This is a genomic window from Polyangium sp. 6x1, from assembly GCF_029946515.1.
Classification (GTDB): Bacteria; Myxococcota_A; Polyangia; order Polyangiales; family Polyangiaceae; genus Polyangium.
On the sequence record NZ_JARZHH010000072.1, the window covers coordinates 1 to 55,500 of the forward strand.

The following is a 55,500-nucleotide window of genomic DNA, read 5'->3' on the forward strand; positions in this document are numbered from 1 at the left end:
CTGCCGCCCGCGCCGCCGCTGCCGGGCCCCGCGCCGCCGCTGCCAGGGCCAGGACCCGCGCCGCCCGGGCCGGTGCTACCCGGGCCCGTGCTGCCGATGCCGAGCGTGCCGGCGGAGCCGCCCGAGCCGAGCTCGCTGCCGTCGCTGCACGCGACGAACGAAAAAGGAAGGGTCAGGAATGCGAGAAGGAGGGGAGTGCTGCGCGACATGGGCCCAGAGTAGAGCCCGGCCGGCTCGGCGTCACCCGCCGTTCGTCGCGTGCGCCGCGGGCGCGTCGCTCGTGGCCCACGGGGCCTTCGGGAGGCCGTCGAGCGTCCAGGGCTCTTCAAAGCCCTTCCGCAGCACCTTCGCGAGCTGGCCGAGCTGCGCGCCGTCGATGAAGCGGTGATCCACCGTCGCGGTGATCGTCACGAGCGGCCGCGGGACGACCTTGCCCGCGACGACCGCAGGTTGCTCGCGCACCGCGCCGACGAGGATGAGCACCGGCACGCGCGCGAACGGGGTCGGCGGGGCATATCCCTCGTCCACGCCGAACGCGCCGACGTTCGTGATGACGCACGAGCCGAACGGGAACGGCTCGAGCCCGAACGCTGCGACCCCGAGCGAGCCCGTCAAAAACCCCGTCGTCCAGAGGACGGGCTTGAGCAGCCACGAGGGCAGGGCCCGCACGATGCCCTTGCTCTTCTCGAAATCGGCGTCCTTGCCGCCGCGGAGCTTGCCCGCGCCCTCGGCGAGCGCCTTCGCGATGTCGGCGACCGATTTCTCGTCGGCGCTCGGGATCTTCGTCTTCGCGAGGTCCCGCCCGTCCTCCAGCGCGACGAGGAACGTGACGTCCACGGTCTCGTGCGGCACGTACTTGCCGAGGACGATGCGGCCGTTGAGCCCCGGCGCGGCCTTCATGGCCATCGCCGCGGCCTTGCCGACGATGTGGCCGACCGTGACCTTCTCCCCGGTGGTCTTCCGAAGGTGCTCGACGTAGGCGACCGCCTCGCCCGCGTCCATGACCAGCTTGCCGTAGATGTTGCCCTCGCGCGGCGAGGACCATGTGGCAATGGCGAGCTTGCGCCTCGTCGAGTTCATGTCTTTCCCCCGGGGAATAGGGTCACGGTTCCTATTTTTCGATTACACCACGAAATCGAGCATCTGCACACGCGTCAAATGCTCGCTGAGCTTCTTCGCGTACTCGTCGATGAGCAGGTCGAGCTCGACGAGCACCGCGCCCTCGCTCGCCTGCCGCACCTTGCCGCTCACCGGGATCTCGCCGTTCGGAATCACCAGCACGAAGCTCACCTCGTCGCCGAGCTTCGCGTCGGGCAAGGAGACGAGCTCGAGGTACCGGTCCGACATGGCGCTCACGGGGATGAGCACGCCCGTGTCGAGGCGGACCGAGGTCGAGAGCGCGTAGGCCGGCGTGACCATGTAGTGCGCGCGGCGGTTGTGCTCGATGAGCGCGTCGAGCGTCTCGCAGACCGCGCGGCTGATCGGCGTCTCCTCGGCCTCGAGCACGCGGTCGCGCAGCTCCTTCATCGCCTTCTGCGTGCGGATGATGTTCGCGCGCATCTCGCCCTGTCGCATCGCATCGCGGTGGACCTTCTGCGCCACGATCTTGAGCAGGTTGTGATAAAACGGGAACGCGACGTCGCCGTGGTTCTCGAAGAACCGCATGAGCGCGACGACGCCGATGCGGTAGAGCTCGGACGCCTCGGTCGCGACCGCGCGTGTGTTGCGGTAGAGCCCGGTCAGCGCGCCGAGCTCGCCGATGGGCGCGAAGGGCGCGAGCCGGAAGCGGACTTCGCCCGCCTGCTCCAGGGCGATCTCGCCCGAGGCGAGGAGCCACAGGTGTTTCGGCTCGGTGCCGGCCTCGAAGAGCACGTCGCCGGGCGCGAGCGTGACACGCTCGAGGCCCTCGATGAGCTCGGCGAGGTGAGCCTCGGTGATGCCCTCGAAGAGGGGAATCGCGTGGAGATCGGCGGGTCGCATCGTCATGGCAGGGTCCTTGGCGCCGCGGACCCGAGGGGTTCGCCGCGGTGGGGGGGGCGAATCCTCGCACGAATCGTAGCGCCGCGCGAGATGCGTCAGCGAGCGCGGCGCGCGGAAAACCCGGCGCAGGAGCGGAGCGCGTCCTTGAGGCTGCGGAGCGTGCGCGTCTGCGCGAGGCTCACGTCGAGCCCGACCAGCGTCTCGGCGACCGAAGGCCGGATCCCGGTGATGATCCCCTCACAGCCGAGGAGGCGCACGGCAGAGGCCACGCGGACGAGGTGCTCGGCCGTGGTCGCGTCCACCTTCTCCACGCCCGTGAGATCGAGCAGCGCGAAGCGCGCCTTTCGCGTGGTGACGGCGTCCAGCAACGCCGCGAGCATCTGCTCGGCCCGCGCCGCGTCGAGCGTGCCGACGACGGGCACCGCGAGCACGTCCTGCCAGACCTCGATGATCGGCGTGCCGAGCTCTGCGATCGCTTGCTTCTGCGACTCGATGAGCTCGAGCTGCGCCCGGAGCTGCGCTTCGAACCGGAGCTGCTCGGTCGCGTCCTCGGTCGACGCGCACGCGCCGATGACGGCGCCGAACGGATCTCGCACCGGCGCGTACCGCATGCGGAGCTTTACGTCGCGCATGGGGCGCTCGACGACGTGCTCCTCTCCCCCGAGCGCGCGCCGCATGTCGGCGACGAGGTCGGGGCGGTCGCGGTAGACCTCGAACAAGTTCTTGCCCACGAGGTCGGTCGCGGTGCGCCCCATCTGCTTGCCGAGCGCCCCCTCGAAGAGGGTACACGTCCCTTGCTCGTCGATCGCCCAGATGCAGATCGGGAGGCGCTCGATGCACTCGGCGATGGCCTTGGATTTCTTCGAGAGGTGAAGGTCCCCGCCGAAGTTCACCGAGACCGACTGGAGCCCCTGCACGGCCCCGCTCGCGTCGACGAGCGGCGTGTACGTGTTCAGCCAGTGCGCCTTCTCGGTCACGTCCTCGTGGAAGAACGTCTCGCCGGCGAGCGTGCGCTTCACGATCGTGTGCACCGCCGAATCCGGCGGATAGATCTCGAACACGTTCAGCCCCACGGACTGCCCGGGCGCGAGGCCGAGGTGCGTGAGCCCCTTGCCGTCCGACAGGAGGATCTTGCCCTCCGCGTCGCACGACCAGAGGATCGCATCCATCCCGCGGAAACAGTCGAGGAGGATCCGCGCCTTGCGCGCTTCCGTCTCGTCGCGCGTCACCTCCGCCGCGGCCCACAAGGACCGCTCGTCCGCGCGCCAGAACGAGAGCCGCGCGCGGTCGCCTTCCCGCGAAAGGCGCACGTCGAGCGATTGCGTCGCCTCCGCGCCGAAGGCCGCGCGCCGCGCCTCCGCGAGCGCGGCGCGGTCCTGTTCGTGCACGCGCGCGTCGAGCGCGCCGCTGCCCACGCGAGCCTCCCACGCGGCGTTCGTCGCGAGCGTCTCGCCGGAGAGCGACACCCGCGCGAGGGGCGTCGGGCAGCCTCGAAGGAGCGTTTCCGCAGCGGGGACATCCATGCGCATCGAGCGTCCTCCTCCTCCGGGACGCACGGCGCCGCACCGCCCGCCGGCGCGATGCTCATGGCCCCCTCCACGAGCCATCGTGCCCGCCCTGCTCGGCCGCTCGCAACGAAAATAGTGCGCTTTTCGCGCCTACTTCCCCACGAAACGCGGCGGTCGCTTCTCCATGAACGACGCCATGGCCTCGCCGAGATCCTCGGACGCGAGGAACGCGGCATTCCAGGCCGCGACATAAGCGAGCCCATCGGCCACGGGCTTGCCCTCGCCGTGATCCAGCACCGCTTTGACGCCGCGCACCGTGAGCGGCGGGTTCGCCGCGATCTCCAGCGCGAGCTTGCGCGCCCCCGCGTGGAGCGCCGCCGCGTCGTCGAAGAGCTCGTTCACGAGGCCGATCGAGAGCGCCCGCTCGGCCGGGAGATCCTTGCCGGTGAACGCGAGCTCCCGCACGAGCCCTTGTCCGAGCAGCCGCGGCAGCCGCTGCAAGCTCCCGAGATCCGCCACGATCGCGATCTTCGTCTCGCGCACCGAGAAGTACGCGTCGCGCGTCGAGAGGCGGATGTCGCATGCCGCCACGAGGTCGAGCCCGCCGCCGATGCAAGGCCCCTGGATGGCCGCGATCACGGGCACGGGGCAAGCCGCGACGGCGTCGAAGGCGCGCTGGTAGCGCCGGATGAGCGCGAGCAGCTCCAGCCGCTCCGCCGCCCCCGCGCCCCCGAGGTGCGGGCCGAGATCGGCCATCGCCGCGCGCAGATCGAGCCCGAACGAAAACGCCTTCGCCGTCGACTGCACGACGACCGCGCGTAGCCCTTTTTCGGTCGCGAGCCGCCCGAACAGCGCCTCGAGCTCGGTGAAGAGCGCGGGCGGCATCGTGGGCCGGAGGAGCGTGACGGTCGCGATCGCTTCGGAAATCTCAAGAGAGACGAGCTCACTCATGCGGGCGAACCTAGAACATCGCGTCGCGGGGCAGAACGACCTTCTTGGAGATCACGGAGCGAGCCCCGTCCGGGCCGAACCACCGCCAGAATTTCGGCGTGCGCCTCCCACTTCACCGCGCTGCCCCGGACGTCGTATGCTCGGCCTCGATGGCCCAGGACGTCTTCGGGATCGCCGGCACGACGCAGGGCCCCTTCACCATCGAAGAGGCGGTGGCCGAAGGGGGGTTCGGCGTCGTCTACCGCGCGCTCCACGGAGCGTTCCGCGCCCCCGTCGCGCTGAAGTGCCTCAAGATCCCGACGATCCCGGAGGACCTGCGCGCCGGCTTCCTCGAACGATTCCGCGAGGAAGCCGAGATGCTCTTCCGGCTCTCGGCCACGATCCCGGAGGTCGTGCGGCCGCTGCATTACGACGTCATCACGCTGGACAGCGGCCTCATCGTCCCCTTCATCGCGCTCGAGTGGCTGGAGGGGCGCACGCTCTGGTCGCTCATCGAAGAGCGCGCCGCGAGCGGCCTCCCGCCGCTCGGCTACCTCGAAGCCGCGCGCCTGCTCACGCCCGTCGCCCGCGCCCTCGACATCGCCCACAACTTCCCCGGGTCCCAGGGCCCGATCTGCGTCGTCCACCGCGACATCAAACCCGCGAACATCTTCCTCGCCGAGGTCCACGGCGCCGAGTACGTGAAGATCCTCGACTTCGGCATCGCCCGCGCCCGCGACGCGGCCTCCGTGATGGCCGGCGAGATGACGCAGACCGACGCGGCCACGCCGCTCGCCTTCACGCCGCGGTACGGCGCGCCGGAGCAGTGGGCGCCGAAGCGGTTCGGCACGACCGGACCGTGGACCGACGTCTGGGGCCTCGCGCTCGCGTTCCTGGAGACCATCGCCGGCCGCGTGGTGATCGACGGCGACGCGGTGGCGATCATGGGGACCGTGCTCGACGAGAAACGAAGGCCCACGCCGCGCAACGAGGGCGTCGTGGTGCCCGACGCGCTCGAAGCCGTCTTCCGCCGCGCGCTCGCCGTCGATCCGCGCGAGCGCCCCGGGAGCGCCGGCGCGTTCTGGGACGAGGTGGAGCAAGCCATCGGCGTCGCGCCGCGCCTCTCCGCGCCCACGGCCCACAGGTCCGGGACGATGCGCGCGCCGGTGATCGAGGGGCAGGAGTCGCGCCGTGCTTCGGGCTCGATGCGCGCCGTCTCCGTGCCGCCCGCGAGCCTCGACGTCGCCTCCACGGTGCTCGCCGACGAGGGTGGGGCCCGCATCTCGCGGCAGCCCGAGCCGCCCGCGAACTCCAGCGGCGCGCGGGCTGCCGCTGCCGCCGCGATCGACGTCGACTGGGGGGCGAGCGGCCCGAACGCGGCGCCGCGCCGATCGAGCGCGTCGATGCCGGCCGTGCGCATCGATCCGCCGCCGTCGCAGCCGAGCTCGCGGCGCTCTTCGCCGTCGAACCCGCGCTTGTCGTCGGACCCGCGAGAGCCTCTGCCTAACGTCTCGCACGAGCCCGCGCCGGACGTCCGCAGCATGCTCGGCGGCCCTGTCGCGCTGGCCGGCGCGGGCGTGCTCATCCGCGTGCTCGACCAGATCGCTGGATGGCTCTGGCTCGGGGGCGAGCGCGTGGGGTTCGGGCCGCTCCGGTTGTCCTACGTCGCCGCCGTCCTCATCGGCGCCGGCGCGATCCTCGCGCTCGCGCGCCTGCTGCGACACTTGACCCGATAGGTGTCCTTGCCGCGAGGGTAGGTGTCCTTGCCGCGAGGACCGTTGTCCTTGCCGCGAGGGTCGTTGTCCTTGCCGCGAGGAGCGTTGTCCTTGCCGCGAGGACCGTTGTCCTTGCCGCGAGGACCGTTGTCCTTGCCGCGAGGGTAGGTGTCCTTGCCGCGAGGAGCGTTGTCCTTGCCGCGAGGGTCGTTGTCCTTGCCGCGAGGAGCGTTGTCCTTGCCGCGAGGGCCGTTGTCCTTGCCGCGGACGTCGTTGTCCTAAACGCTCCGGGCGATCGGCGCGAGCTTGCCCTTCACCACGCGCACGTAATCGGCCGGCGCGAGCAAGATCTGCAGCCCGCGCACGCCTGCCGACACGGACACCACGTCGTGCAGCTCGATCGTCTCGTCGACGACCACGAAAAACTCTTTTTTGCCGCCGATCGCCGTCACGCCGCCGCGCACGTAGCCCGTGAGCGGCTGCACCTCCTTCAGCGGCACCGTATCCACCTTGCGATCGCCCGTGGCCCGCGCGAGCGCCTTCAGATCGAGCTCCTCGTGGCCGGCGAGCACGGCCATGAGCACGCCCGTCCGATCACCCCGACAAACCAGGGTTTTCCAGACCTGCTCCACGGGCAAACCGATCTTGTCGGCCACCGTCCCGGCCCGCAAATCCTCGGGATCGACCTCGTACGCGCGGAGCTCGTAAGAAATGCCCAGCGTATCGAGCAGCCTCACCGCATTCGTCTTCATCTTATCTTGCGCTTTTCACGGCCTCGTCCCCCGACAGATCCCGGAACATATCGGTCGAGAAATAACGCTCCATCCGGTCGCAGAGCACCGTCGCGATGTCGTGCCCCGGCCCGAGCCTGCGCGCGAGCATCCGCGCGCCGGCCAGGTTGAGCCCGCTCGACGGGCCCACCGGGAACCCCTGCGACACGAGGTCGCGCGCCGCGCGAATGGCCTCCGCGTCCGGGACCGGCAGCGAGACCACGCCGCCCACGTCCTCCTCGTCGAGGATCTGCGAGAGCCCGTCCACCACGCCCGGGATCCCGCCGCAGATCTCCGGCTGCCCCTCGAAACACACGCCCCGCTCGGGCCGGGGCCTCCCGATGACCGCCTTTTGCCCCGATTCGAGGAGCGCCCGCGCGATCCCCATGAGCGTCCCGCCGGTCCCGACGCCCGCGACGAACCCGTGGATCGTGGTGCCGACCTGGGCGATGAGCTCGGGCCCCGTGGTCCGCTGGTGGGCGAGGGCATTCTGGGGATTCTCGAATTGCCGCGGCCAGAAGACCCGCTTGTCCTCTTCGGCCATGCGCCGGGTCTCGTCGATCGCGCCGAGCACGCCGAGGTGCCGCGGCGTGAGCACGACCTCGCCGCCATAACGACGGATGATGAGCAAGCGCTCGCCGCTCACGCCCTCGGGCATGACGGCGCGGAACCGCACGCCGATCATGGCGCAGGCCATGGCGAAGGAGATCGACGTCGAGCCGCTCGACGCCTCGACGACGATGCTGTCGTCCCGCAGCGCCCCGCGCTCGACCGCGCAGCCGAGGATGAAGCTCGCGATGCGGTCCTTCGTGGATCCGCTCGGGAGCATGTACTCGAGCTTGATCCAGAGGGTACACCCCGTCTCGTCGTCCCGGAGCGGGACCGTGGGCGTGCCTGCCGCGAGCCGCGCGAGCCAGGCCTTCATCGAGCGTCGGACCATGCGGCGCAGGCTAGCTCGATCAGCTACGCCCGTGCCAGTACGTCGGCCGTCGCTTGTGGGCCGCCAGGGCCAGGATGCGGACGTGGTCCTCGCGGGGCCTGTAAATGATTGCGTATGGAAATCGGCGGAGCCTCCACTGGCGGATGTCCTCTCGAACAGCCGTACCCGCCAGAGGTTTCTCCGAGAGGAGGCCGAGCACGCGCTCGACTTCGGCGAGGAACGCCTCGCCGAGGCCGGGGCGCTCCTGCGCGTAGTAGTACGCTGCTGCGTCGTTCAACTCGCGCTCCGCGAGCGCGTGAAAGATGACGGGGAACGTCACGCGAAGCGGGACCGCACGTCGCGGAGGACATCCTCGGCGGAGCGAGCCTTCGAGGGGTCGAAGTCCGCGTCGCGCCGCGCCGCCTCGTCGACCCAGACCTCCTGGTTCTCCTGCTCGGAGAGCGTTTCCAGGCTCTCGAGGAGCTTCTCGGCGAGGCGTGCCCGGTCTGCGGGGTCGAGCTTCAGCGCTTCGATCTCCAGCTCGGTCAGGTTCATGGCAAGACTCTACCCCCACGGACAGCCCGGGGGGAGCCCTGGCGGGCGCCGCCCCTCACCGCGGCTCCGTCAACTTGCTGTGCACGAGCACGTTCCGCCCCGACGCCTCGAACAGGATCGCGAGCCGCGTCGTCTTCGCGCCGAGCGCCTCCACGAGCTTCGCCCGTTCTTTCTCGTCCTTGCAGGCCGCGAGCCGCTCGCGCAGCGCCGCGATGTCCCGCAGGAGCTCCACCTCCTCCGGCGCGCTCCCCGCGATGCGCTGGATCCGCGCCGCCATGCGGTCCTCCTCGGGCAAACCGGCGAGGTCGTCCGCGGGCATCGGCTTGCCCTTGCCCGGCAGGTCCTCGAACGAACCCCGCGCCTCCGCCTCCCGGATGCGCGCCTCCACGAGCACATGAAAATCCCTCGAACGCACGCCTCGTCTCCTTGCTCGGCCGCCCGCCGATCACGTCGTGGGGGCGCTCGCCGGCGCGTCAAGCCATGACGTTACGGCATACGCGTAACAGAGCACCCATTTCGACGCCGGGCCATTCCCCGTGAGCCGTTCCGGACATGCCCGCCGAGCGAGCCGAAGCGACCACCTCCGAAGCGGCTGGTCAGCGTCCGCGATCCATGTATGCTCCGCCGCGATGCGCACCAGCGCTGCGGACGCTCCTCGTCCATCGCCCGGCAGGCGGCTCGGGCCGCGTTGCCTCGTCCGGCTCGCTTGCTCGTTCGGCGCGCTCGTCGCCGTCGTCTGCGCGAGCGCGGCGGCCTCGGCCGAGCCTCCCGCCCCCGCGCCTGCGCCCGAGCCCACCCCGAGCCGCGGGAACCTGCGCCAGGCGAAGAATTTCGTCGGCCTCGGGCCGCTCTTCGGCATCACGGGTCACACCGACGACGCCGTCGCCGGCGCCCTCGGCTTCGAGCTCTCGTACGTGCGATATCCCGTCGAGGCGTTCGCCTTTGGCCTCGGCGCGTTCGCGCAGGCGCAGTCCGTCGGGTTCACGCATGGCCGCTGGGCGTTCGGCCCCCAGATCAACTTCATGATGTTCGGCGCCGAGATCGGCGCGTACCTCGAAGAAGGCTACGGCAAGCGCGCCACCACCATCGGCCTCCACGCCTCGCCTTTCGTCTCCATTGGCTTCTTCTCCGCGGCCCTCCGGATCGGCGTCCCCGTCAGCGCCTTCTCCGAGGGGACTCCGTACGGCCTGGATCTCGGGCTCATCTGCGCCATCAAGGCGCCCATCCCCCTCGACGGCCAGCTCTTCGGGCTCGCATTTCATTGATGATCGACGATATCGCCGACGAACAGGACGAACAGGAAGACCACGAGCCCAAGGCCCCCGAGCAGGCTCCTTTTTCGGAGGATGACCTCCGCGTCGCCCTCGACGTGCTCGAAGCCGTGGTCCGGGACCGGGCCGTCCTCGCGCACGTCCCGCGCGAGGCGCGCGTGCGGCTGCTCGAAGCGGCGGGCCGGGTCTCGCGGCCCGATCGCGCCGAGCAACGCCGCCTCGCGAAGGCGCTTCGTCGAAAGGATCGCCTCGCCGTGAAGGCCGAGGACGCGGCGCTGCTCGACGCGACCGGCATTCGCGCCGGTCGCCGCGCCCCCGTCTTCCAGACGCCACCGAGCATCGGCGTCTTGCCCGGCCCCACGGAGACCCCGCCGCCCGCCGAGCTCAGCGACGCACGCAAGTGTTACGTCTGCAAAGCCGAGTTCCGGAAGGTCCATTTCTTCTACGATCAGCTCTGCCCACCCTGCGCCGAGCTCAATCATCAGAAACGCACGCAGACGGCCGACCTCCGCGGCCGCGTCGCGCTCGTGACCGGCGCGCGCGTGAAGATCGGTTATCAGGCCGCGATTCTCCTCCTCCGCGCCGGCGCGCGTGTCGTCGTCACGACGCGTTTCCCCCATGACGCCGCGCTCCGTTATGCCCGCGAGAGCGATTACGAGGCCTGGGCCGACCGGCTCGAGATTCACGGCCTCGACCTGCGCCTCACGCCGAGCGTCGAGCGGTTCGCGCGCTTCCTCGAAGGCCACCTGCCGCGGCTCGATTTCATCATCCACAATGCCTGCCAGACCGTCCGCAGGCCTCCGGGCTTCTACGAGCACCTCCTCGACGTCGAGCTCGAATCCCCCGATCGATTGCCCCCCGAGGCGGCGCGCCTCGTCGCGAGCCACGAGGCCGAGCGCGCCACGCAGCGGGCGTTTGCCCGGGTAAACGATTCTGCCCTCGCCCCGCGCCCAGGCTCGCTCGCGCTCTTCGAGGATCCCGCCGCGCTCTCCCAGATCCCGCTCACGGCCGAGGATCACGCGCTGCGCGGCCGGGTGGACCTCTTCCCCCGCGGCGCGCTCGATGCCGATCTCCAGCAGATCGATCTGCGCGACAAGAACAGCTGGCGCCTCGCGCTCGCGGAGGTGCCCACGATCGAGCTCCTCGAAGTGCACCTCGTCAATGCCATCGCTCCGTTCGTGCTGAGCAGCAAGCTGAAGGGCCTCATGACGCGGCACCCCTCGCGCGACAAACACATCGTCAACGTCTCGGCGATGGAGGGGCAATTCTACCGCGAGCACAAGACCGACAAACACCCGCACACGAACATGGCCAAGGCGGCGCTGAACATGCTCACGCGCACCTCGGCGCAGGATTACGTGAAGGACGGCATCCACATCAACAGCGTGGATACGGGCTGGGTGACGGACGAGGATCCCGCGGAGATCGCGGCCCGCAAGCAATCGATCCACGGATTCCACCCGCCGCTCGACATCGTCGACGGCGCGGCCCGGATCGTCGACCCGATCTTCGAGGGGTTCGCCACCGGAACCCACGCATTCGGACAGTTCTTCAAGGACTACAAGCCAACGCCCTGGTAATCGCGCCTGCCCGTGGATCCGCGGCGGGCGGCGAGGCGCGTCAAAGCCGCGCTGCTCGGATCGCGTGGCGGAGCGCGGCGCGGAGCGTGCCGAACGTCCTCACCGCGAGCGGCACGTCGAGCTCCACGAGCGTGCGCGCCATGCCCGGCCCGAGGCCCGAGACCAGGCATTCGCTGCCGATGAGGCCGGTCGCGCGGATCATGTCCCCGAGGTGCGAGGCGATCGACGCGTCCATCGTCGAGGCGCCCGTCAAATCCAGAATGGTGAATCGCGCGCTGCTCCGCACGATCGCTTCGAGCAGGCTCTCCGTCATTCGGGCCGCGCGCGCGGCGTCGATCCCGCCGACGACGGGCATCGCGAGCACGCCGTCCCACAGATCGAGGACCGGCGCCGAGAGCTGCTCGATGGTGGCGGCCTGCTCACGCTCGCGCTCGCGCATCGCCGCCTCCTCTTTCACGCGCTCGGTCACGTCGCTCACGAGCGAGGCGACGCCCACGATCTCGCCGTCCTCATCGACGAGCGACGTATTCGTCCATTCGCACGTGATGAGCCGGCCGTCCTTGGTGATGTTCTGATTGCGGGCGCGCACGGGCCCCTTGGCCTGCTTGATTTGCTCCCAGATGTCGGCCACGTAGGGGCGGATCTCCGGGGGCACCATGAGGTCCTGGCCGTGATGGCCCGTCGCCTGCTCGCGCGACCAACCGAAGATCGACTCCGCCGCCGGGTTCCAGTCGACGACGCGGAAATCGATGTCCCACTCGATCATGCCGAGCGGCGCTTGATGAAAATGGAGCGCGAGCCGCTGCTGCGAGCGGTAGAGCGCCTCGCGAACGCGCTTTTGCCCCGTGATGTCGATACCGACGCCGTAGAAATACTTGAACGCGCCGTCGTCGTCGTAGACCGACCGGCCATGCCACTCGACGAGCAGCTCCCGGCCGCTCCGGGTGAGGACCCGGTTTTCATTGTACGTCGTGCCGCGCGACGACACGAGATCCCCGAAGATCCTCCGGAGCATGTCGTGATCGCGCACCGGGACGAACATCGTCGCGTAATCCTGGCCGATGACCTCGTCGCGGGTATACCCGAGCGCGCCGAGCATCGTGCCATTCATGTACATCGTGCGGCCGCTGGCATCGATTCCGACCACGAATGTCGGCGAGGTATCCAGGATCTCGTTCGCAAGCACAGGTTCCGCGAGGTCCGGCATGGTGTTCGCGCCGCTCGCGTTTCGCGAGCACAGGCGGCGATGGCACGTTACCCGAGTGCCCGGAGCCTCGCAAGGCTCGTCGCCGGCCCCGCGACACGACATTCGTATCGCGGCACGCGTAAATTCATTGACGCTCCGATTCGGATCGTCGCTTGGATTGGTACTCCCGGCCGCTTGCTTGTATTCTTGCCGTTCGTTACGTGATGTCGTCGAGCCCGCCCGGCATCGCGTAGGGCCACGTGCTCGCGGGGGCGCCGCCGTCGACCTCCAGGATCTTCCCCGTGATCCACGACGACGCCGGCGAGGCCAGGAAAAGGACCGACGCCGCGATGTCCTCCGGCGTGGCGAGGCGGCCCATGGGCGTCTTCGCCGTCATCTTCTCGAGCAGGTCGCCGGCCCCGACGAATGCTTCGAGCGCGTCCGTCATCGTCGCGCCCACGGCCAGCGCGTTGACGCGCACCCGCGGCGCCCATTCGTGGGCGAGCAGGCGCGTCATGTGGTTCAGCGCGGCCTTCGCGGTCCCGTAGGCGACGAAGCCCGTGTCCACGCAGTGGCTCATCGCGGACGAGATGTTCACGATCGCCCCGCGCGTCCGCGCGAGGTGCGGCGCGGCGCTCCGGGAGAGGTGCAGCGCCGCGACGACGTTGAATTGGTACGCCTCCATCATTTCCTCGTCTGTCAGCGCGACCGCGATCCTCGGCGGATACCCGCCCGCGTTGTTGACGAGCACGTCGAGCCTGCCGAACTCCTCGAGCGTGCGCGCGAGCAGCCGGTCGAGATCCGCGCCGACGGTCACGTCCGTCGGCACCACGAGCGCGCGCCGCCCTCGCGCGCGGACCTCCTTCGCCGCCTCCTCCAGCACGTCCGCGCGGCGCGCGGCGAGCACCACGTCCGCCCCCGCCTCGGCCAGCGCGATCGCCGAGCTGCGACCGATCCCGCGGCTCGCGCCCGTGACGATCGCGACCTTGTCGTTCATCCGGAAAACATCGAGGATCATGGAATCGTCTACCCTCTGGCCTTCCTCGGCAGGCGCGGGAAGAGCGCCGGCACGCGGTTCATGTGATCGGCATAGCCGGGCCTGCGCGCGACCGATCGTTTGTCCATCAACGGAATGCTGACGAACACGAAAAGGCAGTTGATCCAGGCGGGCCCGATGAAGGGATAACGGATGCCTGGATCCGAGGCGAGGGCGAACAGGAAAAGCCCCCACCAGAACGTGATCTCGCCGAGGTAATTCGGGTGGCGGCAATACGCCCACACGCCCGTATCGAGGATCTTCCCCGGCACGTCGTTCTGGAGCCGGAATGCGCGCAGCTCCGCGTCGGCGCGCGTCTCCAGGGCAATCGCGCCGGCCGTCACCACGAACCCCGCCGCGTCGAGCCACGAGAGCGGCGCCGTCCCCGCGGCGAGGGCCGGGAAGAGGGACAAACAGCCGAGGAACACGCAAACCGTCGGCATGAAATGGAGGCCGAGGAAGCTCACGAGCCAGTACGCGCGCCCCATCGAGCGGCGCAGATCCACGTACCGAAAATCCTCGTGGCCGAGCCCCTGCCAGCCGCGCGCCCAGTTCCACGTGAGCCGCGCGCCCCACGCGAGCACGAGCGCCGTGACCAGGATCCGCCGCGAAAGAGGCGCGCCCGCGGCCTCCGGCGACATCGCGATCGCCGGCGCGATCACCATGGGCGCGACGCTCCAGTACGGATCGTACAAGCTCGAATTGTTGCAAAGCACGCTCGCCACGAAGACCACGGCCGTCGCCGCCGCGTCCGCCGCGGCGAACGCGACGATCGACGAATGGCCCGGCGCGACCGCGCGATACACGAGCCATCCCACGACAGTGCCCGCGACATAGGCGAGCGCCACGATCCCGAAATCCCGGGCACGATTCCCGGTGTTGCTCATGTCGCCTCCTCCGGCAAACCCGACCAGCTCCGATCATCTTTGGGCCCGCGCGCCGGGACCACGTCCACGACGAACCCCGTGAGGTGCGCCATGCCGGAGACCCGTTCGAGCCGCTCGGGCCCGCCTCCCGCGAGCAAATTGACGTTCACGCCCCGCGTCTTTTTCGCGACGGAGAGGCCCGCCGCGTGTTGATGACCCCAGCCGTGCGGCAAGGCCACGGTCCCCGGCATGAGGTCGGCGAGCAGCCGCACGGGCACGCGCACCGTGGCCACGTCCGTCGAGACATCCGCGAGATCGCCGTCCGCGAGGCCCATTCGCTTCGCGTCCTCGGGGTGCACGTAAAGGTGGTTCGTCCCGCCGTCCGGCTCGGCGAAGTCTTCGAGGTTGTGGGTCCACGAGTTGTGCGTCGTGACCCGCCGCCGCGTGACGAGCTTCAGCTTGCCCGCGCGCGCGATCTCCTCCTCGTAATCGGATTCGAGCTTCTTCGCGGCGGAGAGCAAGACGTCCGGCGCGAGGTTCACCTTGCCATCCTTCGTGACCACGCGTTTGCCGAGGAAATCGCCTCCGCGGTGCGGCGGGCGGAGGCGCCCGTGCGTCTGCTCCGCGAGGCGGCCGAACGTCCCGTTCCCCGTCGCGAGCAGCATTGCGGAGAGCAAGAGCTCCTGCGGGACCGAGCGGGGTTCGTCCGGATGGAACCATTGCCGCGCCGACGTGAAGAGCTCCAGCGCGCGCTGGGCGATGGACGAGCCGAAGATCGGTTTGCCCGCGGCGCGGCAGAGGTCGAGGTAGATCGTGGCCTCGTCGCGCTGCTCGCCGTCCTGCTTCACGACGGGCCGGGTCGCCTGGAGGTAGGGCCGGCGCTGGAGGCCCAGGAGGAGCGGGAAAATGAAGGGCAGATCGGCCCGCTCGAGCGGCGAGGTCGCCGGCAGGACCCAGTGCGCGAGCGAGCCCGTCTCGTTCACGAAAAGATCGAGCGTGACGAGCAGATCGAGCTTTTCGAATGCGCGCCGGAGCCGCCCGGCCGCGGGCATCGTGATGAGCGGGTTTCCCCCGGTCACGAAGAGCGCGCGGATCTTGCCAGGCCCGTCCGTGAGGATCTCGTCGGCGAGCAGGCCGCCCGGGAATGCGTCGTTCACGGAGCGAAAATCGCCGACGCGGGATCGATCGTCGCGGAGGAGCGTGCCCGTGCGCCGGCCGAACGCGGCGAAATCGAAGATCCCGCGGCCGACGAGCGTCCCGCCCTCGCGATCGAGGTTGCCCGAGGCGGCGTTGATGCACTCGGAGAGCCAGAACGCGAGCGAGCCATTCCGGCCCATGTTCACGCCGGTCGATACGTAGATCGCCGCGCTCCCCGCGTCCCGATACGCGCGGACCATCGCGCGGAGGACGTCCGGCGCGATCCCCGTGACGCGCGCCGTGCGCTCCGGCGTCCAGGGCTCCGCGACGGCGAGGACCTCGTCGAGCCCTTTCATGAAGCGCGCCGCGCGCGCGCGATCGATGCCGCCCACGGCCGCGAGTTCGCGCAAAAACGAGAGGAAAAACCACACGTCCGTGTCGGGCCGGATGAAGACGTGCTCCCCCGCGACCTTGGCGCTTTCGGTGCGGCGCGGATCGACGACGAAGAGCTTCCCGCCGCGCGCCTCGATGTCCTTGAGCGCCCGCGCCGGATTCGGCACCTGGAGGAAGCTCCATTTCGACACGACCGGATTCGCCCCCACGACGATCAGGCACCGCGTCCGATCGAGATCGGGAAACGAAAGCGTGAACGGGAAGCCGTACATCTCGCGCGAAACCGCGAATTTGTTGCTGCAGTCTTGCGTCGCCGAGGCGTACATGCTGCGCGAGCCGAGCCCTTGCATGAAGCCCTGCGCGAAGACGGGGTGCAGCACGGAGAAACCCGCGGCGGTGCCGACGTACATGGCGATGGAGTCGGGGCCGTGCTCGTCGTGGATCCTGCGCACGCGCGCGCCGATGTCGGCGAGGGCCGCGTCCCAGGAGGCGGGCTCGAAGCGCTCGCCGCGGCGCGCGAGCGGGCTCCGGACGCGGTCGGGCGAGGCGTACATGCGGTGCTGCTTGAGGCCCTTGGGGCAAGCAAAGCCCTCGGTGGCGACGTGCCGCGCGTCGGGCCGGAGCGCGACGACACGCCCGCCCTCGACGTCGGCCTCGAGGCCGCAAAGGGCCTCACAGATGCGGCAGAAAGTGTGGTGGGTTTGGGTCATGAATCATCGAAAGCGACAAACGGGCTGAGCTGCTCCTGATACCAGCTAGTTTCTAAATCATCGAGTTCCTTGTGTCGCGTCACAATAAAGCTTGCCACGTCGCCGTCCTGGAGATATCCGGTGGTGACGGCTGGTATGGCGTGCTTTGTCAGCAGCAACTGATCGGCCTCCGTGAGAGGGCCGCTGGACATGCAGGCTTCTACGATGCGCTTACGCTCGGACGAGGCATTGGCGCTCGAGACGAGTATCCGGTTCGCCGGCGAGAACAGGAGGTACTCATCTACTCCGTCTGGAGGTCCGAACAGTGGAGCCATTGCCTTTGCGCCCTCGTCTGCAAGCAGTTGATGCCCATCGGGAAAGCGGGCCGCGAGCCGCAGTGCGAGCAGTCTGCATCGTGGCAGGCGGAAGTCGAAGCGAGTGGGTAGCGACATCGGTATCATCCAGAAGGCCGGAGGCTTCCTAGTGTTGTCTTCAAGGTAGTCGAGCGCCTCCAGCAGTCGCGGGAGCTTTCCTAGCGCCCCGGCGTATGCAATCAGCCAGTACCACGCGCGCAACAGGCTGGGATCGAGCAATTTGGCTGCAATTCGACCGCGTCGGTGTGCCTCGGCAATGGCCACGACGTGGAGCGGATAGGGAATCACCCTCGATGACAGATGGTTGCATTCGTCCCTGAGGAATCGAACCGCATCGACAAGCGACACAAGCGCATCCTCAAGCGCCGAGGGGTTCCCTCGCAAAGCGCGACTCACGCCGTCCACATCGCGGTCGAATACATCAAACCCGAGCGCTGCCTTGCACGTTTGCAGGACGACGTTGTCATCGAGCTCCCCGTACCCCAGCGGAGCGAGATTCTCCTCCTTCCAATCCGCGATCCGATCGTTTAAGTCGAACGTGTCGCTCCACGTGAGCGCGGCGATCATGTGCACCTCGCTCATTACTGTACCCTGACTATTGATCCGCTGGAATGTTTTCGTAATGTGATCGAGGTCGTTCGTTGCGACGGGTAGTACCGGGATCTTGTACGAACTGAACGCCGTCACGATGATGTCCGTGCGTCGCACGAGTTCCTTCTCGTCGGGGTGGCCCCCGAAGCTGCGTTGGAATGGCAAGAGGCTCAGGAAGTCGAGCACGTAGCGAAGCGGTAACCACATCGGCTTCGCAGGCTCATCGCGTGGTGCAAAGAGGAAGTCGTCGGTCTCGACATCAAAGTACGCGATCCGCTCCGGCAACTCCTCGTCGCTCGCGGGCACGTGGAGCGCCCCGAACAGCGTGGCGAGGCGTTGATGACCATCGATGATGTACGACCGGACTGGACTGGATGAAGCTTTGAGCAAATACGGACCAAGATTGGCATGCGACCGCACGTCCGTGAGGTTCGTCCGCCAGACCATGACGCTTCCGATCGGCGTACCCATGCGGATGCTGCGGAAGAGCTCGAGCTGTTGCTCCTCCGTCCAGAGGAACGGACGCTGGAACCGCGGCAGCTGGAGGTGTCCGTCCCCGATCTCGCGTACAAGCTGGTACAGGAACTGGATCTGCGGTTCGCTCTGGTACGCGGGCGGGCGGACGGTCATAGGTACTCCCGGATGGACCTTACGATCTGAAGGGCTTCCTCTTCTTGTTTGTCTGCGACGAGCCAGCGGTTGGGGATATGGATCGGGGTCCCCTTGAGGAGCTCGCCAATCTTTACAGCTCGCTTGTTGAAGCCATGCGCAAGAGATCTATCGGTTGGCTCTGGGAGCCCCTTGTATAGCTCGCCCACTTTGCGCGCGTGGTCGGGATCCTTCTTGTCCTGAGCGAAGCCACTTTTCATGTTGTAGTGATACCTCTGCTCATCGCTTAGCGAGGCGAATGCCTCGTACAGCTCCCTGCGATGCTCGTCGTCCTCGCTCCACTTGTCGAGCACGGGAAGGGGAAGGTAATTCTCGATCGAGCGCCGGCTCAAGACGTGGATCGGAACGCCGAGCTTCTCGCAGAGGCTCGACAACTCGCTAGCAAGCGCCCCGAGCCTCTCGCGGTAGCAGTTCCCGAGCGGATCCCTCCACGTGCGTCTCGCGTCGCTGTCGGACAAGACCCACAAGCGCAACAGCTCTTCGCGTGTGCGTCGTTCATCTTGCAGCCACATCCTGTTCTCGGTGCCTCCCCTCGAACGCAGTTCAACGACCGTCTCCTTCTCCAGCGCTCCGAGATCGAAGCCATCGGCGAGCCGGGTGAGCGTTCGGAGGAAATGGGCGTCAGTTCGCTCATTTTCGAGCAAAATTACGAGGGGACGTCGAAGGAAGTCGAGCGCGGTGGCGACGGGCACCTTCATCTCCACCCATGATGCGGTGTCAACGTACGCGACCCGAAGGGTATGCGCCCGTCGCCGCCGCGTCTCTCTCTTGAGCCCCCGGTCAAGGGCTCTCTCGCACATCTGGCGCGTGCGCAGCCCTTCGGATTCAAGCCAGGCCACAAAGCGCGGATCTTTGCGAGGTTCTACTTCGATCGTGTGGTGGCCCCGCAGGCCGATGCGGAACAAGGTAAGGAGGTCGCCGTGGTGCGCGTGGTCTAGATCTCCACGAAAGACGTTGGCCTCAACGATCACCCTCATGTGCCGTTACGCTCCCGTAACTCCAAAAGCAGACGCGCCAGGTCGAGATCTTCCTCGAACACGCCGTCCGGGAATCCTTCTGGGTAACCTTCATTGTCGAACGTGATTCGCTGAACGCGGCTCGATCCGTCTTCGCCCTGCTTCACCCAGTAGACGAGCACGTCGTCCGGCGAAATTTCGCGCTTGACGATCTGAAGCTGCACGCCGAGCAGGAAGTTCTCCGAGTGCGTCTCGACGAGCATGCGTGGTCGTTTGGTTGCGGCCACATCGCAGAGGTACTTGGCCAGCGGCGCATGCACCGCGGGGTGCAGGTGAAGCTCCGGTTGTTCAATGGCGAGGATCGGCCGTGACTGCTCATGGCTGTGCCGTGCCATCGCGGCAGCAACCAGTACAGGAAGCACTTGGGCCATGCCTTCTCCTGTGTCGGCTATATTGACCGTTCGATTGTTACTCGCTGTTAACGGATTGAGAGTTAGAGCAAAGCGCGCGTCGGACAGTTGAATGGCGTCGACCTTGCGATTGAACTGTTCTTCATACCAGCGAGAAACATCGCTAAGTAAAGAGCCACTAACCAGTTTGTCGTGTGCCAATAGTTCGCCGACCCCGACGCCATCTGGGCCGATTCGCGATCTCGCACCACCCCTGTAACGCGTGAAGCGCTGCGGGCAGCGGCGCAAAGAGCCGATCCATTGGACCTCAATGCCCAGCATGATGAGTTCGACAGCGAGCGCACGGAGCGACTCGTCGATGCCCGCGTGCCTCGGGTCACCTGGCATCGTGCTCAGGTGGTAGGGCGTCAGCTTCGTAAAATACGGCTTCAACTCACCCGTAGGCTGGCCGTTACGAAGGCATGTGTAGAGCGACGGGCTAACTAAGTCGAACGCGTATGTTTCAAGTTTTCCCCCAGTCTCGATCTGGACCCGAGTGATGACCGGCTGGTATGTCCCTGGAGGTTCAGTGATATGGTACTCTGCTCGCAGACCGTCATGAAAAGTAAAGCCAAACTTGAGTGTATTGCTCCCCCCGAACTTTGAAACTAGATCTTCAAAGTTACAGTCGCGCGCAGCCTCACTCGATAAGTCAAGCGGGGTCTGTATATCGGATCTAGTAGAATCCGCAATCAGCGCCAGCGCCCGGATGAGTGCGCTCTTACCCGCATTGTTGTACCCGAAGAGCAATGTCAGCGGTCGGAGCTCGATCGTCGTCTCGTCCGTAAACGCCCGGTAATTTTCGACGGCGAAGGATGTCAACATCGGCGGTGCCCCAGCTTAGGCGTGGCACACGACAAAGGCCACACGTTCGGGGTGTTGGTCCAGGACGCACGTGCGTACGCAGCTACACCAGCGCTGCGTCCGCACGTTCGTCCCGTCAGATCTCGAAATCGGCCGGATACTCGTCGTCCCCGGGCTGGCTGCCCGCGGCGATGACGCGGGTCTCCGGGGGTTTGACGGCGACGCGCGAGCGCTTCGGGATTCCCCGCGTCAGGAAGACCGAGCCGCCGACGACGCTGCCTTGCCCCACCACGGTCTGGCCGCCGAGCACCGTCGCGTTCGCGTAGAGCGTGACAGCGTCTTCAACCGTCGGGTGGCGCTTCGTGTTGCGAATGACGCGGCCTCGCTCGTCCTTCGGGTGCGACATCGCGCCGAGCGTCACGCCCTGGTAGACCTTCACGTGGCCGCCGATGTGGCTCGTCTCGCCGATGACGACGCCCGTCGCGTGATCGATGAAGAAGCTCTCGCCCACGCTCGCGCCGGGGTGGATGTCCGCGCCGCTGCGAGAATGGGCCCACTCGCTCATGATGCGCGGCATGAGAGGCACGCCGAGCACGTAGAGCTCGTGCGCCACGCGGTGCACCGTGATCGCGAGCAGGCCCGGGTACGAGAGGATCACCTCGTCGAGGCTGCCCGCCGCGGGATCCCCGTCGTACGCCGCTTGCACGTCGAGCAGCAGCGTGTCGCGGATCTCCGGCAGGCGGCTGAGCAGCCGACACGCGATGTGCCGGCCGTACTCGGCGCAGCCGCCGGACTCCTTGTTCTCCGCGGCGTCGCGCTCCGCCTCGCCGGCCCAGCAGAGGCATTTCTCGATTTGCGTCGCGAGCTTCTCGCGCAGCGTCGAGACGAGCGTGACGACGTGGTAGCGAAGGTTGCCCTCCGTCAGGTCCTGACGCCCGTAATACCCGGGGTAGAAGACCTGGAAGAGCAGCTCGATGATCTCGAAGATCTCCTCGCGGGAGGGCAGAAATTTTTTGCCGATGTAGTGGCCGCGCCGATCGCGGTCGTAGCTCGCGATCAGCCCGTCCACCACTTTGCCGAGGCCGTTTTCCGGATCGCCCATCGTAGTCAAGCTCGGGGGCTCTGCTCGGCGAGCCGAGCTCGTCCCCGAACCCCCTCTTTCACGTGGCTGTCGCCTTTTCCACGGCCTCGAACATGCCCTCGAACAGCGCGGTCGAGAGATATCGCTCGCCCGCGTCCGGCAGCACGGTCACGATCGTCTTGCCCTCGAACGCGGGATCATGCGCGAGCCGGAGCGCCGCGACCACCGCCGCCCCGCACGAGATGCCCGCGAGGATGCCCTCCTCGCGCGCGAGCCGCCGCGCCATCGCGATCGACTCGTCGTTCGTCACGGTCTCCACCCGATCCACGAGCGACAGATCGAGGTTTCGCGGGACGAACCCCGCGCCGAGCCCCTGGATCTTGTGCGGCGCGGGCTTCACCTCCTGGCCGGCGAGCGTCTGCGAGATGACCGGCGAATGCACGGGCTCGACGGCGACCGTCAGGATCTTCTTGCCCTTCGTTTGCTTGATGAACCGCGAGACGCCCGTGAGCGTGCCGCCCGTGCCCACGCCGCTGACGAAGACGTCGACCTCGCCGTCGGTGTCGTCCCAGATCTCGGGGCCCGTGGTTTGCTCGTGGATGGCGGGGTTCGCCGGGTTCTCGAACTGCTTCATCAGCACGTACTTGTCAGGCTGGGTCGCGGCGAGCTCCTCGGCGCGGGCGATGGCGCCCTTCATGCCGAGCGGGCCGGGCGTCAGGATGATCTGCGCGCCGAGCGCGACCAGCACCTTGCGCCGCTCCATGCTCATCGTCTCGGGCATCGTCAGCACGCAGGTGTAACCCCGCGCCGCCGCGGCGAACGCGAGCGCGATGCCGGTGTTGCCGCTCGTGGCCTCGACGATCGACATGCCCGGACGGAGGGCGCCGCGCTGCTCGGCGTCCCACACCATCGCGGCGCCGATGCGGCATTTGACCGAGTAGGCGGGGTTTCGGCCTTCGACCTTGGCCAGCACGGTCGCGCGCGCGCCCGCCGCGAGGCGGTTGATCTTGACGAGCGGCGTGCGCCCGATGCTGCGTGAGTTGTCTTCGTAGATACGCGCCATGGGGCGCGGACTCTACCACGCCCGCCGCGATCCGGGGGCTCTCTCGGCACGAACGGTACGAAGGAAGCGGACGCGTGCCCCCTTTGCTTGACGCCCGGAGGCTCCCGCCGTACGGCCCATAACCGAGAAAACCCATGAACAAGATAGGCCTGCTCGTCCCGGTCGTCGCGCTCGTCCTCGCCGCCTGCGGAAAATCCTCGGATCCCGCGCCCTCGCCGGCAAGCTCGGCCGCGCCCGCGGCGGCGCCTTCGGCCGCGCCCCCGCCCGCGGCGGGCGCCGCAGCTCCGCCCGTGGACACGAGCGCGTATTCGATCGTGCTCGAAGCGCCGGACTCGTTCGGGATCACGCCCATGAAGGGCGGCGCGGTCTTGCACGTCTCGGAGATCTACCTCCCGCTCGGCGAGGGGCCGCTCGTGCAGGATCCGGCGTTCATGAAGGGCCTCAAGAAGGGCGAGCCCTCCTACTGCGTCGGCGGCGAATGGCCGAAGTCGGCCTGGATCATGGCCTCCGGGCCCGAGGGCGAGACCAAGCTCTACAAATGGTTCGATTCCCTCGGCGGTCGCTGGGAGCCGCAGACGATCCTCCGCGAAAAGGAGGACGTGCTCGACGTCGGGGTGATCGGCGAGAGCGTCGTCGCGGCCATCAAAATGCCCTCGAACGACATCCGGTTTGCCCTCGTCGGCGGAAAGGGCGGCGTGATTCCTGCGCCGTCCCCGTCGACGAAGGCCGCGGCAAAGGCTGAAGGCGGCGAGGGGGGTGCGGGCGAAACGCCGCCCGAAGACGACACGAGCTGCAAGGTGAAGATGGCCCCCGGGCCGACGTACAAGCTCGACGGCACGCCGACGGGCGAGGCCTTTGCCGCGGGCTTCGAATGCCAGGACGCAGGCGGAAAAGGCGCGGCGGTGGTCGAGCGCTGGGAGCCGAAGAAGGCGCGCGGCACCGTGGAGCCGCTCCCCGCGCCGTCGGGCGAGCTTTCGATCACCGATGTCGTGGCCCTGTCTGCGACGGACGCCTGGGTGTACGGAAACGCGGGCAGCGCGCCGTACCTCGCGCACTGGGACGGCAAGGCGTGGGCGCTCGAAAAAGCCCCATCCGAGAAGAAGATCCACGACCTCGCCGCGGTCGAGGGCGTGCTCTACGCGTCCTTCGAGAATGGTTTGTACACCAAGAAAACCGGCGGCGCGTGGGAGGCCGTGGCGCTGCCGAAGAAGCTCGAAGGTTTCGAGCCCGTGGTGGTGTACGCGCGCACGACGAGCGACGTGTGGGTCGCCGGCAGAGCAGGCGGCAAATGGTACTTGCTCCGTTCGGCGAAGGTGGACAACCCCGTGACGATGCCCTCCGACAAGGAGGCCGGGGACACGATCCGCTCGAACTTCCGGTACCCCGCGACGCCGCTTTGCGCAAAACCCTACGCCCACCTCTTCTCGATCGGCCCGAGCGCGACACCGATCCCGAAGGAATTCCCCGCGGTGAAAAAATCGTTCGAGGGCAAAAAGTTCGACGGGGCAAAGCTCGTGGTAGAGGACGACGGGCGCAGCCTCTTCGTCGGCGCAAAGGCCACGAACCTCGAGCAGGCCGAGGCAATCGTCAAGGCATTCGCCGAGGCAAACCCGAAGATGACGCTGCGCGTGTTCTGCCACGATCCGCAGGTCAAAAAGGACGTCGACTGGCCCTGAGTGCGCCTCGCTGGGGCTTTGCCCCAGGCCCCAGGAGGGGGCTGTCCGCCCCCTCCACCCCGGACCAGCGCAAGCGCTGGACTCGTGGTCGATGAACTGCGCGATGCGCAGTTCATCGAACGGCCGGGTCAAGACCAGCGACGATCCTGCCAACCACGACAGCAGCGCTGACGTCTCGACTGGCGAGGCGGTACCACCGGCCTGTGGGACGAACTGCGCATCGCGCAGTTCGTCCCCGAATGGTCCAGGGCTGGCCCTGCAAAGACGGGGCGGACAGCTTAGAAAACTTTCCCCGCATCGACTGCGCTTCGCGCAGTCGATGCCCAGAGGTCCAGGGCTGGCCCTGGTTCGGGTCGAGGGGCGAACAGCCCCCGCGGGGCCCGGGGCAGAGCCCCGGCGCGACGCCTCATGCCCTAGCGTCCGCCCCTCAGGCAGCCGCAGCCGCATTCGTCGGAGAAGTGCCTCGACCCTGGCTCGCAGCGGAACAGCATGACTGCGCAACGGGACGGATCCCGGGAGACGTAGCGTCGCCACGGGTTCGCGCAGCGGGCGTTCGTCGGTCGTCCTCCCACGCACACGCCGATGCAATCTGCGCCGCCTCGGTCTGGATCGCAATCGTCTCCTGGCAGATCGATGCATCGCATGAAGCCGGGACACCGGAGCCCTGCGAATCCGCCGCAACGCGGGAGCCTCGCGAAATCCTGGTCGGAGAGCGCGTCGTCCGCGGCCGCGAGGTCTGCTTCGTCGTCTGCGGCCGTGAGGGGGAGGCCCGCATCGAGATCGTCGGTCGGCGATTCGCTACCCACGCAGGCGCTCCCCATGATCGCGGCGCCGAACGCGAGACCGAGCAGCGCCAATCCTTTGGTCCACATACGGTACCTCCTTTTCGTATTCCGTAGGGAGGGCGCGCGTGGAGACGAGCGATTCCCCCCATTTCCGTGATCGAGCACGCCGCGTACCGCGGCTGCTTGCGTGCATTCGGCGCCCGGGTGTTCAGGATCGGCACAGCGCGAGCGCGGCGCGCTTGGCAAATCGGGCGAAATGGGAGAGCCATTCGAAGATGCTTCCATTGACACGGCATTCCGTCACCCAAGGAAACGATCGAGGTGGACCATGAGAAAGCACATGGGTGGGACGATGCTTGCCTGCATGATCGGAGCGGCGTGTGCGCTCGCGGGGGTGTCGGCGCACGCCGAGGCGCGTGAGGAAACCAGGGCGGCGCGAGGCTCCCTCGTCGCCGAGCCGACCTTGTGCGCGCGCTGCATGCGCGGGTGTTTGCGCGGCGATTATCGATGGTGGATGTTCAACTGCGAGTCGCTCTGCGCGGTGCTCCTGTGTCGGCCCGAGCACCGGGTCGGCGCCGACGACGCGGTGACGCGGCGCTCGGTTCAGCCCTGATGCGGGCCTTTTCCGAGGAGGGGCGCCGTGCTCCTGAACGCGGCATTTCCCTGGAAGCACGTGACGGACGACCCGTTCGGGCCTTGCGGATGATAACGCGACACGGTCACGGGCGCCTCGCGCACCGTGGAGCCCTCGGGCGTCCCTATGTACGCCGTGAGCGCGTGGGTCACGTCGTCGGCGAGCAGGCGGCTCGATAGAACCTGGAAATTGGCGCTCCACGAGCCGTCTTCGGCGAGGTGGCACCATCCCTCGGCGATCGAGAGCGGGGCAATGACGCCACACACTGCGTCCGGCGGGGCTCGCAGCTCGCATGCCCGGTCCTCCGGCGTGATCTCCATGCAGGGTTTGCCGTCGAGGAAAAGCTCGATGCGATCGGGGCCCTCGCCGCCGGGAATCGAGGCGGGCGCGTCGAAGCGGACGCCGAGGCTCGTGAAGCAGAAGTCGCCCCCCACCTCCGGGTCGCGCGCCGCCTCGGCCTGGGAGCCGGACGACACGAGCAGGGTGAGGGCAGCGGCGAATCGCGTTCCATGTCCGTACATGTCCCCTCGGCATACCAATTTCCATGCCGGTTCCGTCCGAAAGCCCCCGCGCTCTCCTTCCGTTTGACAGGCAGGCGCCCCGGCGCTTTCATCCCGCGGCTGGAACACGACGATGCCTGATCCCGCCCCGCAGCTCCTCCCGTACGACCAGATCAAACAGCAGCTCGACGCGGGCGCCGTCGCGTGCCTCGCGTCCGCGAGCCCGGAGCTCGTCAACGCGCAGTTGCCCGCGATCTCCTACAAGAAGTCCACGATCACGGTCGAGCTCTCGTTCCAGAGCCTGCCCAAGGAGGCGTTTTTCCCCATCGTCGACGTGCTCGCGCAGTACTTTCGGTACTTCTCGGAGTTCCGCCGGGGCTATTTCGGGGTCATCGTCCTCGCCGATCATCACAGCCCTTTCGAGCGCCGGATGGCCGACCGGCGCAAACCGGCCGAGGGGCCCGAGCTCCCGCCGGCGATGAAGGTGAGCTTCCGGTTCGATCCCAAGGGGCACGGCACGGTCGTCTTTGAAAAAGAGGCGCTCCTCCTGCAAGAGGAGGTGAATTGCATCCTCGACGTCTTGCGTCGGTATGCCTTCCACGCGGGCGATGCGGGCGGCGCGAGCGCGCCCAAGCAGAAGCTCGCCGAGCTCGGCGCCGTGGTCTTCGAGGCGAGCCCCGCGTTCTCGGAGGATCGCATCGCCGGCTACGAGCGCACGAAGCGCGAGGTGCGCGAGACCATCGTCTTGCCGCTGCTCCACCCCGAGATCTTCATGGCGGTCGGCGAAATGGCCCGCACGCGGCCGGGCGCGAGCGTGCCGCGCGCCGTCCTCTTCGAGGGGCCGCCGGGCACGGGCAAGACCACGATGGCGCGCGTCATCGCGAGCCAGAGCGGGATCCCGCTCGTCTACGTGCCCGTCGAGTCGATCATGAGCAAATGGTTCGGCGAATCGGAGAGGCGGCTCGATCAGATCTTCGATCGGGCGGGCGCGCTTTCGCGCAGCATCGTCTTCCTCGACGAGATCGACGCTTTCGCCGGCTCGCGCGACCGGGCGATGCACGAGGGGACGCGGCGCATCCTCTCGGTGCTGCTGCGCCAGATGCAGGGGCTCGTCGATACGAGCAACGTGGTGGTGGTTGGCGCGACGAACCGCAAGGACGACCTGGATCCGGCGCTCCTCAGCCGGTTCAACCTGTTCGTGCATTTCCCGCTCCCCGACGCGGAGGAGCGGGCGGCCATCCTCGCCTATTATGCGAAACACCTCGGCCCGGAGGAGCTCGCCTCGCTCGCGCAGCAGGCCGCCGGGCGATCGGGGCGTGAGCTCGAGGATGCGTGCGGCGTGGCCGAGCGGATGTGGGCGTCGCAGATCATCGCGACGAACGCGAGCGTGACGCCGCCTCCGGTGGAGACGTACGCCACGGCGTTCCGGTTGAAATTCCGATTGTCGGGGGGAGACGGGGCTACTTGCCCTTCGTGACCTTCGGGCAGGCCGCGAGATCGGATTCTTTGAATTTCTTGCCGTTCTCGATGTCCTTCTTCGTCTCGTCCACGTTGCCCTGCGTCGCGTCCTTGACGGGCGCCCAGGCGGCGTCCTTCGTGGCGAAATCGGTGAGCATCGCGACGGCGCTCTGCTCGAGCTCGAGCTGCTTCTGGAGCGCGCCGATGTAGCCGTCGTCGGCCTGCGTCAGCGCCGCGCAGCCGTTCTGGAGCTGCTCCAGCGTCACGCTGGCCGTGTCCTTCTTGTACTTGTTCACGAGCGCGTCGTACGCCTCGGCCGCCTGCGTGCGCGCGCCCATGGCGATGACACCCGCCGCGAGGCGCTGGTTGCGCGCGAGCTCGTACTGGGCGAACGCGATCGGGGGCGGGGCGCCCTGGAACAGGCCGTCGCGCGCGGAGTTCAGCCACATGAACGTGTAGGGCGCCGTGAGCTCGGTCGACGTCGTCTTCAGCGGGAGCGCGGCGACCTTCGGCTGGAGGCACGTGGCGACCTGCGCCCCGTTCGGGTCCGTCGGGGGCTCGATCGTCACGGCCGGCGCGGCGGTCTGCGTGAGCTTGACCTGGCCCTTGAAGAGGACCGGATCCGCGCTCTTCCACGGCGCATAACAATCGCAGAAGCTGCCCTGCGCGAGCCGGATCGCGCCGGCCACGTCGGAGGCCTCGCTGACGCCCATCTTGACGGAGGGCATCACGCTGGCGAGGTGCTTGTATTGCACTTCGGCCGTCACGCTGTTCGCGGCGGCGGCTTTTTTCTCCCACTCGGGGGCGGTCGCGGTGAACTTGTCGACGGCGGCCTTGATGCATTGCTCGCCGGCGGGCGTGACGTTCTGGCCCGTGATGGCGTGCGCGAGCTTGCCGCCCGAGAGGGTGGTCTTGAGGGCGAGGCTCGTCTCGTCCGCGGGTCCGCGGTTCTTCGGGTCGACGAGGCATTCCATGACGACCGGCCGGGCCGCGACGAGCAGCCCCGTGAGCACCTCGCCGTTGATCTTCTCCGGCAGGGCGGGCGCTTGCTGGAAACAAACGCCGAGATCGACGGGGTTGATGTTCACGATGCGCTGCTGCGTGGAGACCGGGCCCGTCGGGGCCTGGCCTTGACCGGTCTGCGACGCGCCACCACACCCGAGCCCGAGGCCGAGGGCGAGGAGCGGTAGAGCTTTGCGGAGGTGGATCATGACTTCATTCCAGGTGGTTTTACCGGCGTCCTGCCGGCGGGCGCGGAGCTTAGCGGATGGGCTTGGCGGGGCACAAGCGCGGCGGGCACGATCTTCCGGCGGCCGGAGGGCTCGGACGGATCATTTTCGGGGAACCCTCGCGGCGCCTCGCGCGTCTCACGTCTTCGGCCCGGCTGCCGCTGGGTGGATCCGACGGAGGTTCGAGCATGGACGCTTCGGGGCGTGAGGGTAGGGGGCAGGGCGAGGGGCCGGCGGTCGAGGCCCGGAAGGGGCGCGGCAGGGCGCGGGGCGCGCGGCTTGCGCTCTTCCTCGGGGCGGCGTTCTCGGTCGTGGCGGGGCTCGAGTGCAAGCCTTCCCCCCACGCGTCCTCGAAGAAGCAGCCGGAGGCGCCGCTCATCACGGCCGAAGCGCGCCCGCGGTTCCCGAGGAGCCCCCACGCGAACCCGCGCTGGTCCTGGCCGGGCATGGCGCAATTCCAGTCCGCCTATGATCAGGCGGATCGCCAGGCCAAACCCATTCGCCTCGTTTATGGTCGTCTCGTCAAGGACGCGGACGGAGACCACGCGGAGGTGGACGACGTGGTGCTCTCCATCGAGCGCGAGGCCGAGGGCGAGACGCACGAGCTCCAGGTCGAATTCGCGGCGACGGACGAGGCCTACGACCAGGCGCGCCTCTGGAACCGGCACGGATGGAAGCTCGCGACGGGCCCGATGGAGCGGGCCGCGGCGGGCGTGCCGCTCGTATTCGAAAGGGGGTCTTCGCGGGTCCGGATCGAGCCGACGTACGTCTCGTCCGAGGGCCGCATTCCGATGGAGGCGCTCGACGCCTGGTCGTACGTGGCCGCGCTGCTCGCGTCGGATCCGCCGGTGTACGACGCCAACCGCGCCTCGTTCGAGGAGGACGCGGCGGAAAAGATCGCGGCCGCGCGGGCCGCGGGCGACAAGGAAAAGGCGCTCTCGTATTATCGCGTCTGGCGCCCGATGGGTCGCTGCTCGATGGATTCGCGGCCGGCGCAGGTCGCGCGCGAGTATGCGGAGCTCTGTTACGAGATGGGCAAGCTCGGCTGTTTCCTCCAGCTCCAGCTCCGCATCATGGGCGACCAGTTCGCCCGGGTCGCTTATTCGAGTTACGGCGAGGCCTCGCACGCGACGGAGGCCGAGCGGCTCACCGAGACCGGGCTCGACGTGGATACGTTCTTGCTGGGCCTCGCGCTGCGGTTCAGCGGCGTCTCGCGCGAGGGCGAGCTCGGCGGATCCCGGCTCGTGCGGTCGATCAAGGAATCGGGGCGCGCGGCGCCGATCGCCGCGAGGCTCGCGACGTGGGCGAAGGACGCGACGTTCGACGAGTACAGCCGGCTCACGGCGACGCAGATCGTCGCGTTGCTCGAAGAAGACGCGGCGCTCGCCGACGAGGAGGAGCTTTCGGAGATCGCGCGGTTGTGGCTCGCGCGGCATCGCGCGAAGAAGTAGTCTTTCCGGTCATGATCGCGAAACGTCCGGCCTGCGCCCTGCCGTTCGTCCTGCTCCTTGCTGCCTGCTCCGTGGACGGACAAAGTTCGTCGCCGACCGACGGAAGCGCGAGCGGAAGCGGAAGCGGCGGCGGAGGCGGGAGCGGCGGCGGAAGCGTGCCCGAACCGTCCGGTCCGATCCGATATCCGCACGGCCTGCGGCATTCTCCCCTCTCGAAGACCGTCGTCGAGCGATGGAAGGGCATTCTTGCCACGAGCCCCGGGCGCCCGACCGTCTTCGCCAAGGTCGGCGATTCGAATACGGTCAATACCGGGTTTTTGACGTGCTTCGGCGGCAATGACATCCAGTGGGGCGCGAGCGCCGCGCTCGAGCCCACGCGCGCGTTTTTCGGGAAAGACCTCGCCGACGGGGCGAAGACCTCTTTCGAACGGACGACGCTGGCCGCGAAGGTCGGCTGGTCCTCGGGGGCCGTGCTCGCCGGCGATCCCTCGCCGATCGACCAGGAGCTCGCGGCCATCACGCCCGCCTTCGCCGTCGTCCTGCTCGGCACGAACGATACCTATCCGCAAGGCGTCGAGCCCTTTGCCGGAAACCTCCTCGGTGTCGTCGACGCGCTCGCCGCGGCCGGCGTCGTCCCGCTGCTCACCACCTTGCCCCAGCGCGACGATACCGACGAGGCCCGCGCGCTCGTCCCCGAAATGAACGCCGTCGTCCGCGCCGTGGCCCAGGCCCGGCAAGCGCCGCTCATGGACCTCTTCGGCGCCCTCGCCGAGCTCTCCGATTACGGCCTCGTCGGCGACGGCATTCACCTGCAATCGTTCGCCCAGGGCGGCGTGCACGCCTGCTGGTTCGACGCCGCGGGCCTCGGCGAGGGGATGAACCGGCGAAACCTGCTCACGATGGAGGCGCTCGATCGCGTCCGTCGCTTCCTGCTCGAAGGCGAAGCGCCCGAGCCGCGGCCGAAGGACCTCGCGGGCGAGGGGTCGTGGGAGAGTCCCTTCGAGATCGACGCGCTTCCTTTCGTGGACGATCGCGATACCACGGCGAGCAAGACCTCGGTCGCGAACGAGTATGCGTGCAGCCCCGTCGACGAGGGCGGCGCCGAGGTCGTCTATCGGATCAACCTGAAGGAGCCGACGAACCTGCGCATTCGCGTGTTCGACGCCGCGGGCGTCGATATCGACGTGCACTTCATGGACGATCCGGGCGGCGCCGCGGCTTGCGTCGCGCGCGCCGACAAAGTGCTCGACGTGAGCGCGGGCCCGGGGACGTATTGGATCTCGGCGGATACCTACGTGAGCGCGTCCGGGCCTTTGCCCGGGCCCTACCTGCTCACCGTCGTCGCGATCGACTGAACGGGCGAATCCCCGGCCCCATCGGCCACGCTCGTGATACGCTCCGCGGCGATGGCCCTCGTTGCCCACTGGCCCGTTCCCATCACGACCGTCGGACCGTCGAAGGGGGGAACGACCGTATTTCGTCACGCTGGAAAACTGCACGTAACGTGCGTGCTCAAGGCCACGTTCAAGCTCGTCCCCAACGAGCCGATGCAGCCTGTGGCCCCGGAGGACCTGTTCCGCGCCGAGATGCACCACCGGGACAACCCGACGCGCAGCATTCGCGCCACGAGTGACGTCGTGCCGCACCTGCCGCGCGTCGATATCGTGCTTTCCGGGCACGCCTGCGCGCCCGCGGGCACCACCGTGACCCGGCAGGTCGTGCGCCTCGCCGTCTTCCACGGCCGCGCGCTCTTCGACAAGACGCTGCACGTCTACGGCGATCGCAAGGGCGCCGAGATCACGCCCTTCGACAAGATTCCCCTCGTCTACGAGCGCGCGCTCGGCGGCATCGGTTTTCGGCCGAACCCGCACGGCACGGGCAAAGCGCCCGGATCCGCCCCGCCGAACATCGTGTACCCGACGGACGGGAGCCTCGTCGCGGGCTTCGGGCCGATCTCGCGCGCGCTCTCGCAACGCAAATCGCTGCTCGGCTCGCTCTCGCCCGTGGCGCTCGATCAGCCCGCGCCGGAGATCCCGGCCGATTTCGATTGGACCTATTTCCAGGCCGCGCCGCCCGATCAGCAGATCGAATCCCTCGTGGGCAATGAATGGATCGTGCTCGAAGGGCTGCACCCGGAGCACGCGCGAATCTCGTCGCGCCTGCCCACCGCGCGCGGCCTCGTGACGCTCTTCGGCCTTTCCCCGAGCGCACCCGAGGCCGCTCGTACGGTGCCGATGCGGCCCGACATTCTGCGCATCGACGCCGATTCGCTGCGCTGCTCGCTCGTTTGCCGTGTCGTCGTGCCGCTCGACGACGAGCGGGCCCTCGGCTCCTTGCGGATCGCGGGCGGCATCGAGACCGAGGGCCGGCCCCTCGCGCATCTCTTGACGCCGCCGCCCATGCCCGAAAAGAAAGGGCAACCCATGGTCCACACGGTCGACGACCTGGCGACGACCACGGCGCGCAGCGATACGTGGTCGCGCGGCAGCGACGAAGCGACGGTGGTGCTCGAGGATATCGTGCAGGGCCCGCCGAAGGCGATGCCGTTCACGCAGAGGCGCGAGGAAAACCCGATGGAAGGGACGTTTGCCCTCGACGGGGACGCGTCGGTGCACGCGCAGCAAAAGCCCGCCATTCCGTTCGCGGAGGGGCGCAAGGCCGCCGCGCCCGCGACCTCCGGCGCTCCCATTCCGGGCGCGCCCTGGTCGGGTATTCGCGCCGAGGCCGCACCGATGCCGATCGTCGAGGAAGCGACGCGTGCCCTCTCGTTCGCGGCGGACCTCGCCCATCTCGATTTGTCGGAGGCCGCCGCCGAGCCGCCGCCCCCGCCGCCGAGCGCGCGCGCGCCGAGCCCCGAGCCGGCCGCGCCCAAAGCGCCGCAGGCCGCGGCAGCTCCACCGCCCGTGCCGCGCCCCGCGCGGACCGATCCGTGGGCGGAGTCCCCAAAGGAGCCGAAGGTCGAGATCCCGAAGCCGCCGCCGCCGCGGATCCCGCCGAAGCCGGCGGTCAACAAGTCGCTCTACGGCGGCTTTGGTCCGCCCAAAAAGAAGAGTTAGTCAGGACAGACGGGCGCGGGCCGCGTCGCACGCGGCCGTGATCCACACGGGGCCGCATTCGCCGTCGAGCACGACATCGGGCTCGACGCCGACGCCGTCGATCGTGAGCCCGCCCGGCCCCGTGCAATGCGCGGCCGTGCGATACGCGAACGGATCGTCCTCTCCCAGGACGAGGCGCTGCGCGCTGCCTTTTCCGTGCGTCCGCTGGCCGAGGACGACGGCGCGGCCGTGCGCCTTCAATGCCGCGGCGAGGATCTCCGCGGCCGAGCCCGTCCCGCCGTCGACGAGCACGACGAGGGGCATCGTATACGCGGCCGGCAATCCGGCGCGGTGGACGAGCTCGTCCCCTTCGGCGTCCTCGATCCGGGCAATCTCCGCGCCTTCGTCGAGGAACGTCGCCGTCCACGCGACGACCGCGTCGAGGTCGCCGCCCGGGCAGCCCGCGAGATCGAGGACGAGCGCCCGCGCGCCTTTTGATGCGAGCTCGCGCGCCGCCACGTGAAAGCGGCTCGTGATGTCCGTGGTGACGACCGCGACCCGCACGTATCCGATCCCGTCGTCGAGCATCGTGGCCGTGAGCGGCGCCGTGCCCGCGCGGCCGAGGATGGCGTCGCCGAGGGCCGCGGCGCGCGCGGCCGAGACGCGGTCCGGCGACGCGGCGGCGGGGGAATGTGCGTACGTGTAAAACACGTTCGCGGCGCTCGGGACCACGACCGCGCCGAGCGCGTTGTTCCCGGTGTTGCCCATCGTCGGGCACGTCAAATTGATCGCGGGCATCTTGTCGACGAACACGATCGGATTGCCCATGATGTACTTGCCCGGGCCCTTGACGGTCGGGTGCGCCGTGCCGGCCTCGTCGCCGGAGGTCATGGCGATCATCGACCCGAGGTTCAGCGCGTGGACGCCCGAGACCTTGACGATCGGCGAGAACACCGAGGCCTGCGCGTTCATCGCGATGTTCGGGTACGGAATGGGGACGGGGCCGACCGGGCTCGGCGTGAGGCACACGTCGGGAAACCCGAAATTCATCCCGGCGCCGCGGTTCGATGCAGGCAACATGGCAGAGCGCCTCCTAGCCCAGGTGGACTTCCTTGCCGTTGATGGATACTTTTTCCTCGGTGAGGATCGTCGCGCTCTTCGCCTGTGAATGCATCGAGCCTTCGACGACCGTATGCGTTTGTCCCGCCTGTACACTGAGGAGCTCGGTGACGCGCTGGCGCAGCGTGGTGAACGCGTGGACGACCTCGGAGGCGATCGTGCGGATCTTCTTCGAGGTCACGGAGAGCTCGGGCGAGGCAATCTCGACGCCACGATCCGCGGCGATCCGGAGTGTCCCCCCGGCGCGAAGCTCGGCGTCGGCGGGGAAATGCAGGACCGCCGGGCCTCGCGCGTGCACGACGCCGATGATCCAGTGGCCCTCGGCATTGCCGATGACGAGCACCTCGTCGCCGGGGACGGGCTCGTACGCGTACGCGAGGGCGAGGCGCGCGTGGGCCTTGCCGCCTTTCGGCAGGTCGACCTCGATTTCGGCGGGGCGGACGGACGCGACCGTCGCCGGGCCGAGGTAGATGCCCTTGTCCGCGGTTTCCTCGAAACGCAATCGCGCCACGTTCGACATCGGGGTCTCCTTCACGTTCCTTCGCGCGGCGGGGGCCTGTACGCCTCCGCTTCGAGCCTATCGAGATCGGTGCGGCGGACGCCGAGCAGGTTCGCGCCCACGAAGAGCGCGCCCGAATCCCGCACGTTGTGCAGGTTGGCGTGGGAGAGGTTCGCCGTGGAGAAATCGGCCTCGCGCACGTCGGCGTGGGAGAGGTTCGCGTGGGCGAGCTTCGCGCCGCCGAAGATCGCGCCTTTCGCCTTCGTTCGCACCCAGAGCGTCTCGCGAAGATCGGCGCCGCCGAAATGGGCGAAGCCGGCCTCCGCTCCGGTGAACGTCGCGTGCCGGAGCCGCGCGCCCGTGAAGCGCGCCCCCGCGGCCGCCGCGTCCCCGAAGAACGCGCCTTTCGCTTGCAGCCCCGTGAGATCGGCCGTTTCGAGCCGCGTGCGCACGAAGCAGGCCTGCGTGGCCGTGGCGTTCGTGAGCTTCGCGCCCGAGAGATCGGCGTCCGTGAAATCGGCGTGCGTGAAATCGCAGCCGGCGAGGTTCATGCCGCGGAGGTTCGATTTGAAGAACGAGCAGCGGTGCATGGAGAGGCCGGCGAGGCGCAGGTTCCGGAGATCCATGCCGCCGAAATCGACGGTCTTGAATGTCGTCCGCTCGATCTTCGCGCCTTCGAGGCTCGCGCCGCGGAGGCTCGCGCCCCACAAGAATGCGTGCGAGAGGACCGTCCCCGCGAGGACGGCCCGATCGAGCTGGGTCATCAGGAGCCGCGCGCCTTCGAGGCTCGCGCCGGAGAGGTCGGCCTCGGTGAGCGTCGTCATTTCGAGGTCCTGCCCTGCGAGATTCACGAGCACGAGCTTGGCGCGTTGAAAGATCGTGCGCTTCACATTCGCGCCGGCGAGATTCGCGCCCGTGAGATCGCAGCCCGTGAGGTCCGCCATTTCGAGGTTTGTCCCCGACAGGCGCGCGTCGCGCAGGCAGACGCCGCGCAGCGACGTGAAGAACAGGCTTTTTCCTGCGAGATCGGCGCGATCGGCCTCGCCCTCCTCGGCCGGGAGCACGGCGCCGTCGTCGCGATTCCGATCGAGCTTGCTCAGGATTGCCCGGTCGAGCTGGCATTTGTCGAGGACCTTGGGCAGCGTCGCGCCGCGCAGATCGGCCTCGTGGAGGAGGACCACGTCGAGCGTCGCGCCGTCGAGGTTTGCCCGGACGAGCCGCGCGCGCGAGAGGACGGTCTGCTCCATGCGGATGCCGCGGAGGTTCGCGCCCGTGAGGTTCGCGCCCATCAGCACCGTCTGGTGGAAAACGGCGTTCTCCGCATCGATGCCCGAGAGATCCGCGCCTTCGAGCATGGCCTCCGAAAGATTCGCACCCCAGAGCCGCGCCCGCGCGAGGTTTGCCCGCGGCAGGACGGCGCGGCGCAGGCTCGCCGTCGCGAGGCTCGCGCCCGCGAAGCTCACGCGAAGGCATTTCGCGCCGTCGAGATTCGCCCCTTCGAGGTTCGCGCCTTCGAACGAGGTGTCGAAAAGCTCGGCCTCCGCGAGGCTCGCATTGCGCAGGGAAGCGCCGTCGAGCCGCACACCGCGGAGCTTGGCTTTCGCGAGTTTCGCGGCGCCGAGGTCCTGGCCACGGAGATCCACGCTGTCGAGGGTCACGCCCTCGAAGCTCTCTCCCGATCGGAGGCGCGCGGCGAGCTCGGCCGGGCTCACGCGCCACGCTCCAGGGTGGAGCGCTTCAGGTTCGCCCCGTTGAAATCGGCGTCCTTGCCTTGCGCGGCGGTGAAATTCGCCTCGTAGAGGTTTGCCTTCACGAATTTCGTCCGGCTCACGAGCGCCCTCGAAAAATCGGCTTCGAAGAAGTTGGCTTGCGTCGCGTCCACGTCTTCGAGCTTCGCCTTGTAAAACCGGGCCCCCGGGAGGTTCGCCCGGACGAACGAGGCCGCGGTCGCGGAGACGCGGGTGAAATGGGAGGCCGGAAGATCGGCGTGGGAGAGGTCGGCGTCTTCGAGGTTCGCGCCTTCGAGGAGGACCTTTTCGCCGGTGGCATCCGCGAGCGAGGCGAGCACGAGGTGCGCGTCGTGGAAGCTCGCGCCCGCGATGCGCGCGCCCACGAACCGCGCTTTTCGGCCGCGGACACGCGCGAGCAGCGCGGAGACGAGCGAGGCGCGCTCGAACGAGGCGCCGTCGATCGTGGCCTCGGTGAAATCGGCCCGCTCGAAATCGGCGCGCTCGGCGCGGGCGCCCGTGAGGTTTGTCCGGGTGAACACCGCATAGGGGCCGCTCGCTTGCGCGAGCGTGGCGCCTTCGAGGTCGCCGTCCTCGAAAAAGGCCGTTTCCAGGGACGCGCGGCTGAAATCGGCATGCTTGGCGCGGACGCGGGCGAGGTTCGCGCGCCGGAGGTCCGCGGAGACGAGGCGCGCGCCTTCGAGGTTCGTCTTGAAGAGCACGGCGTCGCGCAGGTTCGCGCCCGAAAGATCGGCGCCGGAGAGGTCAGCGCGCGTGAGGATCGCGCCTTCGAGGTTCGCGCCGCGCAGGTCGAGGCCCCGCAGATCCCGCCCGGTGAGGTCCTGCTCGGAGAGATCCCGCCCCGGCCCGGGTTCGTCCGTCGAAATGGGGCCCGTGGGCGGACGGTAGGCCGGATCGAGCTTTTGCCAGCGCGCATCGTGGGGGACGGCTTCGAGCTCGGCGAGCTTGGCGGAGAGCTCCTCCCGTTTGTCCGCGGGAACGTCCTTGTCCGCGATGGCTTTTTTGACGCGCTCGACCTCTTCGAGCACGCCGCGCATGGTCCGGCGCAGGCCGAGCGGCGGGAGAACGCCCGGTTTCTTGATGACCATGGAGGGCGGCGCGTCGTCGACCGCTTGCGCGGCCTTCGCGAGATCGGCGTCGATGTCCTTGTGCCCCTTTGCCTTTTCCCGCGCCTCGGCGATGTTCTTTCCGACCTCTGCGACCATGGGCGCGCCGAACGCGCCGAGCTTCTGGTCGATCTTCGCCGAAATGGGATCGAGATCCGAGCGCAGGGGAGGCGGCTCGCCGCGCTTCTCGGCCTGCGCGCGGGCGACGACGTCGGCGAATGCGGGGGGCATGGCCGCGGCGAGGTTCACCGGATCCTTCTCGAAGGCGAGGAGGATGTCCCGGTAATGCGTCTCGGGCAGGGGCCGCGTGCCGAGCTGCTCCTGGGCAATGAGCATCGTGCGGACGTCTTCGAGGTCGTGCTCGCGCACCTCGATGACGCCGCGGAACGTCAATTCGAGGACGTTGCGATCGAGGTCGGCGAGCAAGGTGTCGAGCGAGATCGGCACCTCGCGGAAGCGGCCGGCGTCGTCGTGCACGAAGGCGCGGACGCGCGTGCCGGGCAGGCGTGTGCGCAGTGTGGGCTCGGTCGCCGAGAGGTTCTGGAAGAGCAGCTCCTCGTCGCCGCGCAGATACCCGGGGAGCTGCTGATCCGGGGGCGCGGCGTGGAAGTGCGTCCAGTCGAAATCCTCGGCGTAAAACGGCGCGCGTTTTTCCTGCCAGGCCTTTCCGTACTCCTTGCCGATCTTGCCCGCGCGCGCAGGCCAGTACGGGCTCACGGGGCCAAACCCCGCCGGAACCGGGCGATCCCCGCGGCTCCGGACCGGTACGTCGGGGTATTCCACGCTGGGCAATTCGTCGCCGAGGCCCTTGCCGGCGGGGTTGTCCAGAAAACCCGGGCCGCCGAACGCGTTCGCCCAGGTGAGGGGCATTTTCGTGAAGCCGATCGGAGCCGAGGGGACGGCGCCGGGGAGTTTGTCGGACCAGGCCCGCCGCCCGACGACGCGCAAGGTCTTCGACCAGGCGCCGACCGCGAACCGGACGAGGCACTCCGTGAGAGGAATGCCGCCGGCGGCGTGGCAATGGCCCTTGACGAAGACCTCGGCGTTCAGCTTGAAATCGGCGAAGTCGCTGGGAAAGAGGCACTCGCCCGCGCGCTCCTCGTCGCCGTCGGCGAACGTCTCGCCGGAGAGGAAGCGCTGGTCGATCGGCTGCTCGATGACCTTCAGCGCGCCGCCGGGCCCGAGCGCGTACGACGCGCGGACGACGACGGTCATCTCGGGCTGCGGCGGGCGCCGCGACGTGAGCTTCGTGCCGACGAGGAAGGGGGTGAGGTTTTTCGTGAGCATGTCGTCGCCGGAAGCTCAGAGCCCGAGCTGCACCTGGATACCGGCAATGCCTACTTGCAAGGCCGTGAGCTTGCTCTCGACCGTGACCGTCGAGTCGTTGAGGGTCGCGTGCATGGTCTGGAGCGACGCATTGAGCTCCTTCAGCGCGATCTCTTTCTTGTCCGGGATCCGGATCTCCTCGTGGTGCTTGCCAATCGTCCACTCGTGGCTCCACCCGATCGTGAGGCCGACGCGCGCGCCGAGCGTGAACTCGCCCGTGATGCCGACGATGCTGATGTTGCCCTTCGCGCCGATGATCTCCGTATCGAGCTGCGCCGCGGCGATCGTGAGGCTGCCGAGCGTGCCCGCGATCGTGGTCTCCATCTGCGCGCCGACGGTCGTGAAATCGTTTGCCGTGACGATGTTCGAAACGGAGTTCGACGCGACCGCGTACGTCTCCTCGTGCATCGCAGGCACGGGCCTGTCGATCTTGCCCGTCTTCGAGGTGATGCTGGCGTCGCAATACGTGTACTCGTTGATGTCGCCCGTGACGTCGGTCGTCGAGCTCGTCGTCGTCGCGTACGTCTCCTCGGTGATCGAGGGGATCCGCTTGCTCGGGCTGCCCGTGTAACTCTCGATCTTGGAGGCCCAGGTCTTCTCCAGGATCTCGGGGTTGCCGTAGGGTTTTTCGAGCTGCTCGTGCCACTCCACGGGGTTCTCGGAGCCCACGATGGAGTGCTTGTAGTTGCCATACCAGTGCTCGTAGAAGTCACCGGCGTAATCGCTGGTCTGGCAGAAATTGTTCGTCGTGTTCTCGAGGTGCCAGGTGCCGCGCTTGCCGAACAAGCCGGGCCGGAACTCCACGCGCACGCTGGCGCCGGGCATCGAAGCCGGGCCGAGGTCCTGGAGGTGGCCGCCGGAGAGGTCCCAGCCGCCCGCGCCCCCGGGGTCGTCCTGGCGGCTCATCACGACCATCTTGTAGTTGCCGCGGATGACCTCGACCTTGTCGCCATAGGTGGTCGAGATGCGATTGCCATCCGTGTGGTCCCACCAGCCGCCGCGCGTGAGCAGCGCCGCGCTATGGGCCATGCGGTCTTCCTTGAGGCGCGACTGGTTATCGCGGTCCTTGTCGCCCCACGGCGGGTCACCGATGCGCTGATCGTCGAGGAAAACGCCTCGGTCTTCCTCCTTGTCCTTCCCCGTCGTCTCGTCCTTGACGATGTCGCCGTTCGCGTCCCTGAGCGGGAGGACGCCGACGCCGGTGTTGTCCTCGTAGTTGGGGTGTTTCGTGCGGATCTCGGCCCCGTAAGGCAACGTGGCGGGGCCGCCCTGGCCCCCCGAGACCACGAGCGCCACCCGGGCAAGCTCGTTCGCTCGTTTCGCGGCCGGATCGTTTTCCGGGTGCTCGTGGAAGGCGCCGAGCCGCAAGAACGAGCTCATCGTCTGGCCCTGGCGATCGCCCTTGGGAATCAGCGGCGAGGTATCGTCGTCCGGATCCTCGTGCACCATGATGGCCGGCTTCCCGACCGAATCGATCGCGAAATCGGGCACCGAAATCAGAAGATACTTGCCCTCCGCCGAGACCTCGTCCGCCATGTGCTCGCGCCTCCTGCGGAAGAAACGCTAACAGAGCGCGGAGCCGACTGTAAAGCTATGAAGTCGAAGGGTCAGCTCGACATGCGCTCGCACGCGCGCCGCAGCTCTTCGAGTTTCTCGGCTGACAGATGCAGCGTGATGCGATCTTTACGATCCCCGTCGCGGTATCCGAGCGTGAGGACCGCGATCTTCGCGGCCCCCGCGTCGCCGCGGCTCGAAGCGAGGACCCCGTCGAGCCGCCATTCGATCGATTCGACGACGGCGCCGTGATCGGCGAGCGTATCGCGGAAGGCGCTCACACCGAGGGTCGCGCGTGCCGCATCGTACCGCGAGAGCAAAATCGGCGCGATGACCGCGGCCTCCGGCGAGAGCGGGCCGCCCGCGAGGCCGACGACGTCTTCCTCGAATCGCGAGCGATCGAGGCCCCGCGCGCACGCCTCGCGCACGAGGAAACGCGAGGCTTTGAGCGCGCGGGCGAGATCGTCCCGCGGGGCCTCGAAGGCGCGCGCGAAGGTGTCGAGCGCAGGCTCGATGGAGGCCGGCGGAGGATCCGGCAAGGCCGGGCCGAGCGCGTCCCAGAATCGCGCGCGGGCCCGCTCGGGCAGCCGCGCGAGGGCCTGAAGATCGGCCGCGATCGCCTCCGGCGCGGCGTTGCCGCCGAGGCAATGTAAGGGGAGACTCATCCGTTGCTGCTCTTGATCAACGCGTCCTTCATCTCGATCAGAATGCCCGTCGCCGTCTTGATGCGGTGCGCCGGCGCGGAGCCGGCGGCCACGGGCGAGGGCGTGATCGCGTTCGGCACGGTGTGCAGGATGATGGGCCGGTCCGGATCGCCGTCGATGAAGCCGACGAGGACCTCGGTCCCGGGCTTCAGGGGATGATGATGTCCGTAATTCTGGCCCGAGTGCGGCTGCGCCATACGAATGCGCCGTGAGACGAATTGCCGGTCGCCCGTTTGCGACGTGTCGAACATCATGCGGACGAGGTAACGGCCCTCCTCGTCGATGCGCGCGAAGAGGCTCTCGGTGCCCTCCATTTCATGCGCGATGACGCCGTTGACGACGCCGTGGATCCGGGGCGTCGGCGTGACGCGCGAGGGCCGGAACGGAATGGCGGCCTCGATGGCGCGGAAGGTGTTCGTGTACGGGACTTCTCTCTTGTTGCCGAAGAGCGCCACGGGCTGATGCGCCGTGTGCTCGATTTCGGTGACGAGGAAGGTGACGTCGCCGAGCTTGGGGTGCCCTTCGAGCGTGAACGTCCCTCCCGCGCGGATCCAGCCGAGATCACTCTCCAGGCGGAAGACGCGGTGCGTCGCCTCGGTCTCCTCGGAGCGGATTTTTGCGAGCCGCTGCGCTTCCACGGGCGTCTTGCAATGGGCGCCGTACTCGACGAAGCCCCCGCCGAGCCCGGACGGCGCGTCGGCGCTGCCCGTGGGATCGACGAGCGGTAAACGATAGTTGTAATCGTGCACCACGTGCGCACGAGGCACGAGGCGGGTCGTCGCCTCGATGTGGAAGACGTCGCGGCGCTCGCCGCGCGCCCGGAACGGCGCGAGCTCGTGTCCCTTCGCGATGGGAAAACCCTGGTTGTCGTCCGTGAAGACGATCTTGTCGCGGTCGCCCTCGTGCTCGAAGAAAAACGTGATGCCCTCGTGCTCGGCGAGGCGCGAGACGAACGCGAGGTCGGTCTCCTTGTACTGCACGACGAACTCGCGCTTCGGGTACGTCGCGGTGAGACGCATCTCCACGTCGTCCGCGCCGAGCCCCACGAGCTCGAGTTTCTTCTGGATGATCTCGGGGACCGAGAGCTCCATGAAGATCTCCTGCGTCCGCACGAGCGAGAGGCGCTGGGCGCGCGGGACGAGGAGCAGGTGGTACGAGCGGGTATCGGGCTCGGTGTCGATGCGGTCGTTGATCTCGGCGATCATGCCGTGGACGCGTCGTACGTCCTCACCTGCCACCTCGAATACGAGCGTCGCCGTCGCGCCCTCGACGAGGGCGAGGTCGAGGCCCGGGGGCTTCGTGCTGACGACGCCGAGCGAGAGCGCGAAGGGCTTTCCGAGGGATTCTCGCCCCGAGAGCTCGAAAACCTGCAAATCGTCGCAGGGAAAATCGTCGGACTCGATCCGGATGTGGACGCGGTCGTCGGCCATGGGGAGAGCACACCAAATGGCGGCGTGACCGTCAAGACAAGACGGTGGGGCTTTCCGAATGCCTCTCCCACACGGCGTGGCAGTCGTGTTAGCTTCTCATGCCGCCCCGATCCCGGGGCCTTTCGCGCGGGACGACGTCATGAGCGCCTCAAGAACCAGCAATCTATCGGTCGAGCTCGCCTCGGGCGATGGCTTCGATGTCCGCGAGTTCTCGGTGAGCGAGAAGATCTCGCAGCTCTTCGAGGTGCGCCTCGTCGCCCTCAGCGACAACCCCAACGTCGATTTCGAGGCGATCGTCGGCCAGCCGGCGCGCTTCGTCATGCAAGGCGGGCACGGCGAGGGCGGCGCTCCGCGGGTCTGGACCGGCATCTGCAACGAGCTCGAGCAGCTCGGCGCGGAGGAGACGGGCCTGTCGTCGTACAACATCTCGATCGTGCCCACGCTCTGGCTCGCGACGCAGCGCCGGAACCACCGCATGTTCCAGCAGCTCTCCGAGCCCGACATCGTGGTGAAGATGCTCTCCGAGTGGGGCATCGAGCCCGTGCTCAAGATCGACAAAGGCGCGTACAAGAAGCGCAAGTACCGCGTGCAGTACGCGGAGACCGACTACCAGTTCATCAGCCGCATGCTGGAGGACGCGGGGATCTGCTTCTACTTCGAGCCCTCGGAGGAAGGATCGAAGCTCGTGCTCTCGGACGCGCCGCAGTCGAACGCCGCGCGCAAGTCCATCGCGTTCCGGGACAACCCCACGACGGCCGATCGCGAGCACGTGACTGTGGTGCGCATGGGCCGCAAGGTGCGGCCCGGCAAGTACACGATGCGCGACGTCGATTACCGCAAGCCGCCGACGTACAACCTCGCGGCCACGGCCTCCGGCGCCGAGATTCCGCTGGAAGACAAGCTCGAAAGCTACCACTACACGCCGGGCGCGTTCCTCTTCGGCGCGGACAAGGGCGACGACACACCCTCCGCCGACGACAAAGGCAAGGCCCGCACGGACGAGGCCGAGGGCGCGAAGCTCGCGCAGAAGCGCCTCGAAGCGAAGCGCGGCAGCGGCACGGCGATCTCGTTCCAGACGAACGTGCTCGATCTCGCGCCAGGCGTGGTGACGAGCTTCCTCGATCATCCGCGCGCAGATCTCGCGTCGGACAAGAAGCTGCTCATCACCGAGTCGCACATGTCAGGCACGTCGACAGGCGAATGGACGCATCACTGCGAGGCAAAGAGCACGAAGATCCCGCACCGTCCGAAGGCCGTGATGCAGCGGCCGAAGGTGAACGGCGTGGAGAGCGCGACAGTCGTCGGCCCGGCGGGCGAGGAGATCCACTGCGACGAGTTCGGCCGCGTGCGCGTGCACTTCCACTGGGATCGCGAGTCGAAGATGGACGACAACAGCTCGTGCTGGATCCCGGTGAGCCAGCCCTGGGGCGGCGCGGGGTACGGCGGGATGAACCTGCCGCGCATCGGGCAGGAAGTGCTCGTCGACTTCCTCGGCGGTGATCCGGATCGGCCGGTGATCGTGGGCCGCGTGTTCACGAACCTGCAGAAGGTGCCGTGGAAACTGCCGGACAACAAGACGCAGAGCGGCCTGCGTTCGAACTCGACGGGCGGGAGCGGCGGCTACAACGAGATGATGTTCGAGGACGCGCTCGGCAAGGAGCTCGTCCGTTTCCAGGCCGAACGCGACTACAACAAGCTCGTCAAGAACGACGAGAACACGACCGTCGGCAACGATCGGACGAAGGTCATCCAGCGCAACGAGAACGTCACGATCGGCAACGATCGGTCGAAGACCGTGAAGGCAAACGAGACCATCGCCATCGGCAAGAACCTGATGAAGACGGTTCAAGCAAGCGAGCGCGAGGTCACGGGCGTGAACCGCAGCGTCGTGGTCGGCGTGAACCGCTCGACGCAAGTCGGCGGGATCGACTCGACGATGGTCGGCGGGACGCACTCGGTGCAGATCGCACCCCCAGGCGAGGGCGGCGGCGGGGCAACGACGGCGCACGTGATGCAGCACGACAAGATCACGCTGGGCACGCCAGGCGGCGCGAGCATCACGCTCGAAGGCAACAAGGTGACGATCACCGCAACGACGATCGAGGTCGCAGGCTCGGGCGTCGTGAGCGTGACGTCGTCGGGCGGCGACGTGGTCATCAAGGGCGGCCCGATGGTCAAGATCAACACCTGAACGACGCACGATCCGAACGAGAGGCGGCCCGGACGAACCCGTCCGCGGCCGCCTCGGCGTTTGGAGCCGTCGCGCCGGGGCGCTGCCCCGGGCCCCGCGGGGGCTGTCCGCCCCTCGACCCGGACCAGGGCCAGCCCTGGACCTCTGGGCATCGACTGCGCGAAGCGCAGTCGATGCGGGGAGAGTTTTTAAGCTGTCCGCCCCCTCTTTGCAGGGCCAGCCCTGGACCTTTCGTGGAAGAACTGCGCTGCGCGCAGTTCTTCCAACAGGCCGTTGGTACAGCGTTGCCGGCTGAACCAGCAGCGCTGCTGTCTTGGTGAGCAGGGTCGTCGCTGGTCTTGACCCGGCTGTTCGATGAACTGCGCATCGCGCAGTTCATCGACCCCGAGTCCAGCGCTTGCGCTGGTCCGGGTCCAGGGGTGGACAACCCCTGGTCGGGTCCGGGGTGAAACCCCGGCGCGACGCTGCGTAGCACGCTCTCAGAACTGGATGTTCTTCGGGACCGGCGGCGCCTTCTTCTGCTGCGTCGATCGCACGGGCGTGGGCGCCGTCTTCGCGGTCGTGGTCGTGGTCGTGGTCGGACGCGCCTGCGGCACGACCGTCGCTGCGGTCGTGTACGAGGGCGTCGGCGTGGGCGTCGGCGCGGGCGTCGGCGCGGGATGCGCCTCGGTCTGTGCGGCCGGCACGCCCTCGGGCGCGGCGGGATCGGCGAGGAGCGCGCGCACCACGAAGAACGAGACGAGGAGCGCGATTGCGGCGCCGACGGCCAGGATCACTTTCCAGTTCGGGCCGCCGCGCAGGTTCTTCCAATCGGCTCCGTCGTTCGCGTCGCGCGCGACGCCCGGCACTACGAGGCCCGGCGCGGAAGGCGTGACGGGCGGCGGGATCGGCGGCGCGGCGGCGATCGCTGCGGCGCGCGCGGCGGCCAGACCTGCGACGTCGGCCGGCTGCACCGTGAGCAGGCGCTTCATCTTCGGCGCGAGCCACTCGGACTGGAGAGACAAACCCGAGATGTCCTGCTGGATCCCGCGCTCGAGCGCCCAGCCCGCGAGCGCGACGCCCATGTCGCGCAGCGATTGCCAGCGCGCGGTTCGCTCCTTGGCCAGGCCTCGCTCGATGATCGCCCAGAGCGCGGCGTCACCCGTGCCGAAGGCGTGCGTTGGCATCGGCGTGTTTGCCACGATGGCCGCGATGAGCGCGTTGTAGTTCGGCGCGTCGAACGGGCGGCGGCCGGTGAGCGTCTCGTAGAGCAGGACCGAGTAGGTCCAGACGTCGGTGCGATGATCGATGTCCGCCTCGCCGCGGGCCTGCTCGGGCGACATGTAGTCGGGGCTGCCGAGGACCTCGCCGGCGATCGTGACGTGTCGCTCGACGTCGTCGCGCAGCACGCGCGCGATGCCGAAATCGAGCAGCTTGGGCACGATCTTTCCCGACTCGTCCGTCGTGAGCATGACGTTGTCGGGCTTGAGATCCCGATGGACGATGCCCTTCAAGTGCGCGGCCGCGAGCGCGGCGGCGACGGGCAGGAGCGTCTGCAGCGCGACGCTCGCGTCGAGGCGCTTCTTGCGCGCGAGGATGGCGGAGAGCGACTCGCCCGTGAGCAGCTCCATCACGAGGTACGGATCGCCGACCTCGGTTTGTCCGAAGTCGAAGACGCGCACGATGCCGGGATGGCCGAGCTTCGCGGCGGCGCGCGCCTCCGTGAGCAGGCGGGCGGAGGCCTCCTCGGTGGCGCGATCGCGGCGGATGAGCTTGAGCGCGACGTCGGCGTCGAGGCCGAGGTTCCGCGCGACCCACACGGCGCCCATGCCGCCCTGGCCGAGCACGCGCTGGAGCTGGTACCTGCCGCCGATGACGTCGCCGGGCGCGTAGGCGACGAGGTTCGAGCCGGCTCGATCGGGATCGCCGAATGCGCCTTCGCCTTGCGGGGCGAAGCCCGGCGAGGATCGGCGCTGTGCTTCGAGCATGCTCGGCGTCACGGCGAGCAGGCCCGAGGACGAGCGGCTCCGCGGGTCCTGTCCGGGCGGGACGACCGCGGGCAAACCCGAAGCGGAGCGGCGTAGTGCCTCCGCGCCTTGCGGCGGGACCCCGGGAAAACTCGGCGACGACGAGCGACGGAGCTCCCCGTTCATGCCCGGCGCCATCATGCCCGGCGACGAGCTTCGCCCGCTCGCGATGGCCGCAGGCGAAGGCGGGGGCGGAGGCGCGATGAACGGGAGCGGCGGGGCCGACGTACGGCCCGGGCTCGGCAGAGGCGCGGGGGTCGCGGTGGCGGAGACGGGCGCGAGCGAGGGCGCGGACGCACGCGCAGGCGGTGGCTCCGGGATGGGCGGCGCGGAGAATCCGCCTGCGAGCGTCGCGCCGAGCTCGACGTCCCACTCGGGCTCGGCGGCCGCGGGCACCGGCTCGGCGGGCGCGGGCGTCCCGCTGCTCGCGGGGCGCGGAGGCGCGGCCGGAGCGGCGGGAGCTACCGCCGGGGAGCTGGGCCTGGGAGGTGGGGACATGCGGCCGATCCACGAGCCGACGAACGAGCTCGCGGGGCCAGCGTACACCGGATCGCGTTGGGTGGGCGAGCCCTCGACGAACGGAGTGCTCGTCGAGCGTCGAGGGCGGGATCTCAGTCGGCTCGCTCGGCTTCGATCGCGTGACGGATTCGCTCGCCGAGGGGCGGATCTGCGGCCGTGCGCGCGAGCATCTCGCGCTCGATGCGGAGCATGGAGGCACGCGGAAGGCCGAGCTCGGCCAGGGTGCGCTCGGCGTGACCACGCTCGCTGGCCACGACCAGGCGCGCGTACTCGGCCGGGGTGATGGGGCCTCGCTCTTCTTCGAGGCGCGCGACGTAGGCGGCGTCGAAGGCCTTGAGCAGGCGCGTCTTGCCGCGCTCGGCCTCGGCGCGGATGGCGTCGGCCCAGTGTTTTTCGAGGTCCGTGTAGCGAGCGAGATCGAGCTCCTCGGCTTCCAGGATCTCGGCGCGCTCGTCGCGGCGGCGCGCGATCGACGCCGTGATCTTCGCGCATCGCTCGATGGGGTAGTCGTCGAGCGGCAGCGCGGGCGCGGGCGGGGCTTTGGGGGCCTCCGGCGCGGGCGGATCCGGGGGCAGCGGCTCGGGCGGCGGAGGGAGCGGCGGCGGGGCCGCGCGCGCGGCCATCTCGGCCGTCGCCAGCGGGCCGATCATCGCGGGCGCGTCGACGGTCTCCGGATCGTCCAGGTCGACCGGGGGAGGGACGGGCGCGACGGGCGCGGGCGCGACGAGCGGAGGCGTCCCCAGCGGCGCGAGCCCGAGGCGCGGCACGATGGGCGGCGGCGCGGGCGATTGGATCGGCGGAGGCGCCGCGTGCGGCTGGATCGGCGGAGGCGGCGCGGGCGGCTGGATCGGCGGAGGCGCCGCGGGCGATTGGAACGATGCGGGGGGTGTGGGGGGCAGAGGAAGGCCCACCTCGTGGGCCGACCGGAGCCCCCCACCGTGAGACCCCGGCGCGACGAACGGCAGATCGTGCCGCGACGGAGGCCGCACCCGCGCCGGCTCCGGCGGCACCGGGGGTGGCGCGATCGGCGACAAGAAGGGCAGATCCCGCGCCTGGAAAGGAACGGGCGGGGGAGGAGGCGGTGGCGCGAACGGCAGCGGCGGTGGGGCCGCGGGCGCGGGCGGCGCCTCCGTCCGCGGACGCGCGAACGGGAGCGGATCGGCGGCTGGCGTATCCAGACCGACGAACGTCACCTCGTCGTCGATCTCCGAGCCCATCGGGAACACGCCCGACTCGCGCGGCGGCGGCGCGTGCACCGCGCTCATCATGAAGGGCATGATCGGGTGGGGCCGCGACGGCGCGGATGCCACGCTCGTCACGGAGCCATCGGGATCGTCGGGCGCGATCGCGATCCTGTGGAGATCCGGGGACGCGAGCGCCGCGCGCGCGCTCGCCCAGCCGGGACCCACCATCGTCACCATCACGCGCCCCGCCTCGGCCGGATGCACGAGCGCCGCGCGCCCGCGCCAGACCAGCGTGCAGAGCCCGCGCGTCGTGTCGAACCACAAAGTGTCGGCCGTCAGCGTGATCTCCTCACGGTGACCCGACGCTCGCTCCATCACGACCTCGGGCCGGAGCCCCGGCAGGTTCGTCACGAGGCGCGCGTGCTCGGGGTGCAGACCTTCGAGCACGATCCGTTCGTCGGCGCGGATCTCCGGGATCTCTTGATCGTGCGGCGCGACGTTGAAGTACAGCGGATCGAGCCCCTCCGGCAGCGGCGCCTCGTGCCACTGCGCGAGGGAAAACCGCCCGGCGAGGGGGCCGAGGCGCGCCTCGCGGGAAGGCCAGCTCGCCGCGATCGGCCCGTATCCGATGGGCTCCAGGAGATCCGAAGGGCCCGTCACGTGCCGCCCCGGCGGCTGCACGTTCGGCAGCTTGATCGCGCCGAATGCGTCCCTCTGATCGAGCCGCATGCCCACGGGGTTCGTCGTCCCGGGCCCGCCTGCGGCGCGCTCGTAGCGCAGACGAACACGCGTCACGCGCGGGCCTTCGCGCAGCTCGCCCGTCGGCGTCACGTGCCGATCGCCGAAGACCTCCATCGCCTTGTCGAGCTCGCCCACGCAGAGGCGCGTGTGGATCGATCGCACCGGCACGTCGTTCGGCGCGAACGCGTGGCCGACGAGCACCACGTCGGCGCCGCGCTTGTAGGGCACGAGATCGCAGGGCGAGTACACGCTGCGCCGCGGATCGTCGTCCCAGAAGTTGTCCTCCTCGTTGACGTCCTCCTGCGACTCGTGCAGCACCGAGGTGCCCGGGGTGAGCAGGTACGTCGCTTTGCAGACGACGAGCAGCGCGTGCCTGCGCTCGGCCGTGACGAAGGGCCGCGCGGCGACGCGGAGCGGGCAATACGAGACGATGTCCATGGGGGAAGCGGCGCTCGTCTAGCCGCGGCTGTAGCGCGCGTAGGCGTTCGCCATCTTCGTGTGGTAGTTGTTCGACGCGTAGTCCTCGCCGTTGTAGCCACGCGCGAACGAAGCCCAGTTCTTGTTCCGGATGTGGCGCACGAGGTTGTTGCCGCGGCAGAAGCCGAGGAAGGCGCGCATGTGCTGCGCCTCGGACTCGTACATGTCGTAGACGAACTGCCGGACGCTCTTCCAGCCGACCAGCTCGTGGTTGAAGCCCATCACCTGGAACATGCCCCACGAGGCGCTCTTCACCGCCGCGTCCGGATCGAGCGCGAACGCCTCGCGGATCACGGCCCACTGATCCTTCTTGTAACTCGCGCGCCGTAGCGGGCTCTTGTACGGCGCCGAAAGATGCGGGTGGCTTTTGTCGTAGCGGCCCCCCGTGAGCCGCTTGAAGTGGTGGATCTCGAAGAGGATCTTCGGGCGCTTCTGATCGTCGAAGCCGGTGCGTCCGCCGGACTCGACCTCGGCCACGGCGCGCACCGCGGCGGCCTCGCACTGGAGCTCACGCGCGGCGGCGTCGAAGTCGCCGGAGGCTAGCTTGCGCGCAGGTCCCCGCACGGGCAGCTCCCACGGGCCCGTCGCGGGCGGCGTTCCGAGCGAGCTCCCGCCTTCCGCGGGGGCCTGCGGCTGCTGCGGCTGGGGTTGCTGCGGCTTGGGTTGCTGCGGCTGCGGCTGCGGCGTGCCGCCTCCGTTCGATTGCCCCGGCAGCTTGATCTGCTGGCCCGGCGAGATCTGGTTCGGGTTCTTGAGCTGCGGGTTTGCCCGCATGATCTCGTCGACCGTCGTGCCGTTCCGGTTCGCGATCGCGCCCAGCGTGTCGCCCGAGCGCACGGTGTACGTGCTCGGCGACGCGGGGGACGGGATGGCGCCGCCTCCGCCTCCGCTGCCCGGGAGCTTGATGCTCTGGCCCACGGAGATCGAGTTCGGATTCGTGATCTGCGGATTGGCCGACATGATCGCCTGCACCGTCGTGTTGTTACGGCTGGCGATCGCACCGAGCGTATCCCCGGATTTGACGACGTAGCTCATCGCGACCCTGTTCGTCCGCCGAGGGAGCGCGCTCTCGCACGAGAGGGAAGCCTTCGCCCGGACGTACAAAGACGGATATCACAGCCCCGCGCGCGAACCAACGCCCCCGCGCGATCGAATCGTTCTGAAAAGGACCGGCCGCGGGCACGCGCAGGACGTGCGTGTCCATACCGACGATGCGAGCCCCGGGCTTTGCGCCCGGCGCGCCCCTCACGTCACTGCGGCTTGGCCTGGAAGTCGATCGACACCATCGCGTCCTTCGAGACCTTCTTGCCGAGCGTCGAGAGCTCGTCGGCCGTCTTCTGCAGGATCGCGCCGAGCGTGTCGCGCGGGCGCACGTCGTGCTCCTCGAGGCTCACGGCGATGGGCTTGCCCGACTTCACGAGGACCTTCGCCACCTTGTCGCCCTCCATCACGAACGTGACCTCGAGCGTCGCCTTCTTTTGCACCGTGCGCTCGTTCAGCCGGAAATCGCCGGTCACGTCGAGCGACACCTTGCGCTCGGGGCCCGTGAGGCCCGCGATGCTCTTCGGCCCCGTCGTCTCGATCTTCGAGATCTTGAACTCGATGTAGCGGTGCTTCGCCTTGTCGGCCTCGGCGACGTCCTTGCCGACCCCGAGCCAGTTGCGCGCGTGCTCGTTCTGCAGATCGCTCTTCGTCCGCTCGCCGAACTCCGCCTTCTCGTCGGCGCGCTTCTGCTGGTAGATGACCAGTTTGTCGAGGTCGATCTTCACGAGCCCCGTGGAGCGCGTCACGTCCTCCGGATCGACGAAGAGCTCCCCCGAGAGCGAGCCGTCCGCCTCGCCGAAGATCTTCTCGATGGGCGCGTCCATCGAAAAGCTCACCTTCGTGCCTTGGGCTTCGACCGCGTAGGGTTTGCCTGCGTCGGTCTTCGGCTTGGCGGGGGCGAGCGACGAGGAGACGGGGGCTGCGTTCGGGTTCGGCTCGTCCTTGGAACACCCAGTGACGGCGAGGGCGAGGAACGCGGCGAGCGACAGGAAGTGGTGGAGAGGGAGGCGTGCGCGTGCCATCCGGCCAGCGTACTACGCGCGCGCCTCGGCGTGGAGCGGGCGTTTCACTCGGGATCTTTCATGCCCTTCTCGGGCAGCTCCTCGCGGAGCGCGACGCCGCCGAGGTTCTGGAGGATGGGCGCGTTCTCGCAGGCGAGGTAGCGGGCGATGCCCGTCGTGCTCGTGTTGACGTGGTTGTGCCACGTCCAGACCGGGATGTAGACGGCGTCGCCGGTCTTCCACTCGATCTTCTGATCGTGGACCACCGAGTAGCCCTCGCCTTCGAGGACGTAGAGGATCGTCTCGTAGGTGTGGCGGTGCCGGTTCGACGACTGCCCCGGATCGAGGTGGCCGATCGTCATGCTGATGCACTTCGAGGGCAGATCCACGAAGAAGACCGGGTGCTTGCGCTCCTTCGAGTACGCGTCGCGTTGCCCGTCGCCCTCGACCTGACGGTGGATCAGCTTGTCCGGCATGACGACGCGCGGGCGCGGCGGCGTCTTGTCGAAGTCGGCGGATTGATAAACCTTGTCCTTGGTGTCGGGCTTCGTCGTCATGGTGCCTCCGAGGCGAAAGGCGTGAGCGGCGCGATTGTCGGCCCCGACGACGACGAGCGCAAGCCGCATCGGGAGGAGGCGGCGGGCGCGCCGGCGGTCGTCACGCAAGGGCGTTCGAAGGTACAACGGCCGAGCCCATGACCACGCCCGACCCCGAACGGCTCACGTTCACGACGATCGCCCACGCGACACATCGGTACCTCTCGCCGCTCTCGCCCGAGAAGGCCGCGCGCCTGATCGACGGGCTCGCGCTTCGCGAGGGCGCGGAGGTGCTCGACGTCGGCTGCGGTCGCGCGGGATTCTTGCTCGATCTGGTGGAGCGCTCGCCGGCGACCGGGCTCGGCGTCGATCTCAACGGGGCGTTCCTCGCCGCGGCGCGGGCGGAGGCTTCGCGACGCGGCGTCGAGGCGCGCGTGCGCTTCGTGGATCGACCGCTCCTCGACGTGGTGGGCGACGCGGCGAGGTTCGACGCGATCGTCTGCATGGGATCGAGCCAGGCGATCGGCACGTTCGCCGAGGCGCTTCGCTGGGCCCACGCGCACCTCGCGCCGGGCGGCGTCGCGCTCTTCGCCGACGGCTTCTGGCGGCGTCGCCCCGATCCCGGCTACCTCGAAGCGCTCGGCGGGGCGACCGAGGACGAGATGAACACCCACGCCGGGAACACGCGCCTCGCGCGGGAGGCGGGCTTTTCCGTGCTCTCGACCGCGTGCGCGAGCGACGACGAGTGGGACGCGTACGAGGGCCGTTACTGCGCCGCGATCGAGCGGTACGTCGACGCGAACCCGACCGACCCGGCCGCGCCCGCGATGGCCGCCCGCATCCGCGCCTGGCACGACGCGTACGTGACCTGGGGCCGCGACACCCTGGGGTTCGGCTTCTACACGCTGCTGAAACCTGCCGCGCGCGGGCTGTAACTCACGCCGCGTCGGTCACGGCCCGGAGACGGTCACACACATCCGCCCCGCGGAGCGGCGCTCCGTGCGAGGGCACGAAGAGGACCGGCCGATCCCGGTCGAGCTCGGCGCGCACCCACGCCTTGTACGCGGTCTTGTCTTCGACGAAGAACCGCTTGAAGAAGGGGTTCGTCATGAGCTCGGCCCGGAAGCCGAGCACCCGGAGGAGGAGCCCCAGCGGGCCCCGCGGCAAGTGCTCCTCGTTGACGATGCCGTCCGTCACGAACCAGGCCGCGCCCTCGCTCGTCTTGACCGACACCCACGTCTCGCCCTGCTTCGCCACCGGGGGCGAAAAGACCCGCACGCCGTCGGGCAACGCCGCTTCGAGGAGGGAGAGGTCCTCGATCGGGATGCCGCGGCGCTTGATGCGCAGGAAGGTCTGGGCGCGTGGATGCGCGACGACCTTCGCCTCGGGAAAACGCGCCTTCCAGGCAGGAAGCCCGGCGTGGTGAAAGTGGTTCGGCGCGAGGAGGAAGCGGGGCGTGCCCCAGCGGGAGAGCTGTTCCCACTGCGCCTCGCGGAGGTCGGTACCCGGGCTCACCACGAGGAGCGCGCCACCGCCGAGCCCGACGACCGCCATGCGGACGCGCTGCCGGCCGAACCCGTACGTCGTGCCCGCGAAGGGCAACGCCGCGTCGTAGATCTCCCAGGGATCGCCGGCCGCTTCGACCATGGTCGTGTCCTCGCACACGAGCGGGGCTTTCGCAAAGGGTGGGGAATACGCATACAGTGTTCCGGTTTCACGGCGACGGAGAGGCACACATGCGCTGGCAAAGGGTCGTTCTGGTCGGGGCGCTCCTCAGCGTCGTTCTCGTGGCCGTCGCGTTCCTCACCCTCGGCCGATGGCTCTACGTCGCCCTGGACCCCGGCCCGTTCGATCCGAGCGCCGCGCCGCCCGCGCCGGACTACAAGGAGGACACCTCCTGGGCCGCGCTCCCCACGATGGAGGACGACGCCGACGTCTTCGTGTCGGAGCTCCCCGCCCTCGGGCGCGGGGTCGCAAAGGCCGACGTCTTCTTCGTCCACCCGACGACGGCCGTGGCGAAGCGGTGGAACGCGCCGATCGACGACCCGGAGATCGCGACGGCCACCGCGCGCGGCGCGACGCTCATCCAGGCGAGCGCGTTCAATGCCTGCTGCGCCGTCTATGCGCCGCGGTATCGTCAAGCGAGCGGCAAGGCCTTCGTCGACCCGAGCCCGGACGGCGACCGCGCGAGGGATCTCGCCTACAGCGACGTCGCCGCCGCCTTCGCGGCGTTCCTCGAGCGGCGCGGCGAGGGGCGGCCGTTCCTCCTGGCGTCCCATAGCCAGGGCAGCACGCACGCGGCCCGCCTGCTGCGGGAGAAGATCTGGGGCAAACCCATCGAAAAGCACCTCGTCGCGGCCTATTTGATCGGCGGCCCGATCCACCCCACGACGATCGGCGAGGACATCCCGATCTGCGCGTCCGAGGAGCAATGGGGCTGCGTCGTTGCCTGGAATGCGCGAGGCCCTCGCTACCAGCGCAACGAATACGAGTTCAACGACCCCCCCGCGCCCGGCGCGCGCATCTGCGTCAACCCCCTCACCTGGAAGACCGACGGAGCGGCCGCGCCGGCGTCGCAAAACCAGGGCGCGCTGTTCTTCGACACGGAGTCCCCCGCGGTCCTGCCGGCCTTCGCCGACGCGGCCTGCAAGGAGGACGGGAACCTCTGGATCACGCAGATGGGGAGTTTGCCGGCGCGCGGCGCCGCGAGCAGCATCCTGCTCTGGACGATGGGCCCCGACAACTACCACCCCATCGAGTATCAGCTCTTTTACGTGAACCTGCGGAAGAATGCCGTTCGGCGCGTCGAGGCATTCCTTGCGGCGCACGCTTCGCCTTGAGGCGCCGCGCCGGGGCGCTGCCCCGGGCCCCGCGGGGGCTATCCGCCCCTCGACCCGGACCAGGGCCTGAGCATTGGTCTCATCTCGCGAGCCCATCCTCCCTGAGCACCCGTAGCATCTCTGCTGCGGGTGCCAGTCGTTCGAGCCCGCGGCTGATGGTGACGGAGCCCGGTGGTCCTCCGGAA

46 protein-coding genes are annotated in these 55,500 nt (G+C 68.7%); 12 read left to right on the forward strand and 34 right to left on the reverse strand.

Annotated elements, in window-relative coordinates:
- The 5 genes from QHF85_RS40905 to QHF85_RS40925 form a co-directional block, all read right to left on the reverse strand.
- Positions 1–209 (reverse strand): hypothetical protein (locus QHF85_RS40905; protein ID WP_281332868.1); only part of this gene is annotated, 209 nt, incomplete at its 3' end.
- Between the two features lie 31 nt (positions 210–240).
- On the reverse strand, positions 241–1,080 hold the full coding sequence (locus QHF85_RS40910) for a 2-oxo acid dehydrogenase subunit E2 (protein ID WP_281332869.1): 840 nt from the start codon (positions 1,078–1,080) through the stop codon (positions 241–243).
- 42 nt (positions 1,081–1,122) lie between these two features.
- Positions 1,123–1,986, reverse strand: coding sequence for a cyclic nucleotide-binding domain-containing protein (locus QHF85_RS40915; protein WP_281332870.1), 864 nt, complete (start codon positions 1,984–1,986; stop codon positions 1,123–1,125).
- A gap of 89 nt (positions 1,987–2,075) precedes the next feature.
- Positions 2,076–3,509: a PAS domain-containing protein gene (locus tag QHF85_RS40920; RefSeq protein ID WP_281332871.1), complete on the reverse strand. Its 1,434-nt coding sequence runs from the start codon at positions 3,507–3,509 to the stop codon at positions 2,076–2,078.
- A 129-nt stretch (positions 3,510–3,638) separates the two neighbouring features.
- A complete protein-coding gene (locus QHF85_RS40925; protein WP_281332872.1) occupies positions 3,639–4,439 on the reverse strand; it encodes a crotonase/enoyl-CoA hydratase family protein in 801 nt (266 codons plus the stop codon).
- Positions 4,440–4,588: 149 nt separating this feature from the next.
- Here QHF85_RS40925 and QHF85_RS40930 point away from each other — a divergent pair, with 149 nt between their 5' ends.
- The gene (locus QHF85_RS40930) at positions 4,589–6,154 is read left to right on the forward strand and encodes a serine/threonine-protein kinase (protein ID WP_281332873.1); all 1,566 of its coding nucleotides are present in this window, start codon (positions 4,589–4,591) and stop codon (positions 6,152–6,154) included.
- Positions 6,155–6,411: 257 nt separating this feature from the next.
- Here the strand turns inward: QHF85_RS40930 and ybaK are convergent, their stop codons facing one another.
- From ybaK to QHF85_RS40955, 5 genes are read right to left on the reverse strand one after another with little or no spacing between them, the layout of a single operon-like run.
- A complete protein-coding gene (ybaK, locus tag QHF85_RS40935) occupies positions 6,412–6,885 on the reverse strand; it encodes a Cys-tRNA(Pro) deacylase (RefSeq protein ID WP_281332874.1) in 474 nt (157 codons plus the stop codon).
- A gap of 1 nt (position 6,886) precedes the next feature.
- The gene (locus QHF85_RS40940) at positions 6,887–7,843 is read right to left on the reverse strand and encodes a cysteine synthase family protein (protein WP_281332875.1); all 957 of its coding nucleotides are present in this window, start codon (positions 7,841–7,843) and stop codon (positions 6,887–6,889) included.
- Between the two features lie 19 nt (positions 7,844–7,862).
- Positions 7,863–8,162 (reverse strand): type II toxin-antitoxin system RelE/ParE family toxin, encoded by a 300-nt coding sequence (locus QHF85_RS40945; protein WP_281332876.1) that lies wholly within the window; start codon positions 8,160–8,162, stop codon positions 7,863–7,865.
- Positions 8,159–8,377, reverse strand: a complete 219-nt coding sequence (locus QHF85_RS40950) for an addiction module protein (RefSeq protein ID WP_281332877.1) — start codon at positions 8,375–8,377, stop codon at positions 8,159–8,161. The genes QHF85_RS40945 and QHF85_RS40950 overlap by 4 nt, the downstream gene beginning before the upstream one ends.
- A 55-nt stretch (positions 8,378–8,432) precedes the next feature.
- Positions 8,433–8,792, reverse strand: a complete 360-nt coding sequence (locus QHF85_RS40955; RefSeq protein ID WP_281332878.1) for a DUF1992 domain-containing protein — start codon at positions 8,790–8,792, stop codon at positions 8,433–8,435.
- 214 nt (positions 8,793–9,006) lie between these two features.
- On the opposite strand from QHF85_RS40955, the gene QHF85_RS40960 reads away from it, so the two are divergent.
- Both QHF85_RS40960 and QHF85_RS40965 read left to right on the forward strand, forming a co-directional pair.
- A complete protein-coding gene (locus tag QHF85_RS40960; protein ID WP_281332879.1) occupies positions 9,007–9,642 on the forward strand; it encodes a hypothetical protein in 636 nt (211 codons plus the stop codon).
- Complete coding sequence (locus tag QHF85_RS40965) at positions 9,642–11,228, forward strand: SDR family oxidoreductase (protein WP_281332880.1); 1,587 nt, start codon at positions 9,642–9,644, stop codon at positions 11,226–11,228. The genes QHF85_RS40960 and QHF85_RS40965 overlap by 1 nt, the downstream gene beginning before the upstream one ends.
- A gap of 40 nt (positions 11,229–11,268) precedes the next feature.
- On the opposite strand, the gene QHF85_RS40970 is transcribed toward QHF85_RS40965, so the two are convergent.
- The 9 genes from QHF85_RS40970 to cysK form a co-directional block, all read right to left on the reverse strand.
- Positions 11,269–12,435: a PAS domain S-box protein gene (locus QHF85_RS40970; protein WP_281332881.1), complete on the reverse strand. Its 1,167-nt coding sequence runs from the start codon at positions 12,433–12,435 to the stop codon at positions 11,269–11,271.
- Between the two features lie 196 nt (positions 12,436–12,631).
- Positions 12,632–13,432: a glucose 1-dehydrogenase gene (locus tag QHF85_RS40975; RefSeq protein WP_281332882.1), complete on the reverse strand. Its 801-nt coding sequence runs from the start codon at positions 13,430–13,432 to the stop codon at positions 12,632–12,634.
- Between the two features lie 8 nt (positions 13,433–13,440).
- On the reverse strand, positions 13,441–14,337 hold the full coding sequence (locus QHF85_RS40980) for a DUF1295 domain-containing protein (protein ID WP_281332883.1): 897 nt from the start codon (positions 14,335–14,337) through the stop codon (positions 13,441–13,443).
- Complete coding sequence (locus tag QHF85_RS40985; protein WP_281332884.1) at positions 14,334–16,556, reverse strand: molybdopterin-dependent oxidoreductase; 2,223 nt, start codon at positions 16,554–16,556, stop codon at positions 14,334–14,336. The genes QHF85_RS40980 and QHF85_RS40985 overlap by 4 nt, the downstream gene beginning before the upstream one ends.
- Positions 16,553–18,130, reverse strand: coding sequence for a DUF262 domain-containing protein (locus tag QHF85_RS40990; RefSeq protein ID WP_281332885.1), 1,578 nt, complete (start codon positions 18,128–18,130; stop codon positions 16,553–16,555). Before QHF85_RS40990 ends, QHF85_RS40985 begins: the two co-directional genes overlap by 4 nt.
- On the reverse strand, positions 18,127–19,146 hold the full coding sequence (locus QHF85_RS40995) for a hypothetical protein (protein WP_281332886.1): 1,020 nt from the start codon (positions 19,144–19,146) through the stop codon (positions 18,127–18,129). The genes QHF85_RS40990 and QHF85_RS40995 overlap by 4 nt, the downstream gene beginning before the upstream one ends.
- The gene (locus QHF85_RS41000; RefSeq protein WP_281332887.1) at positions 19,143–20,399 is read right to left on the reverse strand and encodes an AAA family ATPase; all 1,257 of its coding nucleotides are present in this window, start codon (positions 20,397–20,399) and stop codon (positions 19,143–19,145) included. The genes QHF85_RS40995 and QHF85_RS41000 overlap by 4 nt, the downstream gene beginning before the upstream one ends.
- Before the next feature lie 115 nt (positions 20,400–20,514).
- Positions 20,515–21,480 (reverse strand): serine acetyltransferase, encoded by a 966-nt coding sequence (locus QHF85_RS41005; RefSeq protein WP_281332888.1) that lies wholly within the window; start codon positions 21,478–21,480, stop codon positions 20,515–20,517.
- A gap of 58 nt (positions 21,481–21,538) precedes the next feature.
- The gene (gene cysK, locus QHF85_RS41010; protein WP_281332889.1) at positions 21,539–22,522 is read right to left on the reverse strand and encodes a cysteine synthase A; all 984 of its coding nucleotides are present in this window, start codon (positions 22,520–22,522) and stop codon (positions 21,539–21,541) included.
- A gap of 134 nt (positions 22,523–22,656) precedes the next feature.
- Here cysK and QHF85_RS41015 point away from each other — a divergent pair, with 134 nt between their 5' ends.
- Entirely contained in the window at positions 22,657–24,198 is a 1,542-nt protein-coding gene (locus tag QHF85_RS41015) for a hypothetical protein (RefSeq protein WP_281332890.1), read from the forward strand.
- Positions 24,199–25,311: 1,113 nt separating this feature from the next.
- Positions 25,312–25,596 carry a hypothetical protein gene (locus tag QHF85_RS41020; protein WP_281332891.1) on the forward strand — a complete coding sequence of 95 codons (285 nt, stop codon included), beginning with the start codon at positions 25,312–25,314 and terminating at the stop codon, positions 25,594–25,596.
- On the opposite strand, the gene QHF85_RS41025 is transcribed toward QHF85_RS41020, so the two are convergent.
- Positions 25,587–26,138, reverse strand: a complete 552-nt coding sequence (locus tag QHF85_RS41025; protein WP_281332892.1) for a hypothetical protein — start codon at positions 26,136–26,138, stop codon at positions 25,587–25,589. The two genes, QHF85_RS41020 and QHF85_RS41025, sit on opposite strands and share 10 nt — an antisense overlap.
- A gap of 112 nt (positions 26,139–26,250) precedes the next feature.
- Between QHF85_RS41025 and QHF85_RS41030 the strand changes: the two genes are divergently transcribed.
- Entirely contained in the window at positions 26,251–27,594 is a 1,344-nt protein-coding gene (locus QHF85_RS41030) for an ATP-binding protein (protein ID WP_281332893.1), read from the forward strand.
- On the opposite strand, the gene QHF85_RS41035 is transcribed toward QHF85_RS41030, so the two are convergent.
- On the reverse strand, positions 27,578–28,786 hold the full coding sequence (locus QHF85_RS41035) for a hypothetical protein (RefSeq protein ID WP_281332894.1): 1,209 nt from the start codon (positions 28,784–28,786) through the stop codon (positions 27,578–27,580). The genes QHF85_RS41030 and QHF85_RS41035 overlap by 17 nt on opposite strands.
- Positions 28,787–28,992: 206 nt before the next feature.
- Between QHF85_RS41035 and QHF85_RS41040 the strand changes: the two genes are divergently transcribed.
- From QHF85_RS41040 to QHF85_RS41050, 3 genes are read left to right on the forward strand one after another with little or no spacing between them, the layout of a single operon-like run.
- Complete coding sequence (locus tag QHF85_RS41040; protein ID WP_281332895.1) at positions 28,993–30,255, forward strand: hypothetical protein; 1,263 nt, start codon at positions 28,993–28,995, stop codon at positions 30,253–30,255.
- A gap of 11 nt (positions 30,256–30,266) precedes the next feature.
- Complete coding sequence (locus QHF85_RS41045; RefSeq protein WP_281332896.1) at positions 30,267–31,610, forward strand: SGNH/GDSL hydrolase family protein; 1,344 nt, start codon at positions 30,267–30,269, stop codon at positions 31,608–31,610.
- Positions 31,611–31,661: 51 nt separating this feature from the next.
- Positions 31,662–33,311: a DUF2169 domain-containing protein gene (locus tag QHF85_RS41050; protein WP_281332897.1), complete on the forward strand. Its 1,650-nt coding sequence runs from the start codon at positions 31,662–31,664 to the stop codon at positions 33,309–33,311.
- Here QHF85_RS41050 and QHF85_RS41055 read toward each other — a convergent pair whose 3' ends face one another.
- The 7 genes from QHF85_RS41055 to tssI (QHF85_RS41085) form a co-directional block, all read right to left on the reverse strand.
- Complete coding sequence (locus tag QHF85_RS41055) at positions 33,312–34,370, reverse strand: S41 family peptidase (RefSeq protein WP_281332898.1); 1,059 nt, start codon at positions 34,368–34,370, stop codon at positions 33,312–33,314.
- A gap of 13 nt (positions 34,371–34,383) precedes the next feature.
- Complete coding sequence (locus tag QHF85_RS41060) at positions 34,384–34,929, reverse strand: DUF3540 domain-containing protein (protein ID WP_281332899.1); 546 nt, start codon at positions 34,927–34,929, stop codon at positions 34,384–34,386.
- A gap of 11 nt (positions 34,930–34,940) precedes the next feature.
- Complete coding sequence (locus tag QHF85_RS41065) at positions 34,941–36,620, reverse strand: pentapeptide repeat-containing protein (RefSeq protein WP_281332900.1); 1,680 nt, start codon at positions 36,618–36,620, stop codon at positions 34,941–34,943.
- Entirely contained in the window at positions 36,617–39,049 is a 2,433-nt protein-coding gene (locus tag QHF85_RS41070; protein ID WP_281332901.1) for a DUF2169 domain-containing protein, read from the reverse strand. The genes QHF85_RS41065 and QHF85_RS41070 overlap by 4 nt, the downstream gene beginning before the upstream one ends.
- A 15-nt stretch (positions 39,050–39,064) precedes the next feature.
- Positions 39,065–40,624: a hypothetical protein gene (locus QHF85_RS41075; RefSeq protein WP_281332902.1), complete on the reverse strand. Its 1,560-nt coding sequence runs from the start codon at positions 40,622–40,624 to the stop codon at positions 39,065–39,067.
- Between the two features lie 71 nt (positions 40,625–40,695).
- The gene (locus tag QHF85_RS41080) at positions 40,696–41,307 is read right to left on the reverse strand and encodes a COMM domain-containing protein (RefSeq protein WP_281332903.1); all 612 of its coding nucleotides are present in this window, start codon (positions 41,305–41,307) and stop codon (positions 40,696–40,698) included.
- Complete coding sequence (gene tssI, locus QHF85_RS41085) at positions 41,304–42,776, reverse strand: type VI secretion system tip protein TssI/VgrG (protein WP_281332904.1); 1,473 nt, start codon at positions 42,774–42,776, stop codon at positions 41,304–41,306. The genes QHF85_RS41080 and tssI (QHF85_RS41085) overlap by 4 nt, the downstream gene beginning before the upstream one ends.
- 139 nt (positions 42,777–42,915) lie before the next feature.
- Here tssI (QHF85_RS41085) and tssI (QHF85_RS41090) point away from each other — a divergent pair, with 139 nt between their 5' ends.
- Positions 42,916–44,967 (forward strand): type VI secretion system tip protein TssI/VgrG, encoded by a 2,052-nt coding sequence (gene tssI / locus QHF85_RS41090; RefSeq protein WP_281332905.1) that lies wholly within the window; start codon positions 42,916–42,918, stop codon positions 44,965–44,967.
- 479 nt (positions 44,968–45,446) lie between these two features.
- On the opposite strand, the gene QHF85_RS41095 is transcribed toward tssI (QHF85_RS41090), so the two are convergent.
- From QHF85_RS41095 to QHF85_RS41115, 5 genes are all read right to left on the reverse strand, one after another.
- Positions 45,447–47,471, reverse strand: a complete 2,025-nt coding sequence (locus QHF85_RS41095) for a serine/threonine-protein kinase (RefSeq protein WP_281332906.1) — start codon at positions 47,469–47,471, stop codon at positions 45,447–45,449.
- 113 nt (positions 47,472–47,584) lie between these two features.
- Positions 47,585–49,855: a DUF2169 domain-containing protein gene (locus QHF85_RS41100; protein WP_281332907.1), complete on the reverse strand. Its 2,271-nt coding sequence runs from the start codon at positions 49,853–49,855 to the stop codon at positions 47,585–47,587.
- Between the two features lie 18 nt (positions 49,856–49,873).
- Positions 49,874–50,929 (reverse strand): N-acetylmuramidase domain-containing protein, encoded by a 1,056-nt coding sequence (locus QHF85_RS41105; RefSeq protein WP_281332908.1) that lies wholly within the window; start codon positions 50,927–50,929, stop codon positions 49,874–49,876.
- A gap of 215 nt (positions 50,930–51,144) precedes the next feature.
- The gene (locus tag QHF85_RS41110) at positions 51,145–51,960 is read right to left on the reverse strand and encodes a YceI family protein (RefSeq protein ID WP_281332909.1); all 816 of its coding nucleotides are present in this window, start codon (positions 51,958–51,960) and stop codon (positions 51,145–51,147) included.
- Between the two features lie 44 nt (positions 51,961–52,004).
- Complete coding sequence (locus QHF85_RS41115; protein ID WP_281332910.1) at positions 52,005–52,496, reverse strand: cupin domain-containing protein; 492 nt, start codon at positions 52,494–52,496, stop codon at positions 52,005–52,007.
- A 137-nt stretch (positions 52,497–52,633) separates the two neighbouring features.
- Between QHF85_RS41115 and QHF85_RS41120 the strand changes: the two genes are divergently transcribed.
- A complete protein-coding gene (locus QHF85_RS41120) occupies positions 52,634–53,410 on the forward strand; it encodes a methyltransferase domain-containing protein (protein ID WP_281332911.1) in 777 nt (258 codons plus the stop codon).
- A 1-nt stretch (position 53,411) separates the two neighbouring features.
- Here the strand turns inward: QHF85_RS41120 and QHF85_RS41125 are convergent, their stop codons facing one another.
- On the reverse strand, positions 53,412–54,122 hold the full coding sequence (locus QHF85_RS41125; protein WP_281332912.1) for a hypothetical protein: 711 nt from the start codon (positions 54,120–54,122) through the stop codon (positions 53,412–53,414).
- Between the two features lie 89 nt (positions 54,123–54,211).
- Between QHF85_RS41125 and QHF85_RS41130 the strand changes: the two genes are divergently transcribed.
- A complete protein-coding gene (locus QHF85_RS41130) occupies positions 54,212–55,315 on the forward strand; it encodes a DUF3089 domain-containing protein (protein ID WP_281332913.1) in 1,104 nt (367 codons plus the stop codon).
- The last annotated feature ends 185 nt before the right edge of the window (positions 55,316–55,500 follow it).

Bases quoted from the DNA above. Each gene is read 5' to 3' on its own strand.
- QHF85_RS40925 (WP_281332872.1), bottom strand. From the start codon at position 4,439: ATGAGTGAGCTCGTCTCTCTTGAGATTTCCGAAGCGATCGCGACCGTC.
- QHF85_RS41015 (WP_281332890.1), top strand. From the start codon at position 22,657: ATGAACAAGATAGGCCTGCTCGTCCCGGTCGTCGCGCTCGTCCTCGCC.
- QHF85_RS41095 (WP_281332906.1), bottom strand. From the start codon at position 47,471: ATGTCCCCACCTCCCAGGCCCAGCTCCCCGGCGGTAGCTCCCGCCGCT.
- QHF85_RS41105 (WP_281332908.1), bottom strand. From the start codon at position 50,929: ATGAGCTACGTCGTCAAATCCGGGGATACGCTCGGTGCGATCGCCAGC.
- ybaK (WP_281332874.1), bottom strand. From the start codon at position 6,885: ATGAAGACGAATGCGGTGAGGCTGCTCGATACGCTGGGCATTTCTTAC.
- QHF85_RS40915 (WP_281332870.1), bottom strand. From the start codon at position 1,986: ATGACGATGCGACCCGCCGATCTCCACGCGATTCCCCTCTTCGAGGGC.
- QHF85_RS41050 (WP_281332897.1), top strand. From the start codon at position 31,662: ATGGCCCTCGTTGCCCACTGGCCCGTTCCCATCACGACCGTCGGACCG.
- QHF85_RS40965 (WP_281332880.1), top strand. From the start codon at position 9,642: ATGATCGACGATATCGCCGACGAACAGGACGAACAGGAAGACCACGAG.
- QHF85_RS41075 (WP_281332902.1), bottom strand. From the start codon at position 40,624: ATGGCGGACGAGGTCTCGGCGGAGGGCAAGTATCTTCTGATTTCGGTG.
- QHF85_RS40910 (WP_281332869.1), bottom strand. From the start codon at position 1,080: ATGAACTCGACGAGGCGCAAGCTCGCCATTGCCACATGGTCCTCGCCG.
- tssI (WP_281332905.1), top strand. From the start codon at position 42,916: ATGAGCGCCTCAAGAACCAGCAATCTATCGGTCGAGCTCGCCTCGGGC.
- QHF85_RS41030 (WP_281332893.1), top strand. From the start codon at position 26,251: ATGCCTGATCCCGCCCCGCAGCTCCTCCCGTACGACCAGATCAAACAG.
- QHF85_RS41100 (WP_281332907.1), bottom strand. From the start codon at position 49,855: ATGGACATCGTCTCGTATTGCCCGCTCCGCGTCGCCGCGCGGCCCTTC.
- QHF85_RS41120 (WP_281332911.1), top strand. From the start codon at position 52,634: ATGACCACGCCCGACCCCGAACGGCTCACGTTCACGACGATCGCCCAC.
- QHF85_RS41115 (WP_281332910.1), bottom strand. From the start codon at position 52,496: ATGACGACGAAGCCCGACACCAAGGACAAGGTTTATCAATCCGCCGAC.
- QHF85_RS40985 (WP_281332884.1), bottom strand. From the start codon at position 16,556: ATGACCCAAACCCACCACACTTTCTGCCGCATCTGTGAGGCCCTTTGC.
- QHF85_RS40990 (WP_281332885.1), bottom strand. From the start codon at position 18,130: ATGACCGTCCGCCCGCCCGCGTACCAGAGCGAACCGCAGATCCAGTTC.
- QHF85_RS40960 (WP_281332879.1), top strand. From the start codon at position 9,007: ATGCGCACCAGCGCTGCGGACGCTCCTCGTCCATCGCCCGGCAGGCGG.
- QHF85_RS41130 (WP_281332913.1), top strand. From the start codon at position 54,212: ATGCGCTGGCAAAGGGTCGTTCTGGTCGGGGCGCTCCTCAGCGTCGTT.
- QHF85_RS40995 (WP_281332886.1), bottom strand. From the start codon at position 19,146: ATGAGGGTGATCGTTGAGGCCAACGTCTTTCGTGGAGATCTAGACCAC.
- QHF85_RS41060 (WP_281332899.1), bottom strand. From the start codon at position 34,929: ATGTCGAACGTGGCGCGATTGCGTTTCGAGGAAACCGCGGACAAGGGC.
- QHF85_RS41110 (WP_281332909.1), bottom strand. From the start codon at position 51,960: ATGGCACGCGCACGCCTCCCTCTCCACCACTTCCTGTCGCTCGCCGCG.
- QHF85_RS41035 (WP_281332894.1), bottom strand. From the start codon at position 28,786: ATGATCCACCTCCGCAAAGCTCTACCGCTCCTCGCCCTCGGCCTCGGG.
- QHF85_RS41070 (WP_281332901.1), bottom strand. From the start codon at position 39,049: ATGCTCACGAAAAACCTCACCCCCTTCCTCGTCGGCACGAAGCTCACG.
- QHF85_RS40980 (WP_281332883.1), bottom strand. From the start codon at position 14,337: ATGAGCAACACCGGGAATCGTGCCCGGGATTTCGGGATCGTGGCGCTC.
- cysK (WP_281332889.1), bottom strand. From the start codon at position 22,522: ATGGCGCGTATCTACGAAGACAACTCACGCAGCATCGGGCGCACGCCG.
- QHF85_RS40920 (WP_281332871.1), bottom strand. From the start codon at position 3,509: ATGCGCATGGATGTCCCCGCTGCGGAAACGCTCCTTCGAGGCTGCCCG.
- QHF85_RS40940 (WP_281332875.1), bottom strand. From the start codon at position 7,843: ATGGTCCGACGCTCGATGAAGGCCTGGCTCGCGCGGCTCGCGGCAGGC.
- QHF85_RS41020 (WP_281332891.1), top strand. From the start codon at position 25,312: ATGAGAAAGCACATGGGTGGGACGATGCTTGCCTGCATGATCGGAGCG.
- tssI (WP_281332904.1), bottom strand. From the start codon at position 42,776: ATGGCCGACGACCGCGTCCACATCCGGATCGAGTCCGACGATTTTCCC.
- QHF85_RS41125 (WP_281332912.1), bottom strand. From the start codon at position 54,122: ATGGTCGAAGCGGCCGGCGATCCCTGGGAGATCTACGACGCGGCGTTG.
- QHF85_RS41080 (WP_281332903.1), bottom strand. From the start codon at position 41,307: ATGAGTCTCCCCTTACATTGCCTCGGCGGCAACGCCGCGCCGGAGGCG.
- QHF85_RS40970 (WP_281332881.1), bottom strand. From the start codon at position 12,435: ATGCCGGACCTCGCGGAACCTGTGCTTGCGAACGAGATCCTGGATACC.
- QHF85_RS41045 (WP_281332896.1), top strand. From the start codon at position 30,267: ATGATCGCGAAACGTCCGGCCTGCGCCCTGCCGTTCGTCCTGCTCCTT.
- QHF85_RS41000 (WP_281332887.1), bottom strand. From the start codon at position 20,399: ATGTTGACATCCTTCGCCGTCGAAAATTACCGGGCGTTTACGGACGAG.
- QHF85_RS40975 (WP_281332882.1), bottom strand. From the start codon at position 13,432: ATGATCCTCGATGTTTTCCGGATGAACGACAAGGTCGCGATCGTCACG.
- QHF85_RS41005 (WP_281332888.1), bottom strand. From the start codon at position 21,480: ATGGGCGATCCGGAAAACGGCCTCGGCAAAGTGGTGGACGGGCTGATC.
- QHF85_RS40950 (WP_281332877.1), bottom strand. From the start codon at position 8,377: ATGAACCTGACCGAGCTGGAGATCGAAGCGCTGAAGCTCGACCCCGCA.
- QHF85_RS41055 (WP_281332898.1), bottom strand. From the start codon at position 34,370: ATGTTGCCTGCATCGAACCGCGGCGCCGGGATGAATTTCGGGTTTCCC.
- QHF85_RS40930 (WP_281332873.1), top strand. From the start codon at position 4,589: ATGGCCCAGGACGTCTTCGGGATCGCCGGCACGACGCAGGGCCCCTTC.
- QHF85_RS41040 (WP_281332895.1), top strand. From the start codon at position 28,993: ATGGACGCTTCGGGGCGTGAGGGTAGGGGGCAGGGCGAGGGGCCGGCG.
- QHF85_RS41025 (WP_281332892.1), bottom strand. From the start codon at position 26,138: ATGTACGGACATGGAACGCGATTCGCCGCTGCCCTCACCCTGCTCGTG.